Here is a 57,671-nt window from a genome sequence, read left to right as displayed (position 1 = left end):
TTGGCGCGAGACGGGAAGACGGATAGTGCGGGACACTATCTGATTCCTTTACTACCTATCGGGATCTTCACGTTGCGCGTCGATGCAACGGGCTTTCAAAGTGCTGAGTCCAAAGATCTGCGACTCCAGATCGATGAAGTTCGCGAACTCAATTTCTCGCTTGTACCAGCTACAGTAGTCACTACGGTGGCAGTTTCTGGTGACGCGGTAGCGGTCGAGACTGCCAATTCATCTCTCGGCCAGGTCATCACTTCGCAGGAGGTGTCGCAGCTCCCCTTGAATGGTCGCGATTTCGTTCAACTCGCCACGCTCACTGCCGGCGCTACGGCAGAAACCAACCCCAACAGCTTCTCCACCTCCGCGGCCAGTAGTGAGGTGGCCGCACGCGGGCCCTTTTCGCTATCGGTCGGCGGTTCCCGTCCCAACAGCACGGACTGGCTGCTGGATGGCGTCGACAATAACGAGTTGACCGCAGGTGGTATCGCCATCTTCTCCTCGATCGATGACATCCAGGAATTCAAGGTTTTGACCTACACCTACTCTGCTGAATTTGGCACCCGGGCCGGACCCACCGTGCTGGTCACCACAAAATCAGGATCCAACAACATTCACGGGTCTCTCTTCGAATTTGTGCGCAATACCGATCTCGATGCAAAGAGCTACTTTGCCACCTCCGCGGAAAAGTTCAATCTGAACCAGTTTGGAGGAGCCGTCGGCGGACCCATTCGTAAGAACAAGACCTTTTTCTTCGTCGATGGCGAACAGAAATATCAGCGTCACGGCATCGCCTTTACAGGTCTGGTACCTTCACTGGCCATGCGTACCGGCGATTTCTCCGCCGACGCCTTCGGCAATCCTGTTTCCGGTCTCGCAATCGTCAACCCGAATATGATTGGCGCATCCACCAGTCCCACCACCTTTCCAAATGTGTATTTTCAATGCGATGGCGCGGGAAATCCTCTGCCTTCCAACCCCGATGGAAGCCAGACTCGGGGCACTCCGTGTAACAAGATTCCATCCGGCCTGATCAACAACATAGGACAGGCCATGATGAACCTGTATCCCGCGCCGAACGCCAACAACTCCAACTCCGGCTACAACTACATCAATGAGCCGGTGCGCGAGCTGGACGAAACGAAGTTCGATACTCGCATGGATCAAACGTTTTCCGGTAAGGACACCGCCTTCGGCCGTTTCAGCTACGACCAGGCATACTCATTTGTGCCGGGCGGCTCACCGGGATTCGCCGAAGCGAACGCCTTCGGCAGTAACCAGCGCATTATCAACCATGCGCGCAACGTCGCCATCGGCGAGACCCACGTGTTTTCTTCATCGATGGTCAACCAGGCCAGTTTCGGCTACAACCGCATCTTTGACTACATTACTTCGTACGGTACGGGGACCTGCGCCTCCGCGACCATCGTGCCTGGCGGCATTCCCAATGCCAACCTCGGATGTCCCGACGGCACTACTTGCCTTCCCGGCGCATACAGCTGCGGACTGGTGTCGACCATCGTCGCGGGCGGCTATTGGGCGATCGGCGATCGCGGCTACTCACCGTTCCAAGGGGGCACGAACATCTTCTCGTTCAGAAACTCACTCGATCTCATCCATAATAGGCATGACTTCAGGATGGGACTCGACTTTCGCCGCAATCAAATGAACGTGGGAACAGAGGCTTTCCAGGATGGCTTTTGGATTATCGGCAATGGCGGTAATTTTACTGGCCTTAACAGCGCAAATATCGGCGGCAATCCGCAGGCTGATTTTTTGCTCGGTATTACGGGGCTGGCCATTCATGACCAGACTTTCAATGGTCCTGTCACTGGGCGACGCTGGTCCATCTACCGGCCTTTTTTCGAGGACAATTGGAGGGTCACATCCGGTCTTACCCTCAACCTTGGCCTGGCCTGGGACATGACCACTCCGATCACCGAAGCCCATGGACGCTTGGCTAACTACGTTCCCGCAACCGGACAGCTTCTCGTGGCAAATCAAAATGGCGTGAGTGGGTCGGCAGGCGTCAATATGGATTGGACAGCCCTCGAACCTCGCATTGGCGCCACCTGGAAGGTCTTCGGCAGTGACAAGACGGTACTCCGTGCCGGCTACGCCTTCTACCACGACTCGGCTTGGAGCCAGGGCGCTCAGGGTCTGTGGCAGAACCCGCCCTTCCTCGGCGAATCCGACGCCTTCGCTTCCGCTGGCTGCGCTTTTGCCACCTCGTACTGTGCTACCGTACTCGGACAAACGCCCTCCGGCATCAGTCTCTCCAGCGGATTTCAGGCGATCACCTCGCCCCCCACTGCTGGCAGTTTTACTGGCTCGTTCTATACCCAGCCCACGGATTTCAAGATGGGTCGTGTTCAGCAATTCAACCTCAACATTGAGCGCCAGACGGTCGGCAATCTTGTACTCACCGCTGGCTATGCCGGTTCCCGCGGCACGCACATCCTGGTAGCCGGCAATAACCTCAACACTAGAAGTCCGTCTGCCTGCGGCACAGTATCCTCCTACACGCTCGGCTGCCTTCCCAGTGGCGATCCTTACGTGCCACCCTATGGCACCGGCGACACCATCTCACTCTTCGGCGATGTGGGCAAGACAAACTATGACTCACTCCAAGTCAAGGCAGAAACTAAGACATCGAAGTACGGCCTCTACGCTCTGTTGGCTTACACCTGGTCTCATACGTTTGACAACGGGTTATCCGACGGCCTGGGTTCTCTGCTGAGCGCGCCATATTTCCCTCTTCCAAACTGGCAAAACCTTGATTGGGGTTTGTCGCAGATTAATCTCAATAACAGCTTCACGGGCAGCATCATTTACGATCTGCCCTTCGGCCGAGGCAAGCAGTTTGGGAGTGATTGGAATCCAATGACCAATACCCTTCTTGGCGGCTTCCAGGTCACTCTTATCCAACGGATCTCTTCCGGATTTCCTGTTCCACTAATCGACAGTAGTAACCAGTCCGGCTCCTTCTTCCAGAACGGCGGCAATGGAAACAATTGGAACCGGCCTAGCTGGGTTGCTGGTTGCGACCAAAGCAACGCGAGCCACAGCAAGCTGCAGTGGATCAATGCATCCTGCTATGTTGCGCCCCCCGTCGGCCAATTGGGAAATGCGTCGCGTGTCCCGGCCATTGGGCCTGATTTCGTCAACACGGACTTCTCCGTTATCAAGCAGTTCGCGCTGAGCTACAAAGAGAAGGAAATGGGTTTGAATTTCCGCGCCGAGTTCTTCAATCTCTTCAATCACGCACAGTTCGGTCTGCCCGTGAACGACGTGAGCGCTCTCGGATTCGGTTCAGTAAATTCCACAGTGAACAATCCTCGCCTCGTGCAATTGGCGCTCAAACTGTCTTTTTGATCTCAATCTGGCCAGTTTTTCAGGATACGTTATTTCATCGGTTTGAGGTGTTCATAGGGAGCGACACGCAGATGCCTTCGCCTTTGGCCGTCCCGATCTCAAAATTCTCTATATCACCTCTGCAATTGCACACGATGAGCACGAGGGCGAAATCGGGGGCGCCCTATTCAGCATGCAGGTGGGTGTCGCTGGCTTTCCCTCAAATCGGTTTCGGCTTTAACCGCACAGGCAATTGCGCCAGCAATCCTCCGTCTACACGATAGGAAGATCCCGTCAGGAAAGACGCCTCATCGCTTAACAAGAAAGAAATGACTTGTGCTACCTCCTCCGGCTGCGCTACCCGTTGCATCGGGTGATAGCTGCCCCATTCCTGCAGCAGCTCTTCCAGGGGCGCGTCACCGCGGAGTAAATCGGCAGAGGTACGCACCATCGGTGTATCGACGGTACCTGGCATCACAGAGTTCACGCGAATATTGTCTTTTGCGTGATCCACTGCCATGGCGCGTGTGAGGGCTTCCAATATGCCTTTGCTCGCTGCATAGGCCGCGACGCTATTCTGGCAGGCAATCGCCTGAACGGACGACACCAATACGATGGAACCTCCATGTTTCATCTGCGGAATGGCCGCGCTCGCCGCGAGGAAGGCACCACGAGCGTTCAGTGCCTGCACAAGGTCATACTATCGATCGGCGTCGTTACGACGGTTTTGGCCAACTTCCCTCATCAGATGTTCCGCCATGCGCATGGCGCCACGAAGTTCGGCGAGTCCGCGTAGCCTTCCAACCGCTGGATAAGCTGGAGCCGCCCTTCGCTCCCGGTCATTCAGAAGTTCCTGACCATGGTCGGCGCGAAAAGGGATCCGGGCATCTTCTCCTACTGCGATACGCCTGCGTTCCTCTTTCACGATCTCTGCGACTATTCCGATAAGATCCGCATCGCCCTCAAGGTGTGCTGCTTCAAAAAAGCTCTCCATCGATTGGCCTTTTGCGTTTTTCAGCATATTCTCTCGTTGCGTAGATCTCAGGTGAAAGAATGCAATTCGCGGAGCGAAACAGCGCACCATCGCAAGCAGATCGTTGTCATCCCTGACGCCCAGCGCTCCTGTGCAGAAGGTAATCGCATTCGCATCTACTTCCGACTGACCCATAAGCCACTCCAAATCGTCGGCCGTGCTTACAATTCGCGGCAGGCCAAGCAGCGATCGCGGTGGATCGTCTGGATGTATGCACAACTTCACACTGAGTTCAGCGGCCACGGGGCATACGGATCGCAAAAACTCGCCGGCATTTTCGCGGAAGCTTGTTCTGCGCATGTCCGCATATCGGGCCAGCAGTTCGCGGACTTGCTGCAACGTGTAGCTTCCATTGCCACCTGGCAGCCCGTGCAGAATTGTTTCCTGCAGTGCTTCCCGCTCCCTCGCCGTGATTGCCTGCAGATAAGAATTGGCGGTACGACTCAGCTCTTCGCCCCACTCATCTTCCGCACCTTTACGTTTCAGCATATAGATATCGAACGCTGCAAATGCCATTGCATCGAAGCGTGTCGTAAGGCCACCGCCCGGCGCTGGCGCGTGAAGATGTGTTCGCATCCAGCTGAAGAGAGGCATCCAGTTGTAAGCCACAGTGCGGATGCCACATGTAGCCAGGTTTCGCAATGACTGCTTGAAATTCTCTGTATCGCTCTGCCATCCGGGCGCACGCATCTTGATCGCCTCGGTCACATCGAGGCTTTCAACGACGCTCCAGCGAAACCCTGCCGCTTCAATCTCCGCCTGCCGCCGTCTAATAAGCTCGACAGGCCACACCTGGCCAGCCGGAACTTCGTGTAAAGCCGTAACGACGGCCTCCGCGCCTGCCTCGCGCGCGTCTCGCAGTGTGACTCGGTCATTTGGCCCGAACCAGCGCCAGGTCTGTTCCATAATCAATCCCATCCTCTACTCGGCCGCATCTGATACGATTCAGCCGCGGCCGTTGAGAAAAGCCATGCTTGGTTTGCTTCTGCAGGGTATTCTGAAATCGTTGGCATTTCTGCCACAAACAACTTGATGATCCCAGTCGTTCCAAACCAGCGTTGAGAGCACGAATCCCGCAGAATTTTACTGACATGGGAATTCTAGCGGCTCTTACTGGCTCCGTTTATACCTCACGGTCGGCATTGCCCGGACAACGCACGAAACTCGCTGCCCCAAACATTAAGCGCACATGCCTTTTCACCGTCGAAAGCAGTTCAGTTTGCCGTTAAGCAATCGCTATTCCACGGCCCAAATCAGTTCAACGATACTGTGGCCCGAAAAGCGGACCGACAAGAGGACGGTCTGATTGATGGAAGTTGGTGTTATCTTCGAACCGCTTCAGTTTCGCGACCTACGGTAAAGAACCGTCTCTTTCGCTCGCTTTCTCCGTCCCATCTTTTCAGCGCTCTGGGAGCGCACCAAAAAATATCATCACAAAGCGGTGAACCAGAACGTGAATGTGCCGACTATCAACACAGGCGGATACCAGGATGCCCGTGTAATCCGAAAAGTCATCGAGGAGAATTACACAGAATGCTGTTTCCATCGCGCGGCCGCTGGTGGCCAATCGCGATTTGCCGCAGATTTTGCGGTCAGGAAAGCTGAGCGAGCAGTCACTGTGAAAGCTTGACTCACCGTGAACGCTAAAGAAGAACTCGCCCGTCCGACTCTGTCTACCGCGTTTTACAATGTATCGTCGCCTTGCACTTCAGTAAACCTTAAGGTTCGATATCTAGTCTGCAATACATGCACTGGACGGATCGGAGTTGGCATAATCTCGCTGCAGCAGTTGCTATCCTCCTGAGTACAGCAGGAGCTCAGGTAGGATCGCCTCCCGATCGTGCAGCAGTAGTCTCCTTGTCCGAAGCCATCCGCCGGGCGCAACAGAACGAGCCGGTCTTTGCGAATGCTCTTGCGGCACAGAAGCTGGCAGCAACCGATCGCTATCTCGCGAAAGCGGCAATGTTGCCTACTGTTACCTATCACAACCAGGTTCTCTATACGCAGCCTAACGGGCAGACGAATCAAGGTGGTCAGGTTGGAACGCAATCGTCTCCGGTTTTTATTGCAAATAACGCGGTTCATGAGTACACCAGTCAGGCGTCGATCACTGAAACGGTGGGCTTGAAGCAATTCGCAGAAGCGCAGGTGGCGTCTGCGAATGCCGCGCGCGCTTCTGCGGAGATGGAAGTGGCACGACGAGGACTGGTGTCGACGGTTGTCAGCCTGTACTACTCGGTATCAGCTTTTGAAATAAAACAGCGTCTTCTTACACAAGCCTTTCACGAAGCGCAAACATTTACTGAGCTGACGCAGAAACGCGAAACTGCACGGGAAGTTGCCCATGCTGACGTGGTCAAGTCCCAGTTGCAGCAACAACAACGACAACGCGATCTCAGTGACGCAACGTTGGCGGCGGACAAGGCGAGGCTGGAGCTTGCTGTACTTCTCTTTCCCGATCCGCGAACTCCCTATTCTACTGAAGCAGCGGAAGCGCCGCCGATCCTTCCAACGAAGAATGAGGTGACGACCCTTGCTTCTAACAATAATCCTGAGATACGAAGCGCACTGGCGGATGTACAGGCCAGCAATGCGCAGGTCACATCGTCTAAGGCGGCCTATCTGCCCGATCTTTCTTTGAACTTCAACTACGGTATTGATGCGCCGCAGTTCGCAAAGCGCGGGCCTGACGATGTACGCAACCTGGGATACTCGATCAGCGGAACGCTCGACATTCCGGTATGGGATTGGTTCTCAACCGAGAAGCGCGTGAAGCAAAGCGAGATTCGCCGCGATGTCGCAAAGGTCACGCTGACAGCAACGCAGAAGAGACTCATCGCAACGCTCGAAGAAGCTTATGCTGAGGCGTCGGCGTCGCGAGATCAGTTAGGCCTCCTCGATGAGAGCGTCCACACAGCGGCAGAGAGCCTGCGACTGACTAAGCTCCGTTATGTGGCCGGCGAATCAACAGCACTTGAAGTTGTAGACGCGCAAAACGCCTACCTCTCCTCTGAAACTGCACAGGCAGATGGTGTAGTTCGCTACGAGACAGCTTTAGCGGGATTGCAAATACTGACGGGAACAATGTGAGCGCAAGGTGACTTTTTTTCGGCAATCAATAATCCATCGACGTGAAATTAAGCTTACGGCCGTATTTCTTTGCGCGTTGTTTACTCAGGCATGCAGGAAACCGAACGATGCCGAGGCGACAACTCTTGTGACGGTGCAGGCGGAACGTCCGGAGATCGGAGAGATATCCGAACACATTATGGCCGATGCGGTTTTATCTCCGCTGGCACAGGCTGCGATTTCTCCTAAAATTACAGCTCCAGTCCGTGCCTTCTATGTACAGCGTGGCTCCAGGGTGAAGAAAGGACAACTGCTCGCGGTGCTTGAGAACCGTGATCTCGCTGCTCAAGCGCTTGACAACCAGGGGCAATACGTAGCCGCACAGGCGTCTTTCGACATGCAGACGAAAGTGCAGGTGTTGGAAGATTATCGCAAGGCAGAGTTGGATGTAGCGCAGGCGAAGGCCCAGCTTGACCTGCAGCATCAAATTGTGACTGCGCGGCAGAAGTTACTTGCCGAAGGCGCGATCGCTGGAAGGGACTACGATACGGCCGTGGCAGCCTTGGTGCAAACACAGGCCGCATATGACGTGGCGCAAAATCATTTGGATTCTTTAAAGGTGGTAAGCCGGGCCGCTACGCTTCGGCAGGCGCAGGGCCAACTTACTTCTGCCAAAGGCAAATACGTTGCCTCAGAGACTCAGGTCTCATATTCCGAGATCCGGAGTCCAATCACAGGGGTCGTTACAGACCGGCCTCTCTTTGCCGGTGAAACAGCCAACTCAGGCAGTTCTCTAATCACAGTAATGGATACCTCTGCGCTGCTCGCAAAGGTCCATTTATCGCAAACCGTCGCGCAACGATTGAGCGTGGGAGACGATGCTTCCATATTGGTTCCAGGAGTGGACGAGGCTGTCCCGGCAAAGATTTCCCTTGTCAGCCCAGCTCTTGATCCAGGAAGCACAACGGTGGAAGTGTGGCTCCATATCGACAATAACGCTGGAAGGTACAAGGCCGGCACTCCGGTCAGAGCCTCAATTAAAGGGAGAGCGGTCACCGACGCTATTAAAGTGCCATTGTCCGCGGTGCTTACGCTACAGGATGGGTCGAAATTCGTGATGGTGGTGGGTGCGGATGGTACCGCTCACAAGAAAGATGTGCAGCTGGGAATCAATGACGGCCAAGACGCTCAGATCACACAAGGATTGAGCGGAGCGGAAACTGTCATCACAACAGGTGCGTACGGTCTTGATGACGGAACAAAGGTGAAGGTCGGCAAGGCTGAGGACGACAACGATAAGGCAGGGGGAGAGACGAAGTGATGGAGCAGACTCCCCCGCTGCGCGTTGAGCGCGCCTTCTGGCTAGTCCGCTATCGAGGTCCGATCTTTTTCTTCCTCATCGTGCTCTCGCTCGCTGGTATTTATGCGGCGAGGCAGGTCCCAATTTCAGTTTTTCCCGAAACGAACTTCCCACGCGTCGTGATCGGTGTCGACAACGGTGTAATGCCCGTCGAGCAGATGCAGGTGACGATCACTAAACCGATTGAAGATGCAATCAACTCGGTTCCTGGCCTGGTCACCGTGCGGTCTACAACGAGCCGAGGCTCGGCCGAAATCAGTCTCTTCTTCGATTGGAGCGTCGATATGTACCGAACGCTTCAGTTGGTAGATGCAGCCATAAGCAAGGTACGTCAGACCCTTCCTAATACCGCGACTATCACCACCAACCGACTCACTTTCGCCACCTTTCCGATTCTTGGTTATAGCCTTACCTCTGACCGGCTTTCGCAAACGCAGCTTTGGGAGCTGGCTACCTATCAACTCAAGCCCCCGCTGAACCGGGTACCTGGTGTGAGCACTATCACTGTGCAAGGTGGCAAGGTACCGGAGTTCCACATCGTGCCGAACATGGCGCGGATGCAGACTGCGGGCGTTACAATTCTCGATCTCGTAAACTCGGTGCAGGCGTCGAACATCATCGATTCGCCAGGACTCTATGAAGCAAATCATCAGTTGATCCTCGGGCTTGTAGGAGCTCAGGCGCATGATTCCGACCAGCTGGGTCATCTGGTTGTGAAGACGGCAACAAGCGGAGCGGCCGTCCGTGTCTCAGACGTAGCCACCGTCCTACCAGGCGTGCTGCCGACATATACCGCAGTCACCGCGGACGGCCGTGCGTCCGTTCTTCTGAACGTAACCCGGCAGCCTTCCAGCAACACGGTGGCCGTCGCTGATTCCGTTACAACACAAGTTCAGCAGCTCAAAAAGACCCTTCCTGCAGGTGTTCGACTCGAACCCTACTATGATCAGTCAGAGCTTGTGCGCGAAAGTATTCGCAGCGTCCGCGATGCCATCCTCATCGGACTTCTCTTAGCGTGCATTATTTTATTTCTATTCCTGGGCGACTGGACTTCCTCGGTTGTCGCCGGCCTGGTCATTCCTGTAACAGTTGCTATCACTATTCTCTTTCTGTGGGCCATTGGAGAGAGCTTCAATCTCATGACGCTCGGCGGACTCGCCGCCGCTATCGGCCTTGTAATCGATGATGCGATCGTTGTTGTAGAAAATATTGTCCTGCACCGAGACAGCGGAGAGACTCGCGCCAACGCGGCTCGCTTAGCCCTCCGTGAGATCGCCGTGCCGCTCATCGGATCGACCGTCACGCCTGTCGTTGTCTTTCTTCCGCTGATCTCAGTCACCGGCGTCACAGGAAGCTTCTTCCGCGCTCTTGCCATCACGATGACAATCGCGCTGCTCATCTCACTGCTTCTCGCCGTCACTTGGACCCCGGCGCTCAGCCTTGTTTTCCTGCGCGATCGCAGAGATACAATCGGCAAATCTCATGAGCATCACGGACGCGTCATGTCTAAAGTGCTGCATTGGCATGAACGCGCTCTCGGCTGGTCGCTGCATCGGCCGTTCATGTTGCTGGGCCTCTGCGTGCTTTTGATTCTCGGAAGCTGGTTTTCCTACCGGACGCTTGGATCAGATCTTCTTCCAGAGATGGACGAGGGTGGGTTCATTCTCGACTACATTATGCCTGCTGGCAGCTCACTTTCCGAGACAAACCGTACGCTGGATCATGTGGAGCGAATCCTTCACAATATGCCCGAGGTCGAAAGCACTTCGCGGCGAACCGGCTTGCAGATGGGATTGGCAGCGGTCACTGAAGCCAATACCGGAGACATGACGGTAAAGTTGAAGGGTGAGCGCGATCGAGGCATCGACGAAGTCATTGCCGATGCCCGCGCCCAGATCAAAAAAACTGAGCCGCAGCTTGATGTCGAGTTCACACAAGTCCTTCAGGACATGATTGGAGATCTCTCGAATGCACCTGAACCAATTCAGATCAAGGTGTTCGCCAACGATCCTGCCCTGCTGGCGAATCTCGGTCCCCGTATCGGTGATGCCATCAGCAAGATTAACGGCGTCGTCGATGTTGAGAATGGAATCGCCAATACAATCAGCGGCCCAGCCACGAACTTTCAGATCGATCCCGTTGTAGCTGGGCGAATGGGCTTCACTCCCTCAGAGATCGCTGAAGACGCAACATCGATCCTGGACGGTGTGACGACCACCGACCCGCTGATTGCAAATGGAAGGCCTTACACAATTCGCGTCCGCCTCGGAGATGAGACACGCCAATCTCTGGATACGATTCAGAATACGGTCTTCAACAGCTCTACCGGACGGCTGGCAACGCTGGGAGCTCTGGCACAGGTGACGCAACTTCCTCCACAGAATGAAATCAAACGCGAGAACCTGCAGCAACTCATTACGGTTACGGCAAGGCTTGAGGGTTCTGATCTTGGAACCGCGATTGCAAAAGTGAAGAAAACCGTCAGCGCAATGCATCTTCCGCCCACAATGAGGATCGAATATGGCGGTACGTACCAGGAGCAGCAGCAATCTTTTCAAGAATTACTGAGGGTTCTCGTTCTTTCTCTTGCGCTCGTCTTCGGCGTGCTATTAGTCGAGTTCCGCAATTTGTCTGCACCACTTGCCATTCTCACCTCGTCCGTACTTTCTATCGCAGGCGTAGTCTTTGCCCTGCTCGTTACCGGAACGACATTTAACGTCGCGTCATTTATGGGGCTCATTATGGTCATCGGCATTGTGGCAAAGAACGGCATACTGCTTCTCGACGCCGATGAGCGATACCGCCATGAAGGCGCCTCAGCAAGCGAAGCGATGATGCATGCCGCACAACGACGACTGCGCCCTATTGTTATGACCGCATCCGCGGCAATCTGTGGCATGCTGCCACTCGCGTTCGCGCTCGGCTCTGGATCGCAGATGCTTCAGCCGCTAGCCATCGCTGTAATAGGCGGCCTCGTCATCTCAATGGCGCTGAGCCTCCTAGTCACGCCGGTGGTGTACTACCTACTTACTCGATCTAAATTTCAGGCAACATGAAAGAAGGCCCGCGATCTACGATTGCAGGCCTTCTTTTAGCACGGCTCTTCAATAATTATTGCTCCACAACGATAATCTCGAAGCTATCCGGCACGACGCTCGGGCGGGGATGTGGCGAGGCTGCGGTTGCTGGGGGTGCCGCTCCAAACTGCGCAGTTACCAGGTAAATGCGTCCGGTAGAAGTGTCGAACGCCATCGTTCGTGCACCTTTGGCTGTGTTCAATGTCTGCTGAACCGGGAAGCCTGACTTTGCTGTATTGACAACTGTGAGTGTGCCATCGCCATTGGAAGAAAACGCTAAATCATGCTTTGCGTCGAAGCCTGCGGCATCAGGTGAATCACCAATCGTAGCCAATCCCAACTGTTTTCCCGTGGTGTAGTCGATAATGGCCATTTTACCGCCGTCACATACGGAAAAAAGCCGATGTCGAGTGCGATCGATCGCCATACCTGAGGGATACTCACAGTCTTGTAACGGCCATGTCGCGACGATCGTGTGACTAGCAGCATCCAGCTTTACGATTTCATTCTTGTCCTCGATATTGTCGAAAACTGCTCCTTGCCCGTCTGCCTGAGGAAACTCCGGCTTCCCAGGCAACGGTACAGTGGCAACTACTGTATTGGAGGCAGTATCCAGTACCGAGACATTTTTGCTCCGCCCATTGAACGCCCAGACCGTTTTCGTCATCGGCTCGAATGTGATGCCGTCGGGGTTCGTGCCGGCCGGAATTTTGCCTTGGACGCTGAGATCTGTGCGATTGAAGACGACGATCGCATTCCCAGCGCCATCACTGATGTAACCAGTTTTTCCATCAGGGTTGAGCGCCACGCCATGCGTGCTCTGAAGTCCTGTAATTGCGCCAATGGGCTTACCGGTGGCCGTATCCACGACCTCGACTCGCGAGTTGTGCGTAATATAAAGACGTTGTGTTGCGTCGTCGCTTAGCAGGTAGTCCCAGCCGCCCTGACCGCCAAGCTTCCATCGATCGGCAATATGGTAAGTCTGCGCAGCGGATGCCGCTGCAATAGAAAGAAGAATCGCGGCTACTGCTCCTTGGTACGGGCGTAGGTGAGAACACATGATGAACTCCTGCATGAACTCGGCATGACCGCCGGTCTCTTCAGTGTGGCTATTGTGCCTTAAGCAGCGCTGAAGAGCTACGAATAGATACTGAAGGCTTCACTGGCAATTTCACCGTAACTAATGCTCCGCCCACTACTCGGTTTTCGATTTCGATCGAACCGCCCGCTCGTTCACAGATGGCCTTGCAGATGGAAAGCCCCAGCCCGGTTCCCCCACTTCTTCTGCTTCGCGAGGGATCGCCCCGGTAGAAAGGCTCGAAGACATGAGCACGATCCTCATCCGAAACGCCTTCCCCCTGGTCCTCGACAGTTAGCCATGCTTCCTCATTGACAGTCATAGCAATTCGTACGGTAGTCCCATTAGGGCTATGCTGTAGCGCATTCAGCAGAATGTTCGAGCACAGGAGAAGCGCGTCGCGGTTATCGATTGGCACTTTGGCATCAGCGACGCACTCGAAAACCACGGAAATCGCCTTCAACTCAGCCAAGGGCTTGCTTTGATGGATCGCATCCTCAATTACATCCCGCAAAGAACAGTACTGAAATTCAGTGCCTGAACGGCTGTTCTCTATGGGCTGTTGCTCCAGTCGCGCTAGAGTGAGCATCTTCTGTACCGTCATCTCCAGACGCGTGAAGTCATCCAGACTCAGCGCCAGTCCCTGACCGTATTCTTCGACTGTGCGCTTGCGCATGGATAACAGTTGTAGAGACGACTTGACGATTGCAACGTCCGTCTTTAGTTCGTGAGCAGCATCATTCGTGAATCGCCTCTGCTGATCAAATGAGCCCTGCAAACGTGCGAGCGCTGCTTCGAGAGCCGCTGCAAGTGGTCGTAACTCGACCGTTTCCTTCGCGCTCCTGGGAGCATCAAAATGCCAATCGCGTGCAGTTATGCGTTCCGCTTCACGAGCAAGCTCGTTAACGGGTGACAACACGGCCCTTACCGACCACGCCATGATGAGGGCGGTTACACCCAGCAACACAGCTGTCGCGATTGCAAAGAAACGAATCGACTCAATTACTTCGTGCCAAACATGTCCGATCGGAGTTCCATAAATGATCGTGATGCTGTGGGGAGTTCCACCATTCGGCTCACCCGGGTCTACGATCCGAAGGCCGTGAAGGACGAAGAACCGATAACTTCGGCCGCTTATATCCATGTTGTGAAAAACATGCTCGGACGACGAAGGCAACTCCAGGGATGGGGGCTCACCCGCGGAGCCAAGCACTCTGCCTCGCTCGTCTTTAACGCGAAAGATGGCATTTTTCCCGAGATGCACTCCGCGCATATCGAGCATCACATTATCGCCTTCATCTTCTGCATCCTGAACCGCGCCCATGAGTGACTCAGCACTTGCTTCGAGAGACGAATCGAAGGCTTTCAACTGCACATGCCATTCGTGTATCGTGATCGCGCCAATCAAAGCCATCGCAGATAAAAACTCTAAAGCGAGTACCGTAACGGTAAGCCTTCGAGTGATGGACAGGGATTTTCTCATAGCACAGCGATCTCATCGCGGAGACGGTATCCGCGATGGCGCAGCGTCTCGATCAACGGCTCAGTGCCCGCGATGTTCAGCTTCCTGCGAAGGTTTGAAACGTGTGCTTCGATCACGTTGGAATGATGCTCCCAATCGAAGTCATAGAGATGTTCCAGCAACTCCTGCTTGGAAACAATGGCGCGGGGTCGATGGATAAGATATTCGAGAATACGGTACTCCGTTGGTGACAGATCGAGGAGTTGCCCGCGCCTCCGAACCGTCTGCTGAACAGTGTTCAGCTCCACATCCGATACCATCAGGATCGGATTGGAGACACCCTTTGCACGACGTATGAGAGCTTTGATCCGCGCAAGAAGCTCCCCAAGATCGAAAGGTTTGCTGAGATAGTCATCCGCTCCCGCATTCAGCAAACTTACTATGGATTCCTTACCTTCCTGTGCTGTGAGAATCAGAACAGGAGTGTGAATCTTTTCTCGACGCAGGTCTCGGAGAACACGCTGACCACTCTTACCGGGAAGCATCAGATCGAGCACGATAGCGTCATAAACACCTTGCTCCGCGAGGTGCGAGCCTGCTTCTCCGTCAAGTGCGTAGTCCACCGCCAATCCGGTTTCGCGCAAAGCAGCAACAATGTTCTCAGCGAGCCGCTGCTCATCTTCGATCAGAAGTACGCGCATATCTAGCACCTTGAAGATATTGTCTCAAGCCTTTCTTAAGTCTGCCTGAATTACCTTACGGCGTATTCATTCTCTGAGTTGTCGGTACTCTGGGAAGGGAAGACAACCGAAGTTTGCGCAAAAATGCAAGCATTGCAGCATTAAACTTCTGCGGTCTCTGCAGAGGAGCGAAATGACTGACGCCGTCCAGCATCACAAGCTCCGCATGAGGAATAGTTCTTGCGAGATAGGCGGCATGTTCTCCCTTGATGAATTCATCATTCTCGCTTTGCACCACAGTCACAGGGACACTAATCTCAGCCAAATCATCTACGGAATAATTTGGTTGCGTTTTCTGCATCAGGCTCACTGCGTCAACGAATGCCTTGAATTGGTCTGGCGTGGCTGAAAGCTGGGCGTAATCGTTCGTATGCCGGGCAAAGCAACGACCAAGCGCTGAATCGGCTTCGAAAATAATCTCTTTTACACCGCTCGGATCCATATTGCAGGCAAAGAAAAGTACACCAGCAATTCGCGCGGGAGCTTTTCCAGCAACGACCAAACTTGTACATGCACCATCACTCCAGCCGATCAGAGCAGCCTTATCGATATGTAATACGTCCATCACCGCAAGGACATCGGATGCCATCAGTTCATAAGAATATGGTTGCCCATCACGCGAGCTCCGCCCATGGCCACGGCTATCCACTAAAATGCCGCGATAACCCGCTCCTGTCAGCTCCGGAAGCTGGTAGCCCCAGTTGCCGCTGTGACCCAGCCCCCCATGCAGCAAAATCACCGGAAAGCCTGAGCCATAGCCGGCATACCAGATCCGCGCTCCATTGTTTTCGGCATAACCTTGCGTATCGGGATTCGGTAGCGGGGTAGCTCCGAAAACTTCAAACTTTTTAAGGTCATCGTCGAAAACTTCCATTCGTTCTCTATCAGTCATGGACACGAAATCCTTCATCTTCCTGTTATATTTTCGGTCACGACCCCAGACATTGCGCTTATGGATCACCTTCGAAATTCTCGAGTACGCCTCGACATCTAATGCTCATAGAAGTCTACCTCGGCATCTACAGCACGAAAATTATCTTGACAACTCGAACGTCTCACTCTTAGGATTTTCACGCGGTGGAAACGATACCAATCGAGAGATAATGTGCCTCGCTGTTTACTCCAACTTCATCGCATCTTGATAAAGTTACCGGAAAGCCCACCATCAACAAACACCATTCAAGTAGGAGCGCGCCGTCGCCTTTGCAAACTCCCGGAAGTCGGCGGCTACCCGGGCAGCTTAAGCATCGCGCGGGAATCCCTCCTGTCCTGCCAAGCAGTTGGTTCGAACCAGCGGAACACCGCGCCTTCAAAGCGCGCAAAATTTTGAAAGGGCCGCTTCTAACAAGATTAGGCCGCTGCCCTTAGGTCGAGAGAGGCGAATGACAAAGTATCGTACCTCCGTTCATGCCATATTGAAGCGTATGCAGTCTGGCCGTTTTCTGGCATTGCCAATCACGTTGCTGTTACTAACCGGCGCTCAAGGGCAGACTATGCAGTCGCCGGACATCTCCAGGGATCCCACCTTATATGTCGTTCCATATGCGCACTTGGACACGCAATGGCGCTGGGAGTTTCCACAAACTATCAGCGAATATCTGCTCAAGACAATGCGCGTCAACTTTGATTACATGGATAAGTACCCTCACTATGTGTTCAATTGGACTGGTGCGAACCGTTATCGCCTGATGAAGGAATACTTCCCTGACGACTATGCGCGTATCAAGAAATACGTCGCTGCAGGCCGCTGGTTTCCAGCTGGCTCGTCAGTGGAAGAAGGCGACGTCAATCTACCCAGCGCCGAAGGGATCTTTCGCCAGATACTTTACGGCAATACGTTCTTCCGCGACGAATTCGGCAAGGCTAGCAACGAATACATGCTGCCCGATTGCTTCGGCTTCCCCGCATCATTGCCAAGTATCCTCACACATGCCGGAGTAAAGGGCTTTTCAACCCAAAAACTCAGCGCTGCGTGGCAACCTTCCCCGAAAGTAGGTGGGCCTGACTCACCCGAACAAACGCCCGAAGGTATTCCGTTCAATGTAGGACTATGGGTCGGCCCCGACGGCGAAACGGTACTTGCAGCTCTCAATCCCGGCGGCTATGGCAGTAACGTTTTCACCGATCTCAGCAAAGACCCGGGGCCGCCTCCACCGATGCCACAATTAACAGCCGAGGAAAAAGCGAAACTCACAGCGCAGCAACTGCGCTTTCTCGAACGCCCCAGACCCTGGGAACAGGATTGGGTAAAACGAATTGATCTGAATGGCAAAGTAACCGGCATCTATGCCGACTATCATTATGTAGGCACCGGTGATATCGGAGGAGCAACCCAGGAATCGACAGTCAAGCTGCTCGAAGCCATCGTTACAAAAAGCAAAACCATATTGCCTCCTCCGCCGCAGCCCAACTTTTTGAGGAACATCGAATCGGCCTCGACGCCCTCTGGATCCGAAGTACAAGTCGGCGACGGACCGGTGCACGTGATCGAGTCTACCGCCGATCAGATGTTCAACACCATTACGCCGGACATGTCCTCCCGCATGCCGCAATACAAGGGGGATCTTGAGCTTATAAACCATTCAGCCGGGTCATTGACATCGCAGGCCTACCACAAGCGCTGGATCATCCAGAACGAAAACCTGGCAGACGCTGCTGAAAAAGCCTCCGTTGCAGCGCAATGGATGGGCGGACCTGCCTATCCGCAGAAGCGGTTAAATGATGCCTGGATGCTCGAACTTGGAGGGCACTTTCATGACACTGCCGCCGGGACGGCAACACCGCGAGCCTACGAGTTTGCTTGGAACGATGACATCATCGCCGCAAATCAATTCGCAACGGTCTTGACCAGTGCCAGCGCCGCCATCGCGTCGCAGCTCGATAGCGAAGGCAAAGGCACGCCCATCATTGTTTACAACCCACTCAGCATCGCGCGAGAAGATCTGGTCGAAGCAAGCGTGAGCTTTTCTGGCGGCACACCTAAAGCAGCGCGGGTGATCGATCCGGAAGGAAAAGAGATACCAGCGCAGTTAGAAGACGACAACGTGCTCTTCCTCGCAAAAACCCCCTCCGTGGGATACAGCGTCTACCATGTGTTGCCAGCAGAAAAATACAATGCGAGTCGCGAGTTAAAAGTAACAAATTCCACCTTGGAAAATGCCCGCTATCGGGTTCAGATCGACCCAGATGGCGACGTCTCCAGTATTTTTGATAAGAGCCTCAACAAAGAGTTATTGTCAGCACCGATTAGACTTGCGATCTCCAACGACGCACCTGCAATGTATCCAGCGTGGAATATGGATTTCGATCAGGAGCAGGCACCCCCACGTGCCTATATTGGTGGCCCCGCGCAGATTCGCATAAAAGAGAAAGGACCGGTACGGGTCTCAATTGAAGTAACGCGTGAAGGAGAGCACTCAAAATTTGTGCAGACGATCAGCCTTTCAGCTGGCGATGCAGGCAACCGTGTAGAGTTTGCCAATGCGATCGATTGGCGCACACTCTCCGCAAATCTGAAGGCAACCATTCCTCTCGCAGCCTCAAATTCTGAAGCCACTTACAACTGGGATGTGGGCACAATTCGGCGACAAAACGCACATGAACGTCAGTTTGAAGTCGCTTCACATCGCTGGATTGATATCACGGACAAGAGCGGTAGCTTTGGTACAACGATTCTCACTGACTGTAAGAATGGCTCCGACAAACCGAATGACAATACAATTCGCCTGACTCTTCTCCGTTCTCCTGGCATGCCCCCGGCAAATGGCAGACCCCAGGGATACACGGATCAGTCCAATCAGGATTGGGGCCATCATGAATTCGTCTTTGCATTGGCGGGCCACTCCGGAGATTGGCGGGAGGCCCAGACCGATTGGCAAGGATATCGCCTGAACGATCCCCTCATTGCGTTCGAAACTACGCCTCACCCGGGCTCACTTGGCAAGAGCTTTTCCCTTTTCCATCTGAATAATTCACGTGTCCGCGTCTTAGCGCTCAAGAAATCCGAGGGCAGCGATGAAATCATTCTTCGCATGGTCGAACTCGACGGCAAAGCCGCGCCCGATGTGCGCGTTTCCTTCGCCGGTCCCGTCACTTCTGCGCGCGAAGTCAACGCGCAGGAACAACCGGTAGGAAAGGCCAATGTGAGCGGGGGGGATCTGGTCACATCGTTCAGTGCATATCAGCCCCGAACATTTGCATTGCAGCTTGGTAAATCCCCCATGCATCTGGCTGCCTTGCAATCTCAGCCTGTGCGGTTAGACTACGATCTCGCCGTCGCCAGCAACGACGACACGAAAACGGCGAGCAGCGGTATCGACGGTAAAGGCGATGCTCTGCCCGCCGAGATGCTTCCCTCACATATCGACTACAACGGCGTACAGTTCCAACTTGCTACAGCCGGAACTGGCAAGGCAAACGCCGTCATTGCCAAAGGACAAAATCTTGCGCTACCAGCCGGCAACTACAATCGGATTTTCATTCTGGCGACCTCTGCTGACGGCGATCGAAATGCTACATTCCGAGCTGACAGCAGGACGGCTGATCTAAATATCCAGGCGTGGAACGGATTCATCGGGCAATGGGATACCCGGATCTGGAAAAATCAACAGGAACGCAACTGGGCGATCTCAGCAAATCATGCACCCTGGCCGCCGCCTGACGAACAGGAGCGGGAAGCACGCGTCCCATCACCGCGCTATCCTGAGGACTACGTCGGTCTCATGGCAGGCTACGTCAAACCCGCGAGCCTTGCATGGTATGTCTCACACCACCACACCCCCGATGGACTCAATGAGCCTTATCAGTACTCTTATCTCTTCGCGTATTCCATCGATCTTCCCGCAGGCGCGCGAAATCTGACACTTCCGAATGACGATAAAATCCGCATCCTGGCTGTGTCAGTTGCCGAGGACGTTCCTGCGATCAAGCCAGCGGCTCCACTTTACGACACACTTGGCCGCACAGAACCTCCACAAACCATGGAAGCCGCTCGCTAGGCATGAGTGATGACAACTTGGAACTTGAAGAAATATAAGAAATTAGGCTTGGACGTATGACATGCCAACTTTGAAGGGAGTGTCCGGTTGGACACGGGCACTTCCTTCGCATTCTCGTCAGCTAACTTAGAGTTTTAGACATCGAATGTTCCCGAGCAAAGAATTCGAAATACATGCTCGATATTCTTAACGAAGGATTATCAGACTCCTATTGGGCTTATGGAACCCAATCCAGAGCAGCTTCTAGCCCATAGGCTTCCACTGCTTCACACGATACCTTCCGTTGCCGCGAATGTTCCCCACAGCCCGTGTCGCGTCCCATGAAAGCTCTATCTCACTGGCCTCTTCCTGCGCACGCCATGAAATATGACCGTCGCCGTAAATCTGCACCGTCAGTTCGTGGCTGCCCGGATCGCCCGTTGAGGCGCCTACACCTGCAATAGGAATCACAGATCCAGATTTCACAAACACCGGTATTTTGTCGGCCGAGGCGGGCACCTCGAATGTGGAATCCGACAGCACAAGCTCTCCCGTCCAGAAATCATGCCACTTGCCCTGCGGCAGAACAATTTTCCGAGCCGCCTCACCCGCAAATAGAGGGGCGACCAACATACGATCTCCCATCATGTATGCGTCGTCAATCGTCTGAAGGTTCTTATCATCCGGATAATCAAGAACAAGCGCTCGAAACGGAGGCGTTCCATTCTCGGCATATCGCCGGAAAGCGCCAAGAAGATAAGGCACAAGCTGCATGCGCCACCCGATAATCTCACGGCAGCGGGCCTCGAGTTCCTTCCAGTTCTCCGCCAGCTGCCCTGAGTTATTCAGCTCTCTGTTGAGTTGCTTCCATGGCGGATTCTTGATGTACCACGCGTTCACCATGGCGAGCGGAGAAAACACGACACTCTGCAGGCGTCGAATCAAATCTTCTTCGCTCGCCGCATCGCGAACTTCGGGGCACCAAAGCAGTCCGGAAAATCCGCAATTCACCACGCCGCGAACAAACTGCCGGTGATCGTAAAGGTCGCTATACAAGACAAACGGATAAGGCGCTGCCAACGCTCCACTCGACCGGACGAGGTTATAGGTCGGACGCTGTCTCTGCTGAAATTGCCGCCAGATTGTCTGCTGGTATTTGAGGCCGAAAATCGCATGCATCTGCTCTCCATCCAGACCGGAGGGAAAGCTGCTCATGTCGGGGAAAGACCAACCGTCGGTGAAATCTGAATTGTCGCACTCGTCCAGCTTGAATCCGGAAATCCCGATATCTATCAGGTGCTCGCCATGATAGCTTCCGAAAATCTCTCTCGCCTGTTCGCCAGCGAAATCAGGCACTAGTCCTTCCCACACCGCAAAATCGCCTGCATATGGCACGAGCTGAGAAAATACCGGCGATGACGGATGCGTGAATGCATGTTCCCACAGGTTCACTCGATAGCCTAGTTGCTCGGCCTCCTTCACAAATTGCTTTGGATCAGGAAACCGATTCTGATCCCACGCGAAACTGCAGGAATAAGCGTGAGTCTGCCAGCCGGGCTCCAGACCGATCACATCGCAAGGCATCTTGCTTTCACGGAATTCCCGGGCAAGGGCAAGCACGGCTGCCTGATCGGCATGCAACTCGGCTCGATACCAAAAGCCCAGCCCCCACTCCGGCGGAACGACGCCGCCACCAGAAAACAAAATATAGCGCTGCACAGCCTGCTGCATCGTTGGCCCGGCGAAGAGATACGCATCCACTCCCGCGGTTCGAGGCACTTCTACCAACACTTCACTTGAAGTCGCAATACCTTTTCCTCCAGCATCCTGTGGAGTATTCACAACTGAATGTTGATTCGTCGTCGGCTCAACTGGCTTCGGATGTGCTTCGCCGCAGTAGAACTGGGCATGGCGCAGCGTATCGATCAGAACACCGTATCCGTGAGTCGTGACATAGAACGGCACCGGCGCGTGTGAATCTCCGGAATCTCCTTTTGGGTCCGCATTCACCCGTACAATTCTCTTCTTTCCTCGCTGCTGAAAGGAAAGCAGCTGCAACCCGAAACCATACATTAATTCGTCCGAGGCTAATGGAATGGAAATTTGACAACCCCGCGCCGTTATCCTGCCGCGCAAATTTGAAAGAGGAGGATTGGAAACACTCGGCAGCGCGCGCATTGCCTCCGCGGCGGGACGAACCGAACGCATACTTACGGCAGTATGGACTTCCGGAGTTCCAAGTGTCGTCTTCCATATGCCAGGAAAAACTTCATTCCAACTTAGAGTCTGCTCACTTGATGCCTTCAGGATTTGAGAAGAAGCCATCGTTCCTCTTCCAAGGTTCGCAGCCGTAATGCCTGCCGCAGTCAGTCCTTTAGCAAGATCTCGCCGATTTATTTTCGACATGCAGTAACGCGCTCCTCACACAGGTCAGATTCAGATCTCCCGTCATTCGAATGACGTATCAGAATAGACCATACCTTTCTTGCCATAGGTTCGCATAGACTCACTCGACTTCCTGCGCCCACCTGTGTTCTATTGCCTGCATGAAGAACTTCAACATGATTGTTGTTTTATCTGCTGCAGCTTTGGCCGGAACATCGCTGGCTCAGACCACGTCCGCGAATGCCCCGCAGTCAAATGCCAGCTTCATAGACGCACAGGGAACAGCGCATGTCTCGCGCATCGTGCCCGTACCAAAAACCATCAGTCCGGAGGCACAGAAGAGTCTCGCGCAGCCTGTCTCCGACGGACCAACAGCTGAGTCTCTCGCCGACCGGCGCGCCAAAACCGATACCTGGCAGGCAAAGGCGGGCGAAGCATACCGGCAAGCCTATCCCGCAACTATCGCGTCCGGCGTAATCGGAGGAGTGCCGGTGAGAATCATCACACCTCCGGTCACCGGCAACGGCAAGAACAGTCGCGTGCTCATCAATGTGCACGGTGGCGGCTTCAATTCCGATTCAGGCTCGCTGACCGAGACCATTCCCATCGCCAATCTCACGCAGACAAAGGTCATTGCCGTCCTCTATCGGCTCGCTCCCGAGCACCCGTTTCCGGCCTCCGTCGAGGATACGGTCGCAGTCTACAAAGAACTGCTCAAGACCTATAAGCCGCAGAATATTGCGCTTTATGGAACCTCAGCAGGCGCGATCCTGACCGCAGAAACCGCAGTCAAACTAAAGCAACTGGGATTGCCGCTTCCCGGAGCGCTCGGTATCTTCTCCGGGCTGGGAGACTTCAGTCTCGCGGGTGATTCGCAATCCATGTACGCCCTTCGTGGTTTGTCAGGTTATCTATCTCCTCCAGTCCTTGAAGGCGCGCACGACCCCGAATACGTCGGCACAACGAATCCCAAAGATCCGGTTCTATCGCCCTTGTACGCCGACCTGAAGGGCATGCCTCCAACGCTCTTTATCACCAGTGGCCGCGATCTTTTATTGAGCGGAACCACAATCCTGCATCGTGCCTTCCTGCGTGCCGGTGCCGATGCGCAACTGGTGGTTTTCGAAGCATTGCCCCACGCTTTCTGGAACGACGTCGATCTGCCCGAATCGCACGAGGCCGATGAGATCATGGCGCATTTCTTCGATACACATTTAGGAAAGTAAGGAACGCATCCTGTTCTTCACAAAGAAAATGAGGCCCGGAAGTAACGGGCCCATTGCGAAAGATTGGATCGATTCACTTCCAATCAAGCTAGAAAGTGAACCCTCCAAGGAATGTGATTTGTCGAACCTGTCCACTTTCAAGTGAGTCGAAAGTTCCGTATTGGCTTGTAAATTGATTTCCGCCTGGTACGGAGATATTTCCGCTCGGGTTTAAAAACTGCGGATGATTGAAGAGGTTCGACATCTGCGTCATGAAGTTGAAGTGAATGCGATCCGTGATAGCGACTGACTTGGTCAAAGAAAGGTGAGTTTGATAAAGGTGCTGGCCTTCCAGGCTATTCGGACGGGCATCGCCGAAGTGACCATCCTGTGGAACCGCAAACGCGGATGTGTTGAACCAGTTGTTGTAGTTTTTTCCACCAGGAACGCTGTTTGGGTTTCCAACCAGATCGGGCAATCCACCGAATGTTCCAGTATTCGATGGGTCAGTTCCAGTGAATGCCGGCGAGAAGCCTAGACCAGAAGCAAGGAACGTCGCGACGCTCGTCGACCATCCTCCAACAATGCGGTCCATCGTATTACCGCTGTCTGAGAGATAACGCTGCCCTTTTCCGAACGGCAGTGCCCAGACCATGTTCGCTGACGCATAGTTCCGACGCGTTTGGCCATCGTTTGCCCAATGGCTCAGCACGTCATACGGATTTTCTGTATCGAGATAGTTAGCGAGGCTTTCCGTGTAAGAGTAGCTTCCGTTGAAAGTTAGGCTTCCTACTCTTCGTTTCGCCTCGAGCTGAAGCGAGTTAAACCTCGTTCCGCCGTCAAATCGAAGCAGGTTAGTAGAGAAAAACTGCGGATACGGCCTGCTACCAGCGGTAAACGGGGTTGTGCTTGGATGCGGAACATTAACGTTCACTAAATAGTTCAACCCGGTGCCCACAGAGCCAAGGTAGGAGGCACGGAGCCCAATATGGGCGATCTCTTCCTCATAGCTAAGGCTGTATTGATGGATATGCCCGTGACTCAGATCGCGAGGATACCCGTTGACACTTTGGCTCGGCACACTCGCGCTGGCCGTGCTGGATGGATAGGGATTCGGGAAGGAAAGCAATGGAGTCGTTCCGGGACTGACCACATTCTGATAAATCTCGCTAATCGAAAATGGTCCGGTAGACCCAAGTTGCGGATTGATCGGCAGGAAATTGTTGAAGGCTCCAGCACTGTCGAAGCGCGACGTGAAGATGCCATAGCCGCCGCGAATAACAGAGTGATCGGTAAGCGCGTATGCCACACCAATGCGAGGAACAAAATTGCTCTTGTCCGCAATCGCCTGAACATTTCCAGGCACAACAGTAATGGCGGAGGGATACAGTGGGCTAACCGAGGCTATGGCTTTGGGATCGACGATAACATTCCCGCTAGTCGGATCCCAGTTATACATCAGGTGGCTGTCGGAGCTTGGTGTCCCATATAGGTCCCACCGCATTCCATAGGTCAGTGTTAGCTTGCGTGAAACCTTGAATGAGTCTTCGGCATAAAGACCATACTCATTCAGCGTCTGTGACTGGTTACCGAGCGGGTTTACGCGTTGGCTTTCCTGCGGCAGCCCAAGCAGAAAGTCGGCGTAGGAATTGCCGGTAATCGATCCGTCAAATGTAAAGGTCCCGTAGTTTGGCACAACGCCATAGAAATTACTGTAATGTTGAATGCTGCCGCCGAACTTCACTGAGTGCTGCCCGAGTTGCCAGTCAATACTGTCGTTGAACGTAAGTATGTGGTTATCGGCTTTCACGCCACCAGAAACATCGCTCAGAGAGGTGAGACCGGCAATGTCCATTTCCGGAAAACCCTGACCAGTGAGTTGGCTTGGATTCGAACCCTCCAGCCCTATGGAAGAAAGGACTTTGCTGCCGTCAGGTGGAGTCTGCCCCGCCTCATTTTGGCCATCGATGATGTAATCCGTCGAATATCCAAACCGGAAGTTGTTCACGAGCGTAGGAGAAAAGATCTGGGTATCGCCTGCCGCCCATTGCTGGTGCTTTCTTGCGCGTGTCCAGATGAGACCTGGGAGCCCGTTATTCAGCACATAGGGCGTCTGCCGCATTAGCCAGCGCACGAATAATGAATTGCTCTTCGTCAGGTTGTGATCGATGCGCACGATCGGCCAATCGCCGCGATAAAGATCGCTATTGAAGGGGAAGGTAAATGCATAGTTATTAACGGGCGTATTCGTATCTACGTTGGGGGCCGGCAAGTATTGACTTTGAACTGCCGCCGAAACCGAGCTAATGCGATTTGCAGGAATCGTATTGTTTGCAAAAGGTAAACCGGTAGACGGGTCGATGATAGTGCTCGAAAATACGCCATTACGCCAGGGGGTCGTCGGGACATTCGCGGTCACAAACGTTCCCAGCGGAATACGCTGTGCAAACCACGCTCCGTAAAAGAAAGTGTGGTCTTTCCATATAGGCCCGGACGCTTCCAGATCCCATTCGTGCTGGAGATAAGGAGTCTTGCCTGTGTCAAAATAGCCAGCGGCATTGAAGACCGAATCATAGATGCGATACGTGGCTTTTCCATGAAACGCGTTCTGTCCGCGTTTCGTCACCTGGCTGATCTGAACAGGAACCGGGCTTTCCGCTGGAGCATTGAACACTGTGGCTGAAACCTGCTCGAAAAAGTTGGCGTTATTGTTCTGTATGCCTTGCAGGTCATTCGCAATGCCGTCAAAAGTTTGGGTCTGCTGCGACTGCACCTCTCCATCTGCTACCGGAGGATAGGTACCGCCCTGCACGCCGGCTAGCGTCGTCAACTGATACCAGGTACTCGGGTAAATCGTAACCTGCGGCGATTGGTCATGCTGCTTGGCCGTGAACATGTCCGAAATTGTCGGCGATTCCGTGGATATGACAGAAGCGCCTGCGGAAACTGTCACTTGTTCTACCGCTTGCCCGAGAGCAAGCTGCGCATCCAGGCGCCGCACCTGTCCGCTGTCGAGAACGATGTTTTGCGCCACAAAGACCTTGAATCCAGTGGCGTTACAGCGTAGTTCATAGGTGCCCGGCTTGATTTCATCGAACTCAAAATCGCCGCTCGAAAGAGAACTGGCCTGGCGGATAGTCTGTCCCGTGGCCGGCTCGAGAAGCGTGATCTGAGCTCCGGCAACCACGGCGCCTGAATTATCGGTTATAGTTCCCCGCAAAGTTGCATTGAGCGTCTGAGCTCGCAATGCCGGAAAGGAAATGAGCGCGAATAGGAAAACGACAATGAAAGCAGGGACGCGGCCAGAACGACATAGCCTGCTATGGAATAACGACAACATGTGGAGCCTCCGAAAAAGATGTAGATCGAAGCCAGATTTTCCCTTGAACAGCGGGGTCGAGTTGACGAAGTATAGTCACATTATTTTTCTTTTAGCAAGCGTTTTATTACTATCTCTTTCGATTTAGTTGCGTTTCTCTCGAAAATGGTGCCATTCTCTTCGAAACGAAGGGCTTATCGTTCAGCATGGAAAAATAGCTACCCTTAGTAGATCTCATAGACAGGGACTGGCCTTAAAAGCTCGTGAAATTACCCTTGAGTATGCCAGCTAGATCCGAAGGAAGATCTTGTTCCGATACATCCAGAACAGGACAAGCCAGTAGAGAATCATCACGGTGATGCCGAGCATCAGCGGCTCCAGCCCTGAACCGAAGACCTGAAAAACTCGATAGCCCAGATTGATGTGAAGACTACTGATAATAAAGTTCTCCCAAAGATGCGCAATCAGGTACGCAGCAATGGAGTTCATGCCAACAACTACCAGCGGAAATGCCCATTTTGGGTGATCTTTTACGTCAATAATCCAGGAAAATGCCACCAGAAAGAAGAAGCATATCCCGCCACTGAAAAGGGTCCAACTTGGTGTCCATACACGCTTTACGATGGGGCAAACGCCCGTAAAGTGCAGCAGCAAACCCGCGCAAAACAAAATTAATCCCGCAATAAGAAACCGCCGCAGCGGGATCTTTGGAGCGGAAGCTCGAAACCACTGCCCGGCAAACAGGCCCAGCAACATCGTCCCCAAAGTCGGGATGAAGCTCAAAGTAAGGTAGCCGCCATCATTAAAAGCAAATGGCGAGATGCGCGGAAAAAGGTTCAGAAACCAGAGATCAAAGGCCTGTCCGAGATTGCTGTTTTTGTTCCAATGTGACGCAAAGCCGGTGAAATTATGATGCCAGTCGGCGGGAACACCTACTGCGGCGTAATCAAAGTGCGGACCCGGTGCAGGATAGAGAGCCCATGCCAGCCAGTAACAGAAAAGAATGGCGGCGAATGCAGCCCACTGCCATTTGGGACGGCAGAATGCCAGCAGGAAGGCAAATGTGTAGCCCAGGCCAATCTGCGTCAGGGTGTCCTCAAAAGTGAAATAAGTTTGGGTGCTGTCTATGGAGCGGAGGAAAATCCCGAGCGCAATCAGAAGCAGGCTTCGCCATATCGTGTGCAAAAGCAAACGGCCAAATGTCTGCCCTTTGCGCATACGACTATAAGTGGAATACGGGAGAGCCACTCCTACCAGGAACGTGAATGACGGCTGAATCATGTCGTGCAGACCCAGCCCTGCCCACTGCACGTGCGTCTGGTTGTAGGCGAGTATCCTCCAGAACAAACTTCCCGGATAGGCTTGTGCGACTTTGGCGAAGTTCATCACCTCACCCATCATGAGCAGCATTACCAGCCCGCGATAGGCATCCACCGCGACATTGCGCTTCGGAGCCTGCACTGCGGACGCTGCCGGAGCCGGAACAAAACTGGCCTGAGAATACTCTGCCTGGATCGCGGACGACATCTTCACCTCCATGAGCAAATGCTCACGAAACTCAAATAGGCATTTCGCTTTATTACGAACACCGCCATTTTGAATTTCGAACGATCGTACTGAAATCCTGAATTTTCTACAAGCAAAATCCTGATTCACACAAGTCTACAGCGATGAACTATTAATCCTGCGAATATGAGCCATAAATGAACGCATTGATGTGCGGTTTTTGTTGACAGCCGAAAGATATACCCCCTACACTCCGGTACTACACGAAATAATTCGCCACTATTCGTAATGCCAATCGTCGTGATTCAGCGTGAAAGGAAAGATTATTCCGATGATCCGCCTATGTCGAAGTGCGATTGCATCTCTCCTTCCCCTTTTCCTGGCTCCTGTTGTTTTAGCCCAGAAAGATACGGCTTCCATCACAGGGCAAGTCACGGACAGCTCTGGCGCGATTGTTGCAGGCGCGCGCGTTGAAGCTGTAAATATCGACACAAATTACATCTATCACGCGACGAGCAATCAAACTGGCGACTGGACCATTAGTCCGGTGCGTATCGGAACTTATCGTGTGTCAGTTACTGCAACCGGCTTTAAGACCTCAGAGATTGCGCCCTTTACGCTCGATGTACAGCAGCGACAAAGACTCGACGTTTCCCTCCAACCTGGCCAGGTCACGCAAACTGTTCAAGTGACCGAATCGACTCCATTACTTGAATCCGACACATCGGAACGCAGCCAGCTTGTCGATAGCACTACCATGGTGACGCTTGCACTCAACGGAAGAAATCCGGTGCAGCTGGCACAGTTGACGGCAGGAGTCACAGTGAGTGAGCCAGGCGCACGCGACGAAAATGGATACGGATTCAGCGCAAACGGCGCGCGCTCACTGCAAAATAATTTCCTACTTGATGGCATCGACAACAACTCCAATCTGCCCGATCTCTTGAATGAAGCCAACTATGTCGTGATGCCTTCAGTAGATGCACTGCAGGAATTTCGTGTCGAGACGAACTCCTATGCTGCGGAGTTTGGGCGTGCGACGGGCGCCGTCGTTAATGCCACAATTAAGAGCGGTACGAACAAGTTTCACGGCGTTTTATATGAGTTCGTGCGTAACCAGATGTTCGACGCACGCAATTATTACGATACGACGCTGCCGCCGTATCATCAGAACCAGTTTGGAGCTACCCTCGGTGGCCCGATCCTGCGCAACCGGCTCTTCTTTTTTGTGGACTATGAGGGGTTGCGAGTGAGCCAGGGACAGACATTTACTTCGCTTGTACCAACAGATGCGCAACGGATGGGTGACTTCAGCAACCAACTCGATCTGACTTCTCCGACCGGCGCTAACGATTGCAACGGTAGGCCCACTTATTCAGGCGAATTGTTTGATACGACGCGGACACAGGCCAGCGCTTCCAGCTCTACCGGCTACTGCGGTTTTCCCTTCTCATATAACGCTGACGGGACACCATCGAATGTACTTCCTTCCAACAAGATCGATTCCCTCGGACTGGCGCTCGCAGCGTTATACCCAGCGCCAAACGCAAATGCCGCAGGCTACAACTACGTTTCGAACCCTGTTCTCAGCCGTGACCGAAATCAAGGCGATGTGCGGGTCGATCAGGTCATCACGCCTAATGACAATGCCTTCTATCGCTTCAGTATGAGCCGGCAGCCGGCTACGATTCCCGGGCCTTTCCCCGGCATAGCAGATGGTGGCGGCTTCTTCTCCGGCATCGAAGAAAATAACGGCTATAGTATTGCTGCAAGTGAGACGCATATTTTCTCGCCCAAGAAGGTAAATGAATTACGCCTCGGCTATAACCGTCTCCATTCGAGTCGCTTCCAGTTCAATTACGACCAGGATGTATCGGGATCAGTGGGTTTTCCAGGCGTGCCTTATGAGGCAGGCACGGATAACGGCGGATTGCCGCAATTGAGTTTTAACGACATGTCAACGCTGGGCAGCCCCACCTATCTTCCATCAAATGAAATCCAGAATACCTACAGCGTGTCCGATACCTTCACGTTGATCCTTGGAAATCACAACTGGAAATTTGGCGGAGAATACAGGCCGGAAGAATTCACTATCTATCAGCCCGCCTCGCCGCGTGGCTCGCTCAGCTTTGGCACACAGTATCTTGACAACCCCGCGGCACAGGGCACGGGCGGCAGCGGTTTTGCCTCCATGCTGACTGGACAGGCTGACGGGGGAAACATCAACAACCTGAACAATGTTGATTATTTCCGCAAGGTGTACTCGCTCTTTCTCCAGGACGATTGGCGCGTGACGCCGAAACTTTCTATCAATGCCGGTATCCGCTATGAGTTCTTTTCTCCAATTACGGAGCGGCACAACGCGCAGGCGAATTTCAATCCAGTTACGGGCTACCTCGATATTCCACATAACAGCGATGTGAGCCTGACACCCACTCTCGCTCAGATCCTGCCCGTGAATCATGCGGCGTCAGACAAGTTGATCAATACGGACTTCAACAATCTTGCTCCACGTCTGGGACTCGCTTATCAGATCACTCCAAAGCTGGTCTTTCGCGGAGCCTATGGCGTCTTCTTCAACGGCGATGAAAACGGGCCGTACAGCAATCCCAGTCCTGGATTTAATCCTCCCTATTTTTCCAGTCAAAGTTTTACGGCACCCTGCAGCCAATCTGCTTATGCAGGCAGCGCTCTGGATTGCTCCGTGCCCGGACTGCTGAAGTTGTCGGATGGCTTCCCTTCTACCTCTCTCAGCGATCCGAATACACCGAACCTGTTTTCACTGCAATTGAACCTGCGCACGCCCTACTCTATGCAGTGGCATGGAACCGTTCAATACCAACTGGGACAAGACACTTTGTTTGAAGTGGCATACGTAGGATCCAAAGCAACGAAGCTTTATACCTTTACGAACATAAACCAAGCCGCCCCCAGTGCCGATGCTTCCGCTCCTTACGCTCCACGTCGCCCGTTTTCGTATATAGATGCCGCTATCAGCTATCTCAACTCGGAAGGCTTTTCAGTCTACGACGCACTGCAAACGAAGCTGCAGCACCGATTCCGCGGTGGGGTTACGGCGTTGGTCAATTACACCTATAGCCATGCGCTAGGTGATTCATCGAATGCAAATCTCGGAGCACAAAACAATGATAGCTTCCGCTGGAGCAAACATCCGGAGTGGGAATATGGCAATCTCGACTTCGATGTACGGCATCGCTTTGTCTCCAGCTATACCTGGGATCTACCTTTCGGACACAAACAGCACTTCGCTTCGGATGTAAACACGTTCACCAATCTGATCATCGGCGACTGGCAAACCTCAGGCATCGTCACTCTATCTTCCGGAACATGGTTCACGGTGACCGATGCGAATGCAAATTTTGCGAACTCCGACGGTCAGCAACGACCGGATGTTGTACCCGGGCAAAAGGCCAATGGAAAGCCCTGCATGACAGGAACGTTCTTCAACACGTGTGCATTTCAAGATCCACAGCAAGGGTCATTCGGCAATGTTGGATTGAACACGTTACGTGGTCCAGGGGTCGAAAATTGGGACGCTTCAATTCTGAAAGATTTCCCGATCAGCGAAGATCGCCACTTCGAATTCCGCGCAGAATTTTATAACATGCTCAACCATGCGAATTTTCTCTTCGCAGCTCCGGGGCCACAGAACAGCAATAATGCGACGGTACTTGGCTCAACCACCTTTGGATATGTAACCGCGGCGCGCGCACCGCGCCAGATTCAATTTGGATTAAAGTTCTATTACTGAAACACCAATTCAAAAATGCAGGATGTGCGATGACAGATGAAATGAAGGACATGCTGGGCGATGTTTCGCGACGCGGTTTTATTCGCCTGGGTACCATGGGTGCAGCAGGACTGGGACTTTCTTACTCGGCCAAGGCGGAAAACAAAAGCGAACCCGAGAAGAAAGATCTGAAAACAACGATGATCGATGTGCCGTTTGAGCGTGTTAATCCGAAGATTGGCATCATTGGCGTGGGAGGCCGAGGCACAAGCCTTCTTCACAATTTATTAGCTGCAGATGCCCAGATCATCGCAATCTGCGATGTTGTGCAGGAGAAGGCCGCTCATGCGCAGTCGCTCGTAGAAAAAGCGGGACAAAAGACACCGACGCTCTATACGAGCGGCGACCACGCCTTTGAATCTCTGGTGGCACGCGACGATCTCAACCTTGTGATTATTGCCACTCCCTGGAAATGGCACGTGGAGATGGCAGTTGCCACAATGAAACACGGCAAACACGCAGCCGTGGAGGTACCCGCAGCGACGACGATCGACGACTGTTGGAAGCTCGTGAATACTTCGGAGCAGACACGCCGGCACTGCATGATGCTTGAGAACTGCTGCTACGGTTACAACGAAACCCTGATTTTGCGTATGGTTCATGCTGGAATGTTCGGCGATTTGCTCTATGGAGAAGGCGCATACATCCACGATCTGCGCGAAGAACTTTTTTCCAATCAGGGTGAAGGCCTTTGGCGCCGCGCAATACATACCGAACGCGATGGCAATCTGTATCCCACACACGGGCTGGGTCCTGTCGCAAATTATCTGAGCATTCAACGAGGCGACAGATTCGACTACATCGTCTCGATGAGCACACCTCAGCGAGGGCTCGAGGCTTATCGTAAAGCGCACGTATCGCAGTCAGACCCCAAATGGGCAGAGCACTACGTTACCGGCGATATGAATACGTCGCTTATCAAGACCTCCAAAGGTTTGACGATTACCGTTAAGCACGACGTTTCGAATCCGCATCCGTACGATCGCATTAACACCATCGCTGGTACGAAAGGCGTCTTCGCCGATTATCCGCCGCGTATTTATTTTGACGGCCAGCCGGGAGGCGAGGCATGGGGCAGCATCGATCCCTATAAGCAGTACCAACATCCTCTTTGGAGGGAAGAAGGCGAGATAGCGCAGAAGTTAGGTGGCCACGGCGGAATGGATTACATCATGCTATATCGCTTGTTACAGTGTATGCGCGAGGGTATCGCGCCAGACATGGATGTTTACGATGCGGCCGCGTGGTCGGCGCCAGGTCCCTTAAGCCGATTGTCAGTTGAACAAGGAAGCGCACCGGTGAAGTTCCCCGATTTCACTCGAGGCAACTGGCAGCAACGTCAAGCATCTTCCATCGCTACCCAGGCTTGATAAGAGAACAGGCTTCTGTGATTTTGCGGAAGCCTGCTTGCTCTGTCTTGTGACAACATATCTCGAAAGGGCTTTCTTCACTGAGCTGTCTGCCTTAAACGATAGCCATCCCGAGTACGCACGTGGTACTTCTGTAAATCTTTCCCCACCAGTTTCACCGTGATAGCACGCCACCCGCGATTCGAATTTAACTGCGGATAGTAGCTGAGAGAATACAGATGCGCGAGATCATCACGAATTGCGGCGAAAGCTTTCTTCTCATCTCCCCAGTTTCTGGAAAAGTATGCCTTACCGCCCGTCGCCTTGCTCATACGGTCGAATACTGCAGTAGAAATTGGATCAGATTGCGCCAGCTGCGTGCTTACCATATAGATAATCGTTCCGGTGGATTGTGCCAGCTCAGCAACATCTTCCGGTGGAACGGAACTTGCGTTATCCGGACCGTTAGAAAACACAACGATGGCCTTCCGCCCTCTAAGCTGAGCTGCATCTTTTACCGTTAATAACAGGCCGTTATAAAGAGCTGCGTCGTCTCCTGCGACAGTGCTGCGGACTCCGCCTAAAACCTGATCCCAGTCCGAGGTGAGCGGAGTAGCGCGCGACAGATTGCGGCTATATGAGTAAAAGGCAATCTTATTCACGCCATCCAGCGACCGGATAAAGTCCGCAATCGAATCCTGCGCGAACACAAATCCCCGGTACATGTAGTTGCTTGTATCGAAGAGAATGAAGACATTGGCTCCGGCAAGAGGAGACGCCGGCTTTGCTGCATCTCCCGTAGATGAAGGCTGCTCTGGTTGTGGTGTCGAGCTTAGCCTTGACTGAGAGGGCCCACTGCTTGCAGAAGGAGGTACATCGATCAGTTTACGAATAGGCTCACTGCCTTCTTCGAAGGTAGCAATTTTTTCCGGAAGCTTATCTTCGGTGATAACAAAATCTTCAGGACGAAGACCGGTGATGTAATGGCCTTTGTGATCAGTCACGGCAACATTCAATTGCACTAATACAACGTCCACGCGGATCCGTGATGTTTCATCTTGGGCAAGTCCCAATCGGCCGCCTGCGTCATTACAGAAGAAAAGAATCAACAATAAACTGCAGAATAGGAGATATTTTCTTGCCATAGTGCTCCTGTTATCTGGGTACGCCGAGATTCGCTACCTGCTGTGAGCTAAGCTTGCCTTTTCGAAATTCGTCACCCGTCTCCCGCATGGCCTGCAACACTGCAGGCCAATCATCAAGATCTGTTGCAAAAATCTTGGCTGCCATCCTGCCAGTCAACTCAGGAGCGAGACGATTCAACATCACAGGTGAATAGCCCATCTCATCTGCCAGCCGCGCCCAGTAGAGATTGCTTGAATCCCAGGATTCACCGAAGAGCCGATAGGAATACCCGCCAAATACAGGAAACGGTTTAAGGTTAAGCAACTCGCGAGAATAACTTCGTGTCAGCGTCGGGCGAGGCACACCGAAATCTTTCGATATGTTTTCCGCATTTGTATCCGCAGGATCTTTGCGGCACAAATCACTCAGTTCCTGACTCGCCGGACCTGCCAGAGCAGCCGCATCGGGAAATCTTCTGCGATATTCCGACGCAAGGTAAAACGTATCGGCGGGAAGCAGAGGAGGTTGCATCACCATCAATACGTCTCGACGCTGAATGGCGCGATCAACCTGCTCCAAACGCCGGGGAGTCATTCTATCCGCGAGTATGTTGATTATATTTTTTCGCATCGCAGGGTCTTTCACAGAAGCCAATAAAAGCTCTTCCCCTGATTTCTGATAAAGGGTGACAGCGTGAAGCTCACTCGGGCTAACCTTCCACCAGCGCGGCAGCGTTCCGCTGACGAGGAGATCGGGCACCATTTCTTTCCAAACCAGAGCCTGCACATTTTCGGGAGCGATAAAATCTTCCTCCGTCGATGCCAATACATAAGGAAGATCGGCAAGGGATCCCATCAGATATGCACCGCCTCCGGCAGGCGTACCCACTCCGATTAAATCGGGCGGTCCCCATAATTGTGCTGCGCCGATGATCGTTACACCCGCGAAATCATGCGAGCGGACGAACAGCGGGTTATTGTGCAGGATCTGTGCATCGGGAGGTTCATAGTAGGCATAGTTGAAACCCACCAGCGTATCGCGGAAGAAAGGCGCGAGTTGACCGCGGGCTGTTTCCAACTGCGATGGAGAAGCAGACGCCTTAATCAATTTTGCTAAATCGGTCTTTGCCTGCAGTTCTGCATGACGGCTGCTGTATACGGCTGGTGACCATTGAATTTTTTCACTTTTGGTAAAAATAGGGCGGGGTAGCTCAAAGTCGCGAAGCTGACTGGCAAGTGAAAGCATCCTATCGCTGTCGCCCTTCCCCTGCGCCAACTCGTGTAGGCCATCGTTCAGAGCGAATAGCGTGTCGAGGGAAGCAAGCCGCTGGTCATCCATAACATTGAGAATTTTCGCAGCCATCTCTTGATGCACACGCCGGCCATCCGCCTCTTGCTGGGCGGGTCCTGTCAGCAGGGAAACAACATCCGATTGTGAATATTCCTTCTTGCCTGTCGCACCAAGCACCGCGGCCCCCAGTGAACTGCGGGCCGCGTCAAAGAGTTGAGGAGAAGATGAAATCTTCGCGAACGGCTCAACAACTTTCTGCCACGACGCGTTCATCTCAGCCGGTGGAATTTCACCCTGCCGCGCAAGAATCTGCCAGATTCCAACGTTAGCCTGAAAAGATCCAAGCGTATTGCTGCGTAGAGGCTGGTTTGAGATCTTGTCGATCCCCTCCGCCACGTTCACGAAGCTGCTGATGGAGGCATCATCCAGCTCTGGAAATTCCGCGAATATGGTGTACCAACTATTAAATTGCGCGAATGTATTTGCGACCATGCGTACGGTTCCGTCAGCGAGTCGCTTGTCGGCAGGCCGCTTGCTGTCTATTTCTGTCAGCAGCAAGTACATCTGCGGCGGCCCGCTGTCTGTCTCTTCACGGCAAAGAGCGACTACACCCTCAAGCAGTTGCTCCGAGCTTCGCCAGTCGCGGGAACGCTTAGCCCAGTCTCGAGCGAGTTTGGAATCCGGCTTGCGATTAAAAATTTCCTTCCACACATCCAGATTTCCCGGCACATAAGGTCCGCCAGTCGACGTCCATTCAAGTCGGGTATACAGAATCAACAGCTCTGAACCCTTTGCAAATACTCCTTTCGTTGCAGCAGGATTGGGCCCATCCGATTGAAAAGCTTCGTAAAGGCGCTTCAGGCGAGCGCCTTGGGTGAGATGTATTTGCTGTGTCTTGTTGACACGTGACAGCGCGTCGAAATAAACCGCCATCCAACCGCCGTCTTTCGCCACCAGGTGCATGACAAAATCTCCTGGCGAATCGAGGCTGACGCCCACGAGATCTTTCCAACCTCGTTCTGCGTCAGAACCGCCAGGCACCATCACATGCCCCGCCTGAATCGCTATCTGGCTTCCATAGAAATCCAGTACCGGCCCATAAGGAAGCAATTTTCTCAGCCCTGGGGATGTCCGCAGTGCATCGCCTGTTTCGATATCCATCCTTGCCATAGCTGAGTAAAGGCGGGCTATCGACGGCTCGTGAATGAGCACGTCTACTACATCTCCTCCGTTTTTCTTCTTCCAGGAGCTGACTCCAATCCAGTCGCTTTCATGAAACAGAATAGGAACCCGCGTCGATGGAAAAGAATAGGAAAACGGAACACCTTTCCGAAGGTCTTCTTCAAGAAGGGTGAGGGGAAATCCTGAGTCGATAGTCAGAAAAGCTCTTTCAGGACTTGCCGTACTCAAAAATGAGCCTTTCTGCCCACATCCCTGCCGAAACTGATAGCCAAGAATTTGAAGCAACTGAGTCGCGTCGGTGCAATTTGCTACGTGAATTGTCCCGTTTGAGCTGGCAAGTACCTGAAGCTCTCGCGCCTGATGCACGTATCGATCCAGCAGCCGCAGAAACTCCGTTTCCACCCCGCTTTCATAGCCGTGGAGATAGACATTTCGTGCCAACAACGGCAACACGTCTTCAGGACCAATCTTCTGGCTGATGCCCCCCATGCGCAGAAACGATCGCAACGGACCGGGAATAATCACTCCCTCGACCTGCTGGTCGCCAGCGAAATGGATATCAGGGCGTGGTGATGGTGAATTGTCTTGTGCTGCGCCTGTGTCATAAGAACAGAAATACATAGACACAAAAACAGCTGAGACAACTGCCAGCCGACAAACGCGAAGAGGAAGCTTCATAGCCGAACGCCCCCTTTCGGGACGCGGATTCAGTGGCCCAACTTCAAACGCTCGCCAATCAGTCTGAAGGAAGCTCGGGCTGAGATTCGGCGGGCTTATCTTTGTCGGACAAAAGATAATCGATTTGCGTCTGATAGTCCAAGCTTGTTGTTGTTTTCTATGAAAAGGGTTTTCATATAGGTGCAACACAATCCGAACCAATACTCAGCTGCGAGCCAGGGCAACCTTTCTAGCCTTCAAAATAGGCCTTGATGAACGCCTTCACCGCTGGAGTAGCTGGTTGCACGCATCTCAATAAGCAGAACCCTATTGTGAGGTTTTGATGAATATCAGAAAAGCAGCATTCGTTTGCGGAGCGACTCTGGCCGGCGCCGGCCTCCTATGCGCAGGAACAACAATGGTGACGCTATCTCGCATGATGCGCCGAAGGAAAGCAAAGAGCTTACTGGATAAAGTAGTGCTGATTACAGGATCATCCCGTGGACTGGGTCTCGCAATGGCCGAAGAGTTCGGACGCCGCGGCGCAAAGCTTGTGCTGACAGCCCGCGATGAAAAAGAACTTGAGCGTTCCCGCCAGCTTCTTCTCGAAAGAAGAGTGATCCCCGCATCGTACGTCCTCGTGGTGCCTGCCGATTTGCGTAAAGCAGAAGAAGCCGAGTACCTCATCCAACGTGCGACCGAGCATTTTGGCCAGATCGATATTCTCATCAATAACGCAGGCGTGATTACCGTTGGCCCGGTGGAAAACCAAACCGTCCAAAACTTTCACGATGTCATGGATGCCAATTTTTTCTCCGGACTCCACTGTTCCCTCGCAGCGCTTCCTCAGATGTTGGGCCGTCGAAGCGGAATCATCGTAAATATAACCTCCATTGGCGGGAAGGTCGCCGTACCGCATATGCTTCCCTATACGGCAAGTAAATTTGCCGCCGTCGGTTTTTCAGAAGGTCTGCATGCCGAGCTTCGCGCAAAGGGAATTCATGTCCTCACCGTATGTCCAGGGTTGATGCGGACAGGATCCCATCTGAACGCGCTCTTTTCCGGAGACGCACCTAGAGAGTATCGGTGGTTTAGCCTGGCGGCCACATTGCCGATCGTTTCTACGAGTGCGAGTCACGCGGCGCGCAAAATCGCACGCGCTGTGATTTCAGAAACGACGGAGATTGCCATTACGCCTCAGGCGATACTCGCTGCACGGCTCTCCAATCTGGCTCCCGAGTTTGCAGCCCAGGCTATGAGTTCAGTGAACCGTTTACTCTTGCCGCAGTCCGTTTCACAGAGTACCGGCCTTCGTCGTGGAGCAGAAGTCCGCGACCAGGAGTGGATGCCGGCATCCAAGATCGGACTAAAGGCAGGCTCACGCTACAATCAAACCGGATAATGGCATTTTAGACGACTAAGATTGCCGGTTAACTGAAGATATATGAATGACTTATGCGGCCATTGCCAAGAGCGCAAAATGGGATTAGAATGGAAGGATTGCAGGGAAAGGTTTTAGAGAGCTATGCCAAAGCAGGGTATTCATCCAAGCTATAACGAAATCCGGGTTATGTGCGCGTGCGGCAACAATTTTGCCACCCGCTCCACCCACAAGGGCGACATTCACGTAGAAATCTGCTCCGCCTGCCATCCGTTCTTTACTGGCAAGCAAAAGCTGGTTGATACGGCAGGCCGCATCGAGCGCTTCCGTCGCAAGTACGCGAAAGCGGAGACGGCTGCCAAGTAAACGGAGCCTTCGATTCGTGTTAAGCAAAAGCCTCCGCCAGCCGGAGGCTTTGCTGTGTTAGCCAAAGGATGAAAAAGCATTGGGACAATCCGCAGGAACACGCCATGCCCGACGGTGTGCGCGTCCCTGCGTCTGTCCAAATCGGCAATGTTACGGTTGCCCCGGCGACGGTGTTAGCGCCCATGGCGGGAGTTACCGACACCGTCTTCCGTCGCTTCATCCGCAATGCCAGCGTCTTTTCAGCCGATGCTGCAGCAACTTCGTCCGTTGACACGGCGATCAGCAACCATCAGTCAGGCTGCGGCCTCATCATGACCGAATTCACCTCGGCGGATGGCCTCTCGCGCATGCGCGAATCGAAGCGCAAGCGCTACCTGACCTTTTACGAAGACGAACACCCCATTTCGGCCCAACTTTTCGGCTCGAATCCAGCCACGCTGGCCGACGCCGCCCGTATCGTCGAACAGACTGGCTTCGACATGGTCGATCTCAACTTGGGCTGCCCGGCGAAGCGCGTCGTTGCGTGCAATGGAGGCAGCGGTTTGCTGCGCGATCTCCCGCTGATTGCAGAGATTTTCAAAACAGTTCGTGCTGCAGTGACGATTCCCTTTACCGTCAAGTTCCGTCTCGGATGGAACGACAATCACATTATCTGTGTCGAGTTGGCAAAGCTGGCGCAGGAAAGCGGTCTCCAGGCGGTTGCGCTCCACGCAAGGACGCGTGAGCAGGGATACTCCGGTCAGGCGCGCTGGGAACACATCGCTGAAGTCAAGGACGCCGTCAGCATCCCCGTCATCGGCAACGGTGACGTTCGCACTCCGGAAGACGCCTGCGCCTTAGTAGCAAAAACAAACTGCGATGCAGTGATGATTGGCCGAGCCGCCCCGGCAAATCCTTGGATTTTTCGCCAGATCGCGCAATACACAGCAACAGGCCGCTACGACGAGCCCTCCGACCTCGACCGCTACCGCATGATCCGCACTTATTTCCAGATGCTTTTAGATGAAGGTAATCCGGAAGCGCAGGGCAAGATGAAGCAGTTTGCCTCCTGGTTTACGCATGGCGTGCCGGGCGGAGCCGCGCTTCGCAAATCGATCTATGAGTCAAAGACTGGCGAAGCCGTTCTAGGCGCAGTCGAGCGATTCTTCGAGCCGACCGTTCCGCAAGAGCCGACCGCAGGGTACGCAGCGGACTAAAGCACGTCTTTTCAAAGTGTGGAGCTCACAAGGCTGGCATTCCTCTTACGAAAAATAACCCTTCGCCGCTTCCGCCAGTGCTCGTCCAGAGCCACCAGCATCCACTCCACTTCCAGTTTCAAATACCGCAGCACCATCTCATTGGCCGGATGAATCCTCAGAGCAGGCGCAACCAGCAGCAGCAGCGGCGGAGCCTTCGACACTTCAACGCCAGCAAAATAGCCATGCTTCTGCAGCTCGCCCGCCGCATGTACCTGCCGGACCCGCAGCCAATAATCCAGCCCTTGGAGAGGAAGATGCAAATCATCGTCGGCTTTCAGCTCCAAAACCATCAGCCGTCCGGAACGAGTCACGCTGAGCAGATCAATCATTCCGCGATCGCCACCCGCAAATGCAGGCACCTGTGTATAAACAAAATCCTCTCGAATCGTAGGCTCCAGCTCCGCAAGGCCGCGTTTCAATTCCGATTCTAACCAGCGCTCCGGCTGCAAACGATACAGCGGGTTACGTACATTTCCTTCCGGAGCACGCCCGTCACACACTCGCCGGATCAGATCACGGAATAAGTCTTCCGTCTCATCTGTCAGCGGAGTCTCGTGTACACCTGCGCCAAAGGTGATCGCGTCCTGCCGTGAAAACGATCCCGCCGTCACTCCATGCCGGATGCGCGCAAACTCCAGCCCATACAGGCGGAAGCTGATCTCAGTGGAGCTGAGCGCACGGACTTCCGTCCGTGATTTCATTCCACCAGGCAACAAGCCGAGCAAATGATCAATGGCCTGCTGCGATCGTTCGATCCCACGATCGTGGCTGAAGTTGTGCACCAACCTGATATCGAGATTCCCCTCATCGCCTACTTGTGAAGTGTCCAGCGTCTCGCAGCGCTCGTCCAGTTCATACAATTCCCACTTGGCGAGCGCCGGATTCAACCATGCCATGCGTCCGCGAGTTACCGCAGCTGCACCGGCGGGTACGATCACTTTCAGGCCTTCAAAAACGCGTCTTCCGCCACTGTGCTCGCGGCAGTATGCCAGCCACAGAATCCCCAGCGTCAACGCGCCATCGACGGTTGCCTGTGTCTCCTCGCCATTGACCGCAATCACTGCCCAGGCTTTCTGTCCGCGAACCAGTGTTCCGCGCGCATATGCAGGTCCGAAGCTATGTTCCAGGTCGATCGCATTCCCTAGACTATCGAGACTGAGATCAGGAAAAGCACGCGTTAACACGCGCTCAAGTAGGCGCAAATATTTTTTCCGCGTAGCCTCTCGCGTGGTAGGGGTTCGTGTATCACGATCAGGAACTAGCTGCAGCGACTGCGGATTGCTTTGCCCAAAACGCCGCGTCTCGATGCGGATCGTATTCTTGCGTGCGCTGACATCTGTGACTGTACGCACCATGTTACGGTCTTCTGACCAGATATGCATCACGCAACGGCCATGCTCAGAGGAGATCGAATAATGTGCAGCCTGCATCTCGAAGATGACACGTCCGTCTTCAAGCACCGCAGCACCCGGATGCTCGGCCAGAAACGCCTCCAGCATGCACGCGAGCTCGATTGCAGGAGTTTCGATCTTTGCAAGGGGCATGAGGGAAACTATGCTGGCTCACTCACGAACAGGCAAGCATTTTCGCCTACCAGCCCATGCGCTTCCGCAATTCGGTAACATGCGCCACATGGTGCCGGCAGTGCCACGCATAGGCTTGAATGACCTCGGCCAGCTTCTGGCGTCCGTTTTCAGAGTGCACATAGCCGCGCTGCCATTGCTCCTCAGTCAAAGACTCGAACAGCGCCACCCAGCGGCGGTGCAGCGGCTCCAGCAGATGCAGTGAAACTTCAATCGGCAACGTAGTCGCATCCGGTAGCTCAGCCCACAGCTTTTCGTCGTAGGCGCTCACCAGCGGCCAATCTTCGGTTAGCGCACGGCGTGTACGCACATATGCGTTGATATGGCTGTCGGCAACGTGGTGCACCAACTGGCGAACCGTCCATCCACCCTCGCGATAAGACGTATCGAGCTGCTGGTCAGTCAGCCCAAGGACGGCGGAACGGAGATTTTCGGGCAAGGCAGCAAGAATGGAGATGTTGGAATGACGTTGCTGCGGGTCCTGCTCGACAGGGCCTGCAAAGTCACCAACGGGATAACGAAGGTCTTCGTTCATAGGCGAAAAATATCACAGAAACATCAGGCAGGCACGCGGCCTGCCCGCGTTATCGTGAGCGATGATGATGCCGATGATGGTGGTGATGATGATGCGGCTGCGCAAACGCAGAGGCGGAGAACAACAGCACCAAGGACAGGACAATCAGTTTCTTCATGCCGTGATCCTAGCAAGACTCATTCGCTGTGCAGCTGTTGAAATCGCAGCAGGAACCTTTCCCGTTAGCCCCTTCTTAATTGCAGGGGTAGAGCAGAAAACCAGCGTAGAATCGGAGAAACGCTTCGTCTCATCTAATAAGCAGGTTTTTCATGACGACATCTACTGGTCACCAACGCTATTTCTTTGAAAAATTCGGCCTTTCCGAACGCCTGCTTGAGCGCTGCCTGGGCGAAGCGCTTTCCGCGGGAGGTGACTACGCCGACCTGTTTTTCGAATCGGTCTCCGCCACCTCGATTGGAATCGACGAATCGCTGGTCAAATCGGCCAGCCAGGGCGTGAGCGCGGGTTGCGGCATCCGTGTTGTTTCCGGTGAACGGACTGGCTATGCCTATACCGATAATCTTTCGGCCGACCGCCTTTTGCACGCCGCGCGTACTGCCGCGCTTATCGCCAGCGGTCCTGCCAGGCAACCCGTTGCCGGGTTCACCGAAACGCAGTCGCCGAATCTCTATCCGATCCCCGCAGCCGATCTTGACTCCGATCTCAACACCAAGCTTAATCTCGTCATGCGTGCCGATCGCTCGGCTCGGGCCTACGACACGCGCATCAAGCAGGTACGCGCCAGTTACTCGGATGAGCTGAAACGCATTCTTATCGCTGCCTCTGACGGCACTTATGCGAGCGACACTCAGCCGCTCGCGCGTTTGAATGTCTTTGTTCTCGCCAACGACGGTCAGCAGACGACTCGCGGCACTGGCGGCGGCGGCGGCCGCGTTGATATCAGCTATTTCCTTAGCGAAAAAACACCGGAGCACTTCGCCACGGAAGCCGCACGTACGGCCATTCTACAACTCGGCGCTGTCGCCGCACCTGCCGGAGAAATGGAAGTTGTGCTCGGACCCGGCTGGCCTGGGGTGCTGTTGCATGAAGCTGTGGGGCACGGGCTCGAAGCTGATTTCAACCGCAAAAAAACCTCGGCATTCGCCGGACTCATCGGTCGTCAGGTCGCCAGCTCAAAGGTCACAGTCGTCGACAACGGCACCATGCCTTCCCGTCGCGGTTCATTAAATGTCGACGATGAAGGCTCGCCCACGCAGGAAACTGTGCTCATCGAAAACGGCATCCTCAAAGGCTATTTAAGCGATAAGCTCTCCGCGCGCCTCATGAACATGCCTCACACTGGCAACGGACGCCGTGAAAGCTATCAGCAAATTCCGATGCCCCGTATGACCAATACCTATATGCTCGCTGGCGATGACGCTCCGGAAGATATTTTACGCAGCGTCAAACGAGGACTCTATGCGGTGAACTTTGGCGGAGGCTCGGTCGATATTACCAGCGGCAAGTTTGTCTTCAGCGCATCAGAGGCGTATCTGATCGAAGACGGCAAGATCACGGCGCCAGTGCGCGATGCTACGCTTATCGGTAACGGCCCCGAAGCATTGAAATACGTCTCGATGATTGGCCATGACCTCCAACTCGATGAAGGTGTTGGCACCTGTGGCAAAGACGGCCAGAGTGTTCCCGTCGGCGTTGGCATGCCTACAATAAAACTTGACCGCATGACGGTCGGTGGTACTGGACAGTAATAGATGAGAACAGTAGATGTAAAACAATTCGTGATGCTTCCTAATGGAGAGCGCGGCTACGCCTGGCAAACCATCTTTGCAGCCGATGCACTCAAGCTGGCTGAGCCACGCCTGCGGTGCCCTGAATGCAAGGGAGCCGTTGGGCTCTTTCGTCGATCGGCAGATGAAGCAATGCCTGACAGAGCAGAGCATAAGAAGAAAAATCCTGGCTGTTCTTTAGGTAACCATTTTGACGGGGTAAAGCGTCTCGCTGCGAACCCGATTGAACCAGATGAGAAAAGCATAAATGAGCAGTCTGACAACTGAAGCCACCACTGACCTCCAGCAACTAGCAACCGACATCGTTACACAAGCACGCAAAGCCGGAGCGACCGACGCAGAAGTTGTCATCCGCGAAGGCGACGAGTTCTCAACTACAGTCCGTCTTGGCGAGGTGGAAACGCTGAAAGAATCGGGCTCACGCGGCATCGGCCTGCGTGTCTTCGTCGGTCAGCGCGTCGCCAGCACATCTTCCAGCGACTTCACAGAAGACGGCATCCGTCACCTCATCTCAGGCGCTCTCGGATTGGCCAGTGTTACATCGGAAGATCCTTTCGTAGGACTAGCCGATGCCGCCGAATTCGGCCAGGTCGACTTCGATCTCAATCTTTATCACGACGACGTTTACTCGCTTCCGACCGCCGAGCGCATCGAATATGCCCGCCGCTGCGAAGCTGCGGCCATGTCCGCCGATACCCGCATCCAGAATAGCGATGGGGGCACCTTCGATGCAGCCACTGGCCGCAAAGTATTTGCTAATTCCCGCGGCTTCGTTGGCGAATACCTCTCTTCCTATTGCTCCGTTTCGACGAGCCCTATCGCCATGAGCAAGAATGGCGAAATGCAACGCGATTACTGGTATTCCACAGCACGAATGCTCGGCAAACTGGACTCGCCGGAATCTGTAGGGGCCGAAGCTGCGCGCCGTACTTTGAGACGGCTTGACGGACGCCGCATTCCAACGCAGCGAGCCCCAATTGTTTTTGCACCGGAAATTGCACGCTCGCTCATTGGAGCGATCTTCGAAGCAGCCAACGGAGACAGCATCTATCGCGGCGCATCTTTCTTTACCGGAAAACTTGGGGAGCAGGTGGCGGCCGAATCGATCAATGTGATTGATGACGGAACGATTGTCGGTGGATACGGTTCCTCACCATTCGACGGCGAGGGCCTGCCAACGCGCCGTAAAGTCATCGTCGAAAACGGCGTTCTCAAAACCTACCTGCTGAATACCTACACCGCGCGCAAGCTCAACATGCAAAGCACCGGCAATGCTGTTCGAGGACTCGCAGGTAATCCTGGTATCAGTAGTGGCAATCTCTATCTTGAAGCAGGCAAGCTGTCGCCTGAAGAAATTTTGCGGGAAGTCGAGAGTGGCTTCTACGTCACGGAGCTTCTCGGCCAGGGAGTCAACATGGTCACAGGCGATTACTCGCGTGGCGCCTCCGGGCTATGGATCGAGAACGGCGAGCTGACCTACCCAGTACAGGAAGTGACCGTTGCCGGTAATCTCAAAGACATGTTCCGCAACATCACAGCTATCGGCAACGATCTTGATTTTCGCGGCTCTGTAGCTTCTCCCACTCTGCGCATCGACGGCATGACCATCGCTGGAGAATAATAGGTTCAAGAGCGGGGAAATACGATAGGGACATATCAGCCCGCTTTACCAATAACCTTCGATGCTCGCCCACTCCATCGCCTTCGATCCCGCCAATCCAGCGCCGGCCCTCGCGCAGATTCCAGCCCAATCGGGTATCTTTGCCCTGTTCGCCGCCGACGAACGCGCTGAACCATACCTGAGCCGAACACCAGATCTCAAGCGCCGCCTCGCGCGCTTTCTCGACGCGCGTCCGACGCAGTCAAAACGCCTGCGCCTCACGGAAAAGATTGCGCGCATAGAATACACGCCTACAGGTTCAGATTTTGAATCAGCACTTCGGCTCTACGCCGCGTCCATGCAGATTTTCGGCGACGCTACGCGCAAGCGCATGCATCTACATTCTCCGTCGCTGCTGCGGATGAGCAGCGACAACGCCTATCCCCGCGTATATGCAACCGGGAAAATTACAAAATTGGCGCTCGATGATCTGTTTGGAGCATTCCCCTCACGCGTTTCAGCAGAAAAATTCTGCGACGAGATGCTCAACCTCTTCGAGCTGCGCCGTTGCCACGAAGATCTGCATCCCAATCCCGCATTTCCCGGCTGCATCTACTCTGAGATGAAGATGTGCCTGGCGCCTTGTTTCAAAGGCTGCAGTGACGAGCGCTATGAGGAAGAAGCCGCTAGCGTGCGGGCGTTTCTTGAAACGCGTGGAGCCAGCCTCATCGCAAAAATCACGGCGGAGCGGGATACCGCTTCGACCGAAATGGAATTTGAAAAAGCAGCTCAGGCCCATGCGCGATTACTGAAAGTGCAAGCGGTGATTGCCTTGCTACCTGCCGCAGTTCACCAGCTATCGAAGCTGACGGCCCTGATCATACAACCGTCCTTTGAAGAAGAAGGCGTCGCCTGCTTCCTGCTGACACGAGGCGTCATTCTCGGCCCGGTCTACTATTCTGTACAAGGCATGCGCCTTCACAACGAACAATCGGGATCGACTTCGCTATACGTGCAGCCTACGGCAGTCGAAGCGGTCCCGCTTTCGGCAGAGGGCGTAGCGGTACAAGTCGCGTCGCGCAATGTGCTTGAAGAGCGTCTGCAAAACGCACTGACTGCATTGATGACGCCAGCAGCAAAATCAAAACCAACAGGGCAAACCATCGCCGACCATCTCTGTCTCTTCAGTCGCTGGTTCTATCGGCCACAGGCGCGGCGCATTGGAGAAGCGTTTTTCGCCGTTGATCCCGATTCGCTGCCGACTCGGCAAATCCTGCGCGCTATCTCCCGCGTGTATAGCACCAGCCATCTTGCATAATAAAAAAAGGCCGGAGACAAGCTCCGGCCTTTTCATTTAGTGGCTATTACTTCTGCGCAGCTATCCATTCCTTCAGCTTCGGCTCCTGATCGCTTCGCAATTCAATGCAATCGTTGATCTGGTCTTTGGCCCGAACCAGCGCTCGCTCCGACGCCGGCACTTTGTGCGTCGAGAAGAAGCTCTGAACCTGATCGCGTACATCGGCACTGCAGAAGCTTCCGGTTCCCCCTACGAGATACGATCCCATAGAGGTCGTCAGTTGAGCCTGCACTTTATCCCAGTTCTGCTGGATATACTGCCACGCCTGATCGCTGGTATCGCGACCCTGCAGCATAATCAACAACTGGATGGCAGAATCTTGGTTCCTCACCTTGCCGGAAACCGTGTAGTCCAACGCGCGGCGTTCGAGCGACTGATCCTTAAACTGGGCCAAGAGACGGAGTGCCGTCTCCTGAAGTTGTGGATTGTCACTCGTCTCAAACGTTTTCTGCAAACGATCAAAGAATGCTGCGTCTCCATGGATGGCAGCGACGCCCGTAGCTGTCTGGCCAATGGTCGCTTCCACCGATGAAGGATCGGTGAGATATTTATCTGCCATCTGCTTTGCCTGTGCAATTACGTCAGCGTCGTTTCCGATTGTGCCTAGGAAGCCAAATAGCGATGCCCGCAGCTCCTTCTTTTCCGGAGTGTCGCTATCTGACGCCTCACCTAATTTTTCATACGCCGGCTTGAAGTTCTTGCGTACCCATGTTGCGAGCGCCTCACGCTCATCGTCGGTTGCAGCGATCTGACGATCTACAGTGCTAACCGCGCCAAGCGCCGTGCGAATGACAGCCGAGTTTGAATCATCCTTCACCGCCGTCACAAGATTCAGATAGTCGCCTACTGCCATCTTGTCTGCGCGCACTTGCGCCCACACATCGCCCAGCAGACTGATGCGCTCTTCCGCTATCAGTCCGGTTTCTACTTTGTTCACGATCTTTGCGTAAACGTCTGCCGGATATGTGCTTCGGTAGTAGCCTTTCCCTTCGGCGTTCGCGAAGAAAAATGGCGCCTGCGGATACTTCAACGACTGCTGTGCTGAGGAGATAACTTCACACTCCCCTTTGCTTTCGCTGGTCTTCATGCACACGGGCAGCGTCCATGACTGAGCAGTCGGCGACTTCGCACTCGGGCTCAGAAAGAAACGCTGCTGGTTTACGGAAACGCTGCTGCCCTGCGGATTACCGAACGTCAGGATCGGCACACCGGGCTGGGCCACAAAGCTTTCCATGATCTTGTCGACAGGTTTGTGGCTCGTCGCTGTTTGCGCTCCCCAGAAATCCTCCGCCGTCGCATTGCCATACATATGCGCTGCCAGATAGTTGTGCACGCCTTTGCGGAAGGTCTCTTCACCCAGATAATTTTCAACCATCAGCAGAACCGCGCCGGCTTTGCCGTACGATATGCCATCGAACATCTGATTGATCTGGTCCGGTGTATCAGCCGTAGCGCGAATGGTGCGAGTCACACGCTGCGCGTCAAGGTTCAGGGTGCCGTTCAGACCCTGTGCAACATCCTGCGGAATATTCCACTCCGGATGCCATGCCGCCACCGGCTTATTCTCCATCCAGGTGGCAAAGCCCTCGTTGAGCCAGATGTTGTTCCACCACTGCATCGTCACCATGTCGCCAAACCACTGGTGCGCCATCTCATGTGCAACTACTTCAGCGACGTTCTTCTTCCCGCCAACCGAGCCAGTCTTCTCGTCGATCAACAGGTCAGTCTCGCGGTAGGTGATTGCCCCGAAATTCTCCATAGCGCCCGCTTCGAAGTCGGGAATGGCAATCATGTCCAGCTTGGGCATCGGATACTTAATGCCGAAATAGGTGTCGTAGTAGTGCAGCACGAACTCGGCTGCCTTTACCGCGTACTTTGCAAGCTCAACCTTGTCGGGAGTCGCGCAGCCACGAATCGGCACGCCATCACTCTCGCCTGAAGTGCACTGGAAATCGCCGACCAGGAAAGCCACAAGGTACGAGGACATCTTCGGCGTCGGAGCAAAGTGAATCGTATGCTTGTCAGCTCCCGGCCCAGCTGTATCGGAAACAATGTTGGTATTGGAGATGGCCGTATCGCCCTTGTCCACAACCAGCGTCACGTCGTAGCTTGCCTTGAATGCTGGTTCATCAAATGATGGGAAGGCCCGGCGCGCATCGGTCGGCTCAAACTGCGTCACCGCATAATTGCGCTTTGCCGTCTTCGATAGATAAAACCCGCGCAACTCGTTGTTCAGGATGCCGGTGTACTCGATCTCGAGCGTCAGCTTGCCTGCAGGCAGTTGCTGGTGAAAGTTGAAGCTCGCCTGCTGTTTGTCAGCATCTTCGGTAACAGCTGCTTCCAGCGTCTTGCCCTTCACCGTAGCCTTTACGCTCCGGAACTTGATTTCAGCGGCATTCAATGTAATGGAATCGGCGGGTGTCTGAATCTGCACATCGATTTTCTCGCTGCCAGTAAAAGTTGCGGCCTTCAGATCGGGCGTAAGCACCAGTATGTAATGTTCCGGGCGTACCGTATCCGGCAGGCGCTGCGCATGGCTATTCTGAACAAAAAAAGTCCCGAGAGCGAGGCATGCAGCTGCACACCACACAAATCCTCGGGTGATACAAGTAGATTGCGACATAGACTTCCTTAACTGGAAAAAGGTGCGCTTTCAGAGGAATTCCCTTAAAAGCACTGTCTTTAACATATCGCAAACGCAGAAACGGGGTGTTATGGAGCCTAGGACTCCCGGTAGTCCAGCAATACAATTCCTACTAAAATCAGGCATACAGGCCAGATATATGAGGCGATTTTCGAGTCGCGCTTTCCGGGAAGTCGCAGCTCCAGCCACCGACTCCAGCCCGCAGTGGCGCCCAGCAGCGCAATCGGCGTGTGGCTCATCTCCGCCAGCATCTCTTCCTTCACATTGCCGAGCGAATGTTGATGCGTCAGCAAAAGCGCTGCTCCTGCGGCGCACATCAAGGGAAATACATAAGATGCCCGGCGCGTGGTGAGCCGTCCGGTTTCGACTGCCCATTCAAAGATGGCAAAGCCTGTGATCAGCAAAGCATAAAGACGGTGCTGCAGAACGTCCGGGGCAGAGAAGCTAGCCCAGAACGATCTCGGGCCAAGCGGCCAGTTTTCAGGATCTGCCCGCAGGACAATAAATACGGCAAGGCCAATAAACAAAAGGGGCCAATGCTGTGCCCATTTAAATCGCCTCCACCGTGCCAGCAGCGCCAGTAATCCTGCGCAGAGCACAATCAATCCGGCCCAGTGATGGTTGTACTCGCTCCATGCGCGGTCATTCGCATCGTTTTCGCTACCAGCGCCGAAAACTGCGGCTTGCACTGCCACCTGAATTGAACCGGGTGGCACAAGAGCCTTCAGCGGGGGGCTCTCGAGTCGAGGCTGCTCCCAGCGCATACGTTGCATAATTTCGTGGCTGGTCAAACGATCCTGTTGCAAATCCACAGCCGGTGGCTGTGAGGTAAGAGAAGCCGCAGCAAGAATCGCGGTGAAGCCAAGCCCTATCTCAGCCTCGCTGAAGCGACGCAGCCTCACCAGCAACGGTACCGGTGCTCGTCCCATCTGCCGGACAAGAAAAAAATTACCCGCGCCCATCCCAAGAATCACTAGCAGCAGGTAAACCTTCGCCAGTATCATCACGCCGTATGTCGTACCATATACGCCCTGCCATGAGCCGACATAGAAGATAGCCATGCCTATGCCACCCAGTACGAGCAGCGACACGGACACGATCGCCATGCGGGAAAAGCGTCGCGTATAGTTTGCGCCTTTTGCCTGATCGGTTTCATTCCGCAAAGCGATCAGCAGAAACGGCATAGCACCAATCCATGATGCAGTGCCGAGGTGATGCAGAGCGGTCAGCGTCAGCAACAATAATCTATGATCCATCCGCGCCGCGGCGTGGCTCATGCCGACTGAGGCAATCATCACCAGGAACGCAAACAGCAGTGAAACAGAAAGAGCTGCGCGGGAAGAGCTTCGCATCAACAGAAAAAGGGCAAACGCGCTTACTGCCAGCAATGCGCCCATAAAAAAGAAATCGGCCGTAACGATATCGCGAAGACTAAATCCTGAGCCGCCGATGAGAATGGCAACGCTGGTCGCCATCGAGGCTATCTGGGTAAGTCCGAGCGCGAGCGCTGCCCAGCCAGTCACCGACCGAAGCTTGGCCAGAGACGCATCGCCGATACGGGCAGGCACTGCGGCCAGCAGCAGAAATGCCACGCCGCCCAGCGTAAATGCCTCCAGTGCCAGCGTAATGGCGCGGAGTAAAACAGAAAGCAGGTCGAAGTCTTTGAGTAGCCAGATCAAAGCAAATTATTGAACGACAAACGGAATTTCCCCGCGAGTTATGTGCCCGTCACTTGCCAGAGCCTGCCAGCGGATCGTGTATCCGCCCGCGCTTACCTTCACGCTCTGGGCTGCAAGTATATCCGGGGCACTTTGTGGTGTAAGCGTCAGCGTCTGAGACTTTCCTGTTGAATCCACCAGATACAGACGTGAGTGCTCTCCATCAATACGCGAATTGAATTTGAGTTGGACAGTAATCTCGGGTCCCCGAATGGACGCATGCGCCGATGGGGTGGAAGCAACCAGAACAGCGTGCGCCATTGCCAGTTTAGGCGTAAGAACGATGACGGAAAGCAATATGGCCAACAGCAAATGCCTCGGGAATCGAACCGCTTTCATTCACTCTCCTCTTAACAAGACTCCTGTGGAAGGAAGACGATTCAGGAAAACTGCATCGAAGCTGCCCGAACAGACTGCCCACTCATCTCAGCGGCGCGCGCTTCCGCATAAGCAGCGGCGCCCATCAACGCCGCGCGGCTCTCCAGAATGATGCGTACCGGCGTATGAACCAGCAATTCACTCAAGCGTCCCTTATCGGTGAATGCCTTCATGAAAGCCCCTTCCTTCATCTTTCCCAAAATTTTAGGAGCAATACCGCCGCCAAGATAGAGACCGCCTACGGAAAGTACCTTCAGCGCAAGATTGCCCGCCTCTGCACCGTAAGAGGAAACAAAAATATCAAGTGTGCGGGCGCACAGCTCATTGGATCCATTTTCACCCAATTCGCCGATCACGGCATTCGGATCTTCATTGAGCATCCGTTCCTTCAGCCACGATGGTTCTTCCATTCCCTTGTCATCGCGCAGGAAAGCATAGATATTCTTCAGTCCTATGCCAGAAACCACGCGCTCAAAACTCACGCGGCCATTGAGCTGCTTCTGAAGATAACGTAACAGATCGATCTCCATCTCATTACGCGGAGCAAAGTCGCAATGGCCGCCTTCGGAAGCCATTGGCACATGCATCTTGCCGTTCCAGACGAGGATTGCTTCACCCAGCCCGGTGCCCGCAGAAACCAGCCCGCGATTCCCCACCGCACTCGGATCGCCTTCACTCAGGACGTGGATTTGATCCGAATGCAATTCGGCGATGCCGTACCCATTCGCCTCCAGATCGTTGATAAGAAAGAGATGCCGAATCTGCAGGCCCTTCGATAATTCGGCGCAGTCCAAAATCCATGGAAGATTAGTCAGCTTAAGCCGTCCATGACGCACCGGACCGGGCACCCCGAAGCAGGCGGCCGTCACTTCCGGATTGCCGCTTTCATCGAGAAATTTCTTCGTAACAACGTCGAGCCCCGAATACTCTTGCGCGGGGAATTTTTCGTCACGAACATGCGTCAGTTCGCCATTCTGAAATCCATACAACGCCAAGTGGACCTTCGTTCCGCCCACATCCCCGGCGAGAATCATCGCGCAATCTCCAGTCTTCCAACTCCCTCGGCATTCGGAGCAGGCAACAAAGATGCCGCATCCTTATCGAGTAAAAATAAGAGCCTGCCATTTTTTGGCTGAATCAGTTGCGACGGCAACGTCTCCGGATCATACGGCCCCTGCAAAACACGCCGCAGTGGTTCCGCTTTATCCTTGCCACCGATCAGGAAAAATACCTCGCTCGCCTCATTGATGACCGGCCACGTGAGAGTGATGCGCCATGTGTCTTTCTGCGGAACATGGTTGGCATACACGATCCGTCCAAGTTCATGAATAGCATCGGTATGCGGAAAGATCGAAGCCGTGTGCCCATCATCCCCCATGCCCAGCTGCAACACATCAAAGCGGGGAACCTCTGCGCCTTCCAGCTTGAACTGGTTGCGAATGGCCGACTCGTAGCGAGCCGCCGCTTCTTCGGGAGGCAACTCCCCTTCAATGCGTACTACCTGTTGTGGATTCAGCGGAACTTTCTCTAGCATCGCCTCGCGAGTCATGCGATAGTTGCTGTCTTTATCTGTTGGAGGCACCGTGCGCTCGTCCACAAAGAAGAGTTCCAGTTGCTGCCAAGGCATCGCACTCAAAAACTCCCGTTGCGGGTCCGCCAGTAACCCAAAAGTACGCTTTGGCGTGCTGCCGCCTGAGACGGCAATCCGCGCTATACTCTTCGCCGCGACGCTCTTCTGCGCCGTTTCCAGAAAATACTCCGCCGCAGCATGAGCCAGCGCATCTGCCCCGTCGTATACCCGATATTCAACCGCTATGTTCTTCCCCATCGATTTGCCCGCTTCTAAGCCCCGCCGTTATGCCACTTCCGCCCGTCGCGTCCGATGAGCCCATCGGCAGCCTTCGGTCCCCACGAGCCGCTCGTGTAATTCGGGAAATCCCGTGGCTTCGACTTCGCCCACGCTTCCAGAACCGGAGTATACAAAGCCCAGGTTGCCTCAACACCATCGCGGTGCGCAAACAGGGTTTGATCGCCTAGCATCGCATCAAGCAGCAGGCGCTCATAGCCGTTGGCCGAGTTCACCCCGAACGCAGTTGCATACTGGAAATCCATGACTACCGGACAGACATTCGTCTCCGGTCCCGGCACCTTCGCACCGAACCGCAGAGAGATACCTTCATCCGGTTGTATGCGCATGATCAGCCGGTTCGGCTGAATCTCATTGCACGGCCCGCCTAAGCGGTCAAAAAGTAACAACGGCGGTTGTTTAAACTGAATCACGATTTCCGTGACCCGCTTCGCCATTCTCTTCCCCGCGCGCAGATAAATCGGAACGCCGGCCCAGCGCCAGTTTTCCATCTCGAGCTTCAAAGCCGTAAACGTCTCTGTCGTTGAATTCGGATCAACGCGATCTTCCTCGCGATAGCCCTGCACCTGCTGGCCATCTACAGTGCCCAGCGCATACTGGCCGCGCACCGTGTTCTCGATCGGAATCGCCTTGATCGAGCGCCACACTTTTACTTTCTCGCCGCGAATGGAGTTTGCCTCAAATGAAACGGGAGGCTCCATCGCTACAAATGAGAGCAACTCCATCACATGGTTCTGCACCACATCGCGCAGCGTTCCGGCCTTTTCATAGAACGGCCCGCGGCCTTCAATGCCAATACTCTCAGCCGCGGTGATCTGAATGTGATCAATGTAATTCTGATTCCAGATTGGCTCGAAGATGCCGTTGGCAAAGCGGAAGACCAGGATATTCTGCACTGTCTCTTTACCGAGATAGTGATCGATGCGGAAGATCTGCTCTTCGTCGAAGACCTTGTTCACATCATCGTTCAGCTTTTTCGCCGATTCCAGGTCGTGCCCGAACGGCTTCTCGATAATGACGCGGGCATAGCCTTTATCGGGATGCGCCATGCCATGCGCGCCCAGCCGGTTGATAATGTCGGCGAAATACTCCGGCGCGACCGCAAGGTAAAACAGCCTGTTGCCCTCGGTGCCGCGCTCCTTGTCTATTTTTTCGAGCAGCGACTTCAACTCCGCATATCCGGCGTCGTCATCGAAGTTCATCGCATGGTACTCAACTTTATCGATGAATGAATCGATACTGCTATCACCTTCCTTGCCGCCGCCGAACTTTAGAATGCCGTCCTTCATATCGGCGGCAAAAGCGCCCTTCAGATCACGTCGCGCTACGCCGACAATGGAAAACTCCGCCGGCAGCAATCCCTGCTGCTCAAGATGAAAGAGCGCCGGCAGCAATTTACGTTTTGTCAGGTCGCCGGACGCCCCAAAGATCACCACAACGGCTGGCTCAGGGATACGTTCGCTCCGTGGCGTTGCCGCCTTCACGCTCTCTGCAGCAATTCTTACTTCTGTCGTCGCCATAACGCCTCCCGATTAATCTTTCTTGACTGCGTGGCCGCCGAACGCATTACGCTGGATCGCCAGCATGCGGTCGGTAAAGTTATTCTGCTCGCGCGAACGAATGCGGCGAATCAGTGATTCTGTAATCACTGGCGCCGACACATTCAGGTCAATCGCCTCAAATACCGTCCAGCGCCCCTCGCCCGAATCCGCTACATACGCTTCCAGCCCATCAAGGGTGGGATTTTTCTTCAGAGCTTCCGCCGTCAGGTCTAGAAGCCAGGAGCGCACGACGCTGCCGTACCGCCATATCTCAGAAATCTGTGCCAGATCGAGATCCAACGGCTCTTTTGCCTTCATGATCGAGAAGCCTTCCGCGTATGCCTGCATCATGCCGTACTCGATACCGTTGTGCACCATCTTTACGAAATGCCCTGCACCCGCAGGCCCGACATGTCCCCAGCCTTTGTCCTTCGCCGGAGCCAGTGCTTCAAAAATCGGAGTCAGCCGCTCAACCGGCTCCTTATCGCCGCCGATCATCATGCTGTAGCCTTCTTTCAGGCCCCACACGCCACCCGACGTCCCCACATCGACAAAATGAAAGCCCTCGGCAGTCAATGCCGCATGGCGTCGTTGCGAATCCTTGTAGTTCGAGTTGCCGCCGTCGATAAAAGTATCGCCCTTCTGCATCAGCGGCTTCAACTTGGCAATCGTCTGGTCCACCGGATCGCCCGAGGGTACCATGATCCAGATCGCGCGCGGAGCGGAAAGATTCTTCACCAGGTCTTCGAGCGACGAGACACCCACGGAACCCACATCTGTAAGCCGCTTCACCGCTTCTGCGTTAAAGTCAAAGCCAACCACTTTGTGGCCTGCCGCGCGCAGCCGCTCGGCCATGTTGCCGCCCATTTTTCCCAGTCCAATAATGCCAAGTTCCATGTGCTTCCTCCGAATCTTTTAAACAACCTGATCGTCGGGTACCGGCTTAAGGGGCGCCCTGCTTTCGCGAATTGAATATAGGTATCTTACGTATCACGTTCAACTATCTAACTGACACACCCAAACGTTCCAGCTCACCCTTTAACTGCTCTGAACCCATGTACTGAATCCCGCGCATACCTACCGCATTCGCAGCCTCTACATTTCCCGCGCGATCATCCACAAACGCAATCTCCTGCGCATCGCATTGCAGCACATCCAGCGCCAGTTCGAAAATGCACTCATCCGGCTTGCGCAACCCAACATAGCAGGAACTCAGAAAAATCTTGAAATAATCCCGCAGCTTAAACTGGGCAATCCGGTAATCGTTCAGTTCGCGCGCTTCGTTATTCAGCATTCCCAGCACTAAAGAGTCAGATGGCGCAAGCGAGCCGACGATTCCGAGCGCGCTGTCGTCCAGCAACTTCGATTCTTCCTTCATTGCCTCGATAAAATCGCCGGCGGAAAAACTGCGCGGGTTATAAAAGACCGTCTTTTCCAGGTACTCTTCTATCGTCAGCAGACCTTTTTCCCAGCTGTCATTTGCCTCTGGATGCCGCTGTTCAAATGCATCGTGGTCTACCCCAAAACGCGAAAGCACCGCAGCGCGCTCCTTGTGGTCCCAGCCATTGGTTAACAACACTCCGCCAACATCCCACAAAATGGTAGTGATGGTTGTCATCGCCGTCCTTGCGCCCTGCAGTGCTTCGTTATGTTCGTTGATTTACTTGGCGGAATTACCTTCAAGCTTCGCCGCTTCCGGCATAT

Annotated in this window: 37 protein-coding genes (1 of these 37 running past the window's edge); 16 read left to right on the top strand and 21 right to left on the bottom strand. The window is 54.0% G+C overall.

What is annotated here, in order from left to right:
• Nucleotides 1-3,369, top strand: partial view of a carboxypeptidase-like regulatory domain-containing protein gene (locus GSQ86_RS03985; RefSeq protein ID WP_158748671.1) — the 3' portion only. It extends 102 nt beyond the left edge of the window; the window shows 3,369 of its 3,471 coding nt (coding positions 103-3,471); its start codon lies off the left edge, out of view; its stop codon occupies nt 3,367-3,369.
• Between the two features lie 199 nt (nt 3,370-3,568).
• Here the strand turns inward: GSQ86_RS03985 and GSQ86_RS03980 are convergent, their stop codons facing one another.
• Together GSQ86_RS03980 and uxuA are read right to left on the bottom strand one after the other, a co-directional pair.
• Nucleotides 3,569-4,039: an SDR family oxidoreductase gene (locus tag GSQ86_RS03980; protein ID WP_158748670.1), complete on the bottom strand. Its 471-nt coding sequence runs from the start codon at nt 4,037-4,039 to the stop codon at nt 3,569-3,571.
• A gap of 9 nt (nt 4,040-4,048) precedes the next feature.
• The gene (uxuA, locus tag GSQ86_RS03975; protein WP_158748669.1) at nt 4,049-5,287 is read right to left on the bottom strand and encodes a mannonate dehydratase; all 1,239 of its coding nucleotides are present in this window, start codon (nt 5,285-5,287) and stop codon (nt 4,049-4,051) included.
• Between the two features lie 951 nt (nt 5,288-6,238).
• Between uxuA and GSQ86_RS03970 the strand changes: the two genes are divergently transcribed.
• The 3 genes from GSQ86_RS03970 (at nt 6,239) to GSQ86_RS03960 (ending at nt 11,866) form a co-directional block, all read left to right on the top strand.
• Nucleotides 6,239-7,471 (top strand): TolC family protein, encoded by a 1,233-nt coding sequence (locus tag GSQ86_RS03970; protein WP_254062120.1) that lies wholly within the window; start codon nt 6,239-6,241, stop codon nt 7,469-7,471.
• A 127-nt stretch (nt 7,472-7,598) separates the two neighbouring features.
• Nucleotides 7,599-8,771, top strand: coding sequence for an efflux RND transporter periplasmic adaptor subunit (locus GSQ86_RS03965; protein WP_254062119.1), 1,173 nt, complete (start codon nt 7,599-7,601; stop codon nt 8,769-8,771).
• Nucleotides 8,771-11,866 (top strand): efflux RND transporter permease subunit, encoded by a 3,096-nt coding sequence (locus tag GSQ86_RS03960; RefSeq protein ID WP_158748667.1) that lies wholly within the window; start codon nt 8,771-8,773, stop codon nt 11,864-11,866. Before GSQ86_RS03965 ends, GSQ86_RS03960 begins: the two co-directional genes overlap by 1 nt.
• Before the next feature lie 55 nt (nt 11,867-11,921).
• Here the strand turns inward: GSQ86_RS03960 and GSQ86_RS03955 are convergent, their stop codons facing one another.
• The 4 genes from GSQ86_RS03955 to GSQ86_RS03940 are packed head-to-tail and all read right to left on the bottom strand — an operon-like array spanning nt 11,922 to nt 16,128.
• The gene (locus tag GSQ86_RS03955) at nt 11,922-12,947 is read right to left on the bottom strand and encodes a YncE family protein (protein WP_158748666.1); all 1,026 of its coding nucleotides are present in this window, start codon (nt 12,945-12,947) and stop codon (nt 11,922-11,924) included.
• A gap of 49 nt (nt 12,948-12,996) precedes the next feature.
• Nucleotides 12,997-14,448: a cell wall metabolism sensor histidine kinase WalK gene (locus GSQ86_RS03950; protein ID WP_158748665.1), complete on the bottom strand. Its 1,452-nt coding sequence runs from the start codon at nt 14,446-14,448 to the stop codon at nt 12,997-12,999.
• Nucleotides 14,445-15,128 (bottom strand): response regulator transcription factor, encoded by a 684-nt coding sequence (locus GSQ86_RS03945; protein WP_158748664.1) that lies wholly within the window; start codon nt 15,126-15,128, stop codon nt 14,445-14,447. The genes GSQ86_RS03950 and GSQ86_RS03945 overlap by 4 nt, the downstream gene beginning before the upstream one ends.
• A gap of 55 nt (nt 15,129-15,183) precedes the next feature.
• On the bottom strand, nt 15,184-16,128 hold the full coding sequence (locus tag GSQ86_RS03940) for an alpha/beta fold hydrolase (protein WP_254062118.1): 945 nt from the start codon (nt 16,126-16,128) through the stop codon (nt 15,184-15,186).
• Nucleotides 16,129-16,549: 421 nt separating this feature from the next.
• Here GSQ86_RS03940 and GSQ86_RS03935 point away from each other — a divergent pair, with 421 nt between their 5' ends.
• Complete coding sequence (locus tag GSQ86_RS03935) at nt 16,550-20,164, top strand: alpha-mannosidase (RefSeq protein WP_371720121.1); 3,615 nt, start codon at nt 16,550-16,552, stop codon at nt 20,162-20,164.
• 243 nt (nt 20,165-20,407) lie between these two features.
• On the opposite strand, the gene GSQ86_RS03930 is transcribed toward GSQ86_RS03935, so the two are convergent.
• Nucleotides 20,408-22,321, bottom strand: coding sequence for a TIM-barrel domain-containing protein (locus GSQ86_RS03930; RefSeq protein WP_371720128.1), 1,914 nt, complete (start codon nt 22,319-22,321; stop codon nt 20,408-20,410).
• Nucleotides 22,322-22,704: 383 nt separating this feature from the next.
• On the opposite strand from GSQ86_RS03930, the gene GSQ86_RS03925 reads away from it, so the two are divergent.
• A complete protein-coding gene (locus GSQ86_RS03925) occupies nt 22,705-23,754 on the top strand; it encodes an alpha/beta hydrolase fold domain-containing protein (protein ID WP_158748662.1) in 1,050 nt (349 codons plus the stop codon).
• Nucleotides 23,755-23,842: 88 nt separating this feature from the next.
• Here the strand turns inward: GSQ86_RS03925 and GSQ86_RS03920 are convergent, their stop codons facing one another.
• Together GSQ86_RS03920 and GSQ86_RS03915 are read right to left on the bottom strand one after the other, a co-directional pair.
• Nucleotides 23,843-27,073, bottom strand: coding sequence for a TonB-dependent receptor domain-containing protein (locus GSQ86_RS03920; RefSeq protein WP_256366816.1), 3,231 nt, complete (start codon nt 27,071-27,073; stop codon nt 23,843-23,845).
• Between the two features lie 267 nt (nt 27,074-27,340).
• Complete coding sequence (locus GSQ86_RS03915; RefSeq protein ID WP_216841000.1) at nt 27,341-28,579, bottom strand: acyltransferase family protein; 1,239 nt, start codon at nt 28,577-28,579, stop codon at nt 27,341-27,343.
• A gap of 310 nt (nt 28,580-28,889) precedes the next feature.
• On the opposite strand from GSQ86_RS03915, the gene GSQ86_RS03910 reads away from it, so the two are divergent.
• Together GSQ86_RS03910 and GSQ86_RS03905 are read left to right on the top strand one after the other, a co-directional pair.
• A complete protein-coding gene (locus tag GSQ86_RS03910; RefSeq protein ID WP_158748660.1) occupies nt 28,890-32,330 on the top strand; it encodes a TonB-dependent receptor in 3,441 nt (1,146 codons plus the stop codon).
• A gap of 29 nt (nt 32,331-32,359) precedes the next feature.
• The gene (locus tag GSQ86_RS03905) at nt 32,360-33,739 is read left to right on the top strand and encodes a Gfo/Idh/MocA family protein (RefSeq protein WP_158748659.1); all 1,380 of its coding nucleotides are present in this window, start codon (nt 32,360-32,362) and stop codon (nt 33,737-33,739) included.
• 77 nt (nt 33,740-33,816) lie between these two features.
• On the opposite strand, the gene GSQ86_RS03900 is transcribed toward GSQ86_RS03905, so the two are convergent.
• Both GSQ86_RS03900 and GSQ86_RS03895 read right to left on the bottom strand, forming a co-directional pair.
• Nucleotides 33,817-34,722, bottom strand: coding sequence for a VWA domain-containing protein (locus GSQ86_RS03900; protein ID WP_254062117.1), 906 nt, complete (start codon nt 34,720-34,722; stop codon nt 33,817-33,819).
• Between the two features lie 151 nt (nt 34,723-34,873).
• Nucleotides 34,874-37,936 (bottom strand): hypothetical protein, encoded by a 3,063-nt coding sequence (locus GSQ86_RS03895; RefSeq protein ID WP_216840999.1) that lies wholly within the window; start codon nt 37,934-37,936, stop codon nt 34,874-34,876.
• A gap of 454 nt (nt 37,937-38,390) precedes the next feature.
• Between GSQ86_RS03895 and GSQ86_RS03890 the strand changes: the two genes are divergently transcribed.
• The 3 genes from GSQ86_RS03890 to dusB all read left to right on the top strand — a co-directional run bounded on the left by GSQ86_RS03890 (nt 38,391) and on the right by dusB (nt 40,915).
• The gene (locus GSQ86_RS03890) at nt 38,391-39,374 is read left to right on the top strand and encodes an SDR family oxidoreductase (RefSeq protein WP_158748656.1); all 984 of its coding nucleotides are present in this window, start codon (nt 38,391-38,393) and stop codon (nt 39,372-39,374) included.
• Nucleotides 39,375-39,497: 123 nt separating this feature from the next.
• On the top strand, nt 39,498-39,719 hold the full coding sequence (gene rpmE, locus GSQ86_RS03885) for a 50S ribosomal protein L31 (RefSeq protein ID WP_158748655.1): 222 nt from the start codon (nt 39,498-39,500) through the stop codon (nt 39,717-39,719).
• 68 nt (nt 39,720-39,787) lie between these two features.
• On the top strand, nt 39,788-40,915 hold the full coding sequence (dusB, locus tag GSQ86_RS03880) for a tRNA dihydrouridine synthase DusB (RefSeq protein ID WP_158748654.1): 1,128 nt from the start codon (nt 39,788-39,790) through the stop codon (nt 40,913-40,915).
• Between the two features lie 11 nt (nt 40,916-40,926).
• On the opposite strand, the gene GSQ86_RS03875 is transcribed toward dusB, so the two are convergent.
• Both GSQ86_RS03875 and GSQ86_RS03870 read right to left on the bottom strand, forming a co-directional pair.
• Entirely contained in the window at nt 40,927-42,501 is a 1,575-nt protein-coding gene (locus GSQ86_RS03875; protein WP_158748653.1) for a hypothetical protein, read from the bottom strand.
• A gap of 46 nt (nt 42,502-42,547) precedes the next feature.
• Nucleotides 42,548-43,075 carry a YfiT family bacillithiol transferase gene (locus tag GSQ86_RS03870; protein ID WP_158748652.1) on the bottom strand — a complete coding sequence of 176 codons (528 nt, stop codon included), beginning with the start codon at nt 43,073-43,075 and terminating at the stop codon, nt 42,548-42,550.
• A 61-nt stretch (nt 43,076-43,136) separates the two neighbouring features.
• Between GSQ86_RS03870 and GSQ86_RS03865 the strand changes: the two genes are divergently transcribed.
• The 5 genes from GSQ86_RS03865 (at nt 43,137) to GSQ86_RS03845 (ending at nt 47,780) form a co-directional block, all read left to right on the top strand.
• The gene (locus GSQ86_RS03865; protein ID WP_158748651.1) at nt 43,137-43,421 is read left to right on the top strand and encodes a hypothetical protein; all 285 of its coding nucleotides are present in this window, start codon (nt 43,137-43,139) and stop codon (nt 43,419-43,421) included.
• Nucleotides 43,384-44,823, top strand: a complete 1,440-nt coding sequence (tldD, locus tag GSQ86_RS03860) for a metalloprotease TldD (RefSeq protein WP_158748650.1) — start codon at nt 43,384-43,386, stop codon at nt 44,821-44,823. Before GSQ86_RS03865 ends, tldD begins: the two co-directional genes overlap by 38 nt.
• Before the next feature lie 3 nt (nt 44,824-44,826).
• Nucleotides 44,827-45,129 (top strand): hypothetical protein, encoded by a 303-nt coding sequence (locus GSQ86_RS03855; protein WP_158748649.1) that lies wholly within the window; start codon nt 44,827-44,829, stop codon nt 45,127-45,129.
• Entirely contained in the window at nt 45,110-46,483 is a 1,374-nt protein-coding gene (locus GSQ86_RS03850; RefSeq protein WP_158748648.1) for a TldD/PmbA family protein, read from the top strand. The genes GSQ86_RS03855 and GSQ86_RS03850 overlap by 20 nt, the downstream gene beginning before the upstream one ends.
• A gap of 61 nt (nt 46,484-46,544) precedes the next feature.
• Entirely contained in the window at nt 46,545-47,780 is a 1,236-nt protein-coding gene (locus tag GSQ86_RS03845) for an excinuclease ABC subunit C (RefSeq protein ID WP_158748647.1), read from the top strand.
• 46 nt (nt 47,781-47,826) lie between these two features.
• Here GSQ86_RS03845 and GSQ86_RS03840 read toward each other — a convergent pair whose 3' ends face one another.
• From GSQ86_RS03840 to GSQ86_RS03805, 8 genes are all read right to left on the bottom strand, one after another.
• Nucleotides 47,827-50,442: a M1 family metallopeptidase gene (locus tag GSQ86_RS03840; RefSeq protein ID WP_158748646.1), complete on the bottom strand. Its 2,616-nt coding sequence runs from the start codon at nt 50,440-50,442 to the stop codon at nt 47,827-47,829.
• A 98-nt stretch (nt 50,443-50,540) separates the two neighbouring features.
• A complete protein-coding gene (locus GSQ86_RS03835; RefSeq protein WP_158748645.1) occupies nt 50,541-52,142 on the bottom strand; it encodes a copper resistance D family protein in 1,602 nt (533 codons plus the stop codon).
• Between the two features lie 6 nt (nt 52,143-52,148).
• Nucleotides 52,149-52,520, bottom strand: a complete 372-nt coding sequence (locus GSQ86_RS03830) for a copper resistance CopC family protein (RefSeq protein WP_158748644.1) — start codon at nt 52,518-52,520, stop codon at nt 52,149-52,151.
• A 41-nt stretch (nt 52,521-52,561) separates the two neighbouring features.
• On the bottom strand, nt 52,562-53,593 hold the full coding sequence (gene glk / locus GSQ86_RS03825; protein ID WP_158748643.1) for a glucokinase: 1,032 nt from the start codon (nt 53,591-53,593) through the stop codon (nt 52,562-52,564).
• The gene (gene pgl / locus GSQ86_RS03820; protein WP_158748642.1) at nt 53,590-54,387 is read right to left on the bottom strand and encodes a 6-phosphogluconolactonase; all 798 of its coding nucleotides are present in this window, start codon (nt 54,385-54,387) and stop codon (nt 53,590-53,592) included. Before pgl ends, glk begins: the two co-directional genes overlap by 4 nt.
• A 14-nt stretch (nt 54,388-54,401) precedes the next feature.
• Complete coding sequence (gene zwf / locus GSQ86_RS03815) at nt 54,402-55,946, bottom strand: glucose-6-phosphate dehydrogenase (protein ID WP_158748641.1); 1,545 nt, start codon at nt 55,944-55,946, stop codon at nt 54,402-54,404.
• A 12-nt stretch (nt 55,947-55,958) separates the two neighbouring features.
• Nucleotides 55,959-56,864 carry a phosphogluconate dehydrogenase (NAD(+)-dependent, decarboxylating) gene (gnd, locus tag GSQ86_RS03810; RefSeq protein WP_158748640.1) on the bottom strand — a complete coding sequence of 302 codons (906 nt, stop codon included), beginning with the start codon at nt 56,862-56,864 and terminating at the stop codon, nt 55,959-55,961.
• A gap of 103 nt (nt 56,865-56,967) precedes the next feature.
• Nucleotides 56,968-57,585: an HAD family phosphatase gene (locus GSQ86_RS03805; RefSeq protein ID WP_158748639.1), complete on the bottom strand. Its 618-nt coding sequence runs from the start codon at nt 57,583-57,585 to the stop codon at nt 56,968-56,970.
• Nucleotides 57,586-57,671: the final 86 nt, after the last annotated feature.

Source organism: Acidobacterium sp. S8 (assembly GCF_009765985.1).
Classification (GTDB): domain Bacteria; phylum Acidobacteriota; class Terriglobia; order Terriglobales; family Acidobacteriaceae; genus Alloacidobacterium.
The sequence above is the reverse complement of the archived record's forward strand: the minus strand, read 5'-3'. Positions and strand labels throughout refer to the sequence as shown.

Coding starts and splice junctions, on each gene's coding strand:
- GSQ86_RS03930 (WP_371720128.1), bottom strand. CDS start 22,321: ATGCGCGCGCTGCCGAGTGTTTCCAATCCTCCTCTTTCAAATTTGCGC.
- pgl (WP_158748642.1), bottom strand. CDS start 54,387: ATGGGGAAGAACATAGCGGTTGAATATCGGGTATACGACGGGGCAGAT.
- GSQ86_RS03855 (WP_158748649.1), top strand. CDS start 44,827: ATGAGAACAGTAGATGTAAAACAATTCGTGATGCTTCCTAATGGAGAG.
- GSQ86_RS03925 (WP_158748662.1), top strand. CDS start 22,705: ATGATTGTTGTTTTATCTGCTGCAGCTTTGGCCGGAACATCGCTGGCT.
- uxuA (WP_158748669.1), bottom strand. CDS start 5,287: ATGGAACAGACCTGGCGCTGGTTCGGGCCAAATGACCGAGTCACACTG.
- zwf (WP_158748641.1), bottom strand. CDS start 55,946: ATGGCGACGACAGAAGTAAGAATTGCTGCAGAGAGCGTGAAGGCGGCA.
- GSQ86_RS03890 (WP_158748656.1), top strand. CDS start 38,391: ATGGTGACGCTATCTCGCATGATGCGCCGAAGGAAAGCAAAGAGCTTA.
- GSQ86_RS03895 (WP_216840999.1), bottom strand. CDS start 37,936: ATGTATTTCTGTTCTTATGACACAGGCGCAGCACAAGACAATTCACCA.
- GSQ86_RS03910 (WP_158748660.1), top strand. CDS start 28,890: ATGATCCGCCTATGTCGAAGTGCGATTGCATCTCTCCTTCCCCTTTTC.
- GSQ86_RS03840 (WP_158748646.1), bottom strand. CDS start 50,442: ATGTCGCAATCTACTTGTATCACCCGAGGATTTGTGTGGTGTGCAGCT.
- GSQ86_RS03850 (WP_158748648.1), top strand. CDS start 45,110: ATGAGCAGTCTGACAACTGAAGCCACCACTGACCTCCAGCAACTAGCA.
- GSQ86_RS03845 (WP_158748647.1), top strand. CDS start 46,545: ATGCTCGCCCACTCCATCGCCTTCGATCCCGCCAATCCAGCGCCGGCC.
- GSQ86_RS03920 (WP_256366816.1), bottom strand. CDS start 27,073: ATGTTGTCGTTATTCCATAGCAGGCTATGTCGTTCTGGCCGCGTCCCT.
- GSQ86_RS03905 (WP_158748659.1), top strand. CDS start 32,360: ATGACAGATGAAATGAAGGACATGCTGGGCGATGTTTCGCGACGCGGT.
- dusB (WP_158748654.1), top strand. CDS start 39,788: ATGAAAAAGCATTGGGACAATCCGCAGGAACACGCCATGCCCGACGGT.
- GSQ86_RS03935 (WP_371720121.1), top strand. CDS start 16,550: ATGACAAAGTATCGTACCTCCGTTCATGCCATATTGAAGCGTATGCAG.
- GSQ86_RS03960 (WP_158748667.1), top strand. CDS start 8,771: ATGGAGCAGACTCCCCCGCTGCGCGTTGAGCGCGCCTTCTGGCTAGTC.
- GSQ86_RS03805 (WP_158748639.1), bottom strand. CDS start 57,585: ATGACAACCATCACTACCATTTTGTGGGATGTTGGCGGAGTGTTGTTA.
- gnd (WP_158748640.1), bottom strand. CDS start 56,864: ATGGAACTTGGCATTATTGGACTGGGAAAAATGGGCGGCAACATGGCC.
- GSQ86_RS03915 (WP_216841000.1), bottom strand. CDS start 28,579: ATGTCGTCCGCGATCCAGGCAGAGTATTCTCAGGCCAGTTTTGTTCCG.
- GSQ86_RS03945 (WP_158748664.1), bottom strand. CDS start 15,128: ATGCGCGTACTTCTGATCGAAGATGAGCAGCGGCTCGCTGAGAACATT.
- GSQ86_RS03830 (WP_158748644.1), bottom strand. CDS start 52,520: ATGAAAGCGGTTCGATTCCCGAGGCATTTGCTGTTGGCCATATTGCTT.
- tldD (WP_158748650.1), top strand. CDS start 43,384: ATGACGACATCTACTGGTCACCAACGCTATTTCTTTGAAAAATTCGGC.
- GSQ86_RS03875 (WP_158748653.1), bottom strand. CDS start 42,501: ATGCCCCTTGCAAAGATCGAAACTCCTGCAATCGAGCTCGCGTGCATG.
- rpmE (WP_158748655.1), top strand. CDS start 39,498: ATGCCAAAGCAGGGTATTCATCCAAGCTATAACGAAATCCGGGTTATG.
- GSQ86_RS03870 (WP_158748652.1), bottom strand. CDS start 43,075: ATGAACGAAGACCTTCGTTATCCCGTTGGTGACTTTGCAGGCCCTGTC.
- glk (WP_158748643.1), bottom strand. CDS start 53,593: ATGATTCTCGCCGGGGATGTGGGCGGAACGAAGGTCCACTTGGCGTTG.
- GSQ86_RS03865 (WP_158748651.1), top strand. CDS start 43,137: ATGATGATGCCGATGATGGTGGTGATGATGATGCGGCTGCGCAAACGC.
- GSQ86_RS03955 (WP_158748666.1), bottom strand. CDS start 12,947: ATGTGTTCTCACCTACGCCCGTACCAAGGAGCAGTAGCCGCGATTCTT.
- GSQ86_RS03950 (WP_158748665.1), bottom strand. CDS start 14,448: ATGAGAAAATCCCTGTCCATCACTCGAAGGCTTACCGTTACGGTACTC.